At 62.4% G+C, this 57671-nt stretch carries 54 protein-coding genes (2 of these 54 cut by a window edge); 33 read left to right on the forward strand and 21 right to left on the reverse strand.

Annotated elements, in window-relative coordinates; genetic code table 11:
• The 7 genes in view from D4A92_RS02530 to D4A92_RS02560 are tightly spaced (at most 26 nt apart) and all read left to right on the forward strand, a layout consistent with a single transcriptional unit that may run on beyond the window.
• Positions 1–1198, forward strand: the 3' portion of a protein-coding gene (locus tag D4A92_RS02530) for an MBOAT family O-acyltransferase (RefSeq protein ID WP_203017898.1). Its footprint begins 251 nt before the window's first position; the window shows 1198 of its 1449 coding nt (coding positions 252–1449); its start codon lies off the left edge, out of view; the stop codon is at positions 1196–1198.
• A 13-nt stretch (positions 1199–1211) separates the two neighbouring features.
• Positions 1212–2339 (forward strand): alginate O-acetyltransferase, encoded by a 1128-nt coding sequence (locus D4A92_RS02535; protein ID WP_203017900.1) that lies wholly within the window; start codon positions 1212–1214, stop codon positions 2337–2339.
• On the forward strand, positions 2332–3111 hold the full coding sequence (locus D4A92_RS02540) for a hypothetical protein (protein WP_203017902.1): 780 nt from the start codon (positions 2332–2334) through the stop codon (positions 3109–3111). Before D4A92_RS02535 ends, D4A92_RS02540 begins: the two co-directional genes overlap by 8 nt.
• Complete coding sequence (locus D4A92_RS02545) at positions 3108–4478, forward strand: alginate O-acetyltransferase AlgX-related protein (RefSeq protein ID WP_203017904.1); 1371 nt, start codon at positions 3108–3110, stop codon at positions 4476–4478. Before D4A92_RS02540 ends, D4A92_RS02545 begins: the two co-directional genes overlap by 4 nt.
• On the forward strand, positions 4475–5110 hold the full coding sequence (locus D4A92_RS02550) for an alginate O-acetyltransferase AlgF (protein WP_203017906.1): 636 nt from the start codon (positions 4475–4477) through the stop codon (positions 5108–5110). Before D4A92_RS02545 ends, D4A92_RS02550 begins: the two co-directional genes overlap by 4 nt.
• A gap of 26 nt (positions 5111–5136) precedes the next feature.
• Entirely contained in the window at positions 5137–7884 is a 2748-nt protein-coding gene (locus tag D4A92_RS02555; protein WP_246754014.1) for a tetratricopeptide repeat protein, read from the forward strand.
• Positions 7885–7887: 3 nt separating this feature from the next.
• The gene (locus D4A92_RS02560) at positions 7888–8976 is read left to right on the forward strand and encodes an alginate lyase family protein (RefSeq protein ID WP_203017909.1); all 1089 of its coding nucleotides are present in this window, start codon (positions 7888–7890) and stop codon (positions 8974–8976) included.
• 6 nt (positions 8977–8982) lie between these two features.
• Here D4A92_RS02560 and D4A92_RS02565 read toward each other — a convergent pair whose 3' ends face one another.
• The 4 genes from D4A92_RS02565 to D4A92_RS02580 all read right to left on the reverse strand — a co-directional run bounded on the left by D4A92_RS02565 (position 8983) and on the right by D4A92_RS02580 (position 11415).
• Complete coding sequence (locus D4A92_RS02565; protein ID WP_203017911.1) at positions 8983–9207, reverse strand: hypothetical protein; 225 nt, start codon at positions 9205–9207, stop codon at positions 8983–8985.
• A gap of 213 nt (positions 9208–9420) precedes the next feature.
• A complete protein-coding gene (locus D4A92_RS02570) occupies positions 9421–9891 on the reverse strand; it encodes a chemotaxis protein CheW (protein WP_076393487.1) in 471 nt (156 codons plus the stop codon).
• Positions 9892–10068: 177 nt separating this feature from the next.
• Positions 10069–10956, reverse strand: coding sequence for a MarR family transcriptional regulator (locus D4A92_RS02575; protein ID WP_203017912.1), 888 nt, complete (start codon positions 10954–10956; stop codon positions 10069–10071).
• Positions 10957–11079: 123 nt separating this feature from the next.
• The gene (locus D4A92_RS02580; protein WP_203017913.1) at positions 11080–11415 is read right to left on the reverse strand and encodes a beta-lactamase hydrolase domain-containing protein; all 336 of its coding nucleotides are present in this window, start codon (positions 11413–11415) and stop codon (positions 11080–11082) included.
• A 131-nt stretch (positions 11416–11546) separates the two neighbouring features.
• On the opposite strand from D4A92_RS02580, the gene D4A92_RS02585 reads away from it, so the two are divergent.
• The 10 genes from D4A92_RS02585 to D4A92_RS02630 all read left to right on the forward strand — a co-directional run bounded on the left by D4A92_RS02585 (position 11547) and on the right by D4A92_RS02630 (position 23206).
• A complete protein-coding gene (locus tag D4A92_RS02585; protein ID WP_006724804.1) occupies positions 11547–11864 on the forward strand; it encodes an ArsR/SmtB family transcription factor in 318 nt (105 codons plus the stop codon).
• Positions 11865–11965: 101 nt separating this feature from the next.
• Positions 11966–12166, forward strand: a complete 201-nt coding sequence (locus tag D4A92_RS02590) for a YgaP family membrane protein (RefSeq protein ID WP_203017914.1) — start codon at positions 11966–11968, stop codon at positions 12164–12166.
• A 9-nt stretch (positions 12167–12175) separates the two neighbouring features.
• Positions 12176–13153 (forward strand): efflux RND transporter periplasmic adaptor subunit, encoded by a 978-nt coding sequence (locus D4A92_RS02595; RefSeq protein WP_203017915.1) that lies wholly within the window; start codon positions 12176–12178, stop codon positions 13151–13153.
• Positions 13154–13206: 53 nt separating this feature from the next.
• Positions 13207–16395 carry an efflux RND transporter permease subunit gene (locus D4A92_RS02600; protein WP_203017916.1) on the forward strand — a complete coding sequence of 1063 codons (3189 nt, stop codon included), beginning with the start codon at positions 13207–13209 and terminating at the stop codon, positions 16393–16395.
• Between the two features lie 137 nt (positions 16396–16532).
• Complete coding sequence (gene bchI, locus D4A92_RS02605) at positions 16533–17582, forward strand: magnesium chelatase ATPase subunit I (RefSeq protein WP_203017917.1); 1050 nt, start codon at positions 16533–16535, stop codon at positions 17580–17582.
• Positions 17575–19410 (forward strand): VWA domain-containing protein, encoded by a 1836-nt coding sequence (locus D4A92_RS02610; RefSeq protein ID WP_203017918.1) that lies wholly within the window; start codon positions 17575–17577, stop codon positions 19408–19410. Before bchI ends, D4A92_RS02610 begins: the two co-directional genes overlap by 8 nt.
• Positions 19407–20315, forward strand: a complete 909-nt coding sequence (gene bchO, locus D4A92_RS02615; protein ID WP_203017920.1) for an alpha/beta fold hydrolase BchO — start codon at positions 19407–19409, stop codon at positions 20313–20315. Before D4A92_RS02610 ends, bchO begins: the two co-directional genes overlap by 4 nt.
• Positions 20312–21883, forward strand: coding sequence for a phytoene desaturase (locus D4A92_RS02620; protein WP_203017921.1), 1572 nt, complete (start codon positions 20312–20314; stop codon positions 21881–21883). The genes bchO and D4A92_RS02620 overlap by 4 nt, the downstream gene beginning before the upstream one ends.
• Positions 21880–23049, forward strand: coding sequence for a phytoene/squalene synthase family protein (locus tag D4A92_RS02625; RefSeq protein WP_203017923.1), 1170 nt, complete (start codon positions 21880–21882; stop codon positions 23047–23049). Before D4A92_RS02620 ends, D4A92_RS02625 begins: the two co-directional genes overlap by 4 nt.
• Positions 23042–23206 (forward strand): hypothetical protein, encoded by a 165-nt coding sequence (locus D4A92_RS02630; RefSeq protein WP_203017924.1) that lies wholly within the window; start codon positions 23042–23044, stop codon positions 23204–23206. Before D4A92_RS02625 ends, D4A92_RS02630 begins: the two co-directional genes overlap by 8 nt.
• Here the strand turns inward: D4A92_RS02630 and D4A92_RS02635 are convergent.
• Entirely contained in the window at positions 23203–24054 is an 852-nt protein-coding gene (locus D4A92_RS02635; protein ID WP_203017926.1) for a carotenoid 1,2-hydratase, read from the reverse strand. The genes D4A92_RS02630 and D4A92_RS02635 overlap by 4 nt on opposite strands.
• On the reverse strand, positions 24051–25589 hold the full coding sequence (gene crtD, locus D4A92_RS02640; RefSeq protein WP_246754071.1) for a 1-hydroxycarotenoid 3,4-desaturase CrtD: 1539 nt from the start codon (positions 25587–25589) through the stop codon (positions 24051–24053). Before crtD ends, D4A92_RS02635 begins: the two co-directional genes overlap by 4 nt.
• A gap of 154 nt (positions 25590–25743) precedes the next feature.
• Here crtD and D4A92_RS02645 point away from each other — a divergent pair, with 154 nt between their 5' ends.
• The 12 genes from D4A92_RS02645 to pufC all read left to right on the forward strand — a co-directional run bounded on the left by D4A92_RS02645 (position 25744) and on the right by pufC (position 36928).
• Entirely contained in the window at positions 25744–26610 is an 867-nt protein-coding gene (locus tag D4A92_RS02645; RefSeq protein ID WP_203017930.1) for a polyprenyl synthetase family protein, read from the forward strand.
• A 4-nt stretch (positions 26611–26614) separates the two neighbouring features.
• Positions 26615–27811, forward strand: a complete 1197-nt coding sequence (locus tag D4A92_RS02650) for a methyltransferase (protein ID WP_203017932.1) — start codon at positions 26615–26617, stop codon at positions 27809–27811.
• A 112-nt stretch (positions 27812–27923) separates the two neighbouring features.
• Positions 27924–28862, forward strand: coding sequence for a chlorophyll synthesis pathway protein BchC (gene bchC / locus D4A92_RS02655; RefSeq protein WP_203017933.1), 939 nt, complete (start codon positions 27924–27926; stop codon positions 28860–28862).
• Entirely contained in the window at positions 28859–29866 is a 1008-nt protein-coding gene (locus D4A92_RS02660) for a chlorophyllide a reductase iron protein subunit X (protein ID WP_203017934.1), read from the forward strand. Before bchC ends, D4A92_RS02660 begins: the two co-directional genes overlap by 4 nt.
• Before the next feature lie 15 nt (positions 29867–29881).
• Entirely contained in the window at positions 29882–31465 is a 1584-nt protein-coding gene (gene bchY / locus D4A92_RS02665; protein WP_203017935.1) for a chlorophyllide a reductase subunit Y, read from the forward strand.
• Positions 31459–32910, forward strand: a complete 1452-nt coding sequence (gene bchZ / locus D4A92_RS02670; RefSeq protein ID WP_203017936.1) for a chlorophyllide a reductase subunit Z — start codon at positions 31459–31461, stop codon at positions 32908–32910. The genes bchY and bchZ overlap by 7 nt, the downstream gene beginning before the upstream one ends.
• Positions 32911–32954: 44 nt before the next feature.
• A complete protein-coding gene (locus tag D4A92_RS02675) occupies positions 32955–33188 on the forward strand; it encodes a hypothetical protein (protein ID WP_203017937.1) in 234 nt (77 codons plus the stop codon).
• Between the two features lie 116 nt (positions 33189–33304).
• The gene (gene pufB, locus D4A92_RS02680; protein ID WP_006724822.1) at positions 33305–33526 is read left to right on the forward strand and encodes a light-harvesting antenna LH1, beta subunit; all 222 of its coding nucleotides are present in this window, start codon (positions 33305–33307) and stop codon (positions 33524–33526) included.
• Between the two features lie 12 nt (positions 33527–33538).
• Positions 33539–33736 carry a light-harvesting antenna LH1, alpha subunit gene (pufA, locus tag D4A92_RS02685; protein WP_006724823.1) on the forward strand — a complete coding sequence of 66 codons (198 nt, stop codon included), beginning with the start codon at positions 33539–33541 and terminating at the stop codon, positions 33734–33736.
• Between the two features lie 99 nt (positions 33737–33835).
• Positions 33836–34681, forward strand: coding sequence for a photosynthetic reaction center subunit L (pufL, locus tag D4A92_RS02690; RefSeq protein ID WP_203017938.1), 846 nt, complete (start codon positions 33836–33838; stop codon positions 34679–34681).
• 79 nt (positions 34682–34760) lie between these two features.
• Positions 34761–35660: a photosynthetic reaction center subunit M gene (pufM, locus tag D4A92_RS02695; RefSeq protein WP_246754015.1), complete on the forward strand. Its 900-nt coding sequence runs from the start codon at positions 34761–34763 to the stop codon at positions 35658–35660.
• Between the two features lie 11 nt (positions 35661–35671).
• Positions 35672–36928 (forward strand): photosynthetic reaction center cytochrome PufC, encoded by a 1257-nt coding sequence (gene pufC, locus D4A92_RS02700; protein ID WP_203017941.1) that lies wholly within the window; start codon positions 35672–35674, stop codon positions 36926–36928.
• Positions 36929–37113: 185 nt separating this feature from the next.
• Here the strand turns inward: pufC and D4A92_RS02705 are convergent, their stop codons facing one another.
• Genes D4A92_RS02705 through bchF form a run of 15 tightly spaced genes read right to left on the reverse strand, consistent with a single transcriptional unit; the run spans position 37114 to position 53466 of the window.
• Positions 37114–37647: an isopentenyl-diphosphate Delta-isomerase gene (locus tag D4A92_RS02705; protein ID WP_203017943.1), complete on the reverse strand. Its 534-nt coding sequence runs from the start codon at positions 37645–37647 to the stop codon at positions 37114–37116.
• Between the two features lie 54 nt (positions 37648–37701).
• Complete coding sequence (hemA, locus tag D4A92_RS02710; RefSeq protein WP_203017945.1) at positions 37702–38919, reverse strand: 5-aminolevulinate synthase; 1218 nt, start codon at positions 38917–38919, stop codon at positions 37702–37704.
• On the reverse strand, positions 38919–39818 hold the full coding sequence (gene puhE, locus D4A92_RS02715) for a putative photosynthetic complex assembly protein PuhE (RefSeq protein WP_203017947.1): 900 nt from the start codon (positions 39816–39818) through the stop codon (positions 38919–38921). The genes hemA and puhE overlap by 1 nt, the downstream gene beginning before the upstream one ends.
• 10 nt (positions 39819–39828) lie before the next feature.
• The gene (acsF, locus tag D4A92_RS02720) at positions 39829–40878 is read right to left on the reverse strand and encodes a magnesium-protoporphyrin IX monomethyl ester (oxidative) cyclase (RefSeq protein WP_203019813.1); all 1050 of its coding nucleotides are present in this window, start codon (positions 40876–40878) and stop codon (positions 39829–39831) included.
• Between the two features lie 56 nt (positions 40879–40934).
• Entirely contained in the window at positions 40935–41240 is a 306-nt protein-coding gene (locus tag D4A92_RS02725; protein ID WP_203017949.1) for a hypothetical protein, read from the reverse strand.
• The gene (gene puhC / locus D4A92_RS02730; protein ID WP_203017950.1) at positions 41237–41731 is read right to left on the reverse strand and encodes a photosynthetic complex assembly protein PuhC; all 495 of its coding nucleotides are present in this window, start codon (positions 41729–41731) and stop codon (positions 41237–41239) included. Before puhC ends, D4A92_RS02725 begins: the two co-directional genes overlap by 4 nt.
• Positions 41732–41741: 10 nt before the next feature.
• Positions 41742–42416 carry a photosynthetic complex putative assembly protein PuhB gene (gene puhB / locus D4A92_RS02735; RefSeq protein WP_203017957.1) on the reverse strand — a complete coding sequence of 225 codons (675 nt, stop codon included), beginning with the start codon at positions 42414–42416 and terminating at the stop codon, positions 41742–41744.
• A complete protein-coding gene (gene puhA, locus D4A92_RS02740) occupies positions 42413–43192 on the reverse strand; it encodes a photosynthetic reaction center subunit H (RefSeq protein ID WP_203017958.1) in 780 nt (259 codons plus the stop codon). The genes puhB and puhA overlap by 4 nt, the downstream gene beginning before the upstream one ends.
• Before the next feature lie 37 nt (positions 43193–43229).
• On the reverse strand, positions 43230–44669 hold the full coding sequence (locus D4A92_RS02745; RefSeq protein WP_203017959.1) for an MFS transporter: 1440 nt from the start codon (positions 44667–44669) through the stop codon (positions 43230–43232).
• The gene (gene bchM, locus D4A92_RS02750) at positions 44666–45382 is read right to left on the reverse strand and encodes a magnesium protoporphyrin IX methyltransferase (RefSeq protein WP_203017960.1); all 717 of its coding nucleotides are present in this window, start codon (positions 45380–45382) and stop codon (positions 44666–44668) included. Before bchM ends, D4A92_RS02745 begins: the two co-directional genes overlap by 4 nt.
• Positions 45383–45389: 7 nt before the next feature.
• Complete coding sequence (gene bchL, locus D4A92_RS02755; protein WP_246754016.1) at positions 45390–46319, reverse strand: ferredoxin:protochlorophyllide reductase (ATP-dependent) iron-sulfur ATP-binding protein; 930 nt, start codon at positions 46317–46319, stop codon at positions 45390–45392.
• Positions 46316–50089 (reverse strand): magnesium chelatase subunit H, encoded by a 3774-nt coding sequence (locus D4A92_RS02760; RefSeq protein WP_203017961.1) that lies wholly within the window; start codon positions 50087–50089, stop codon positions 46316–46318. Before D4A92_RS02760 ends, bchL begins: the two co-directional genes overlap by 4 nt.
• Complete coding sequence (bchB, locus tag D4A92_RS02765) at positions 50061–51623, reverse strand: ferredoxin:protochlorophyllide reductase (ATP-dependent) subunit B (protein ID WP_203017962.1); 1563 nt, start codon at positions 51621–51623, stop codon at positions 50061–50063. The genes D4A92_RS02760 and bchB overlap by 29 nt, the downstream gene beginning before the upstream one ends.
• A complete protein-coding gene (locus tag D4A92_RS02770) occupies positions 51620–52924 on the reverse strand; it encodes a ferredoxin:protochlorophyllide reductase (ATP-dependent) subunit N (protein ID WP_203017964.1) in 1305 nt (434 codons plus the stop codon). The genes bchB and D4A92_RS02770 overlap by 4 nt, the downstream gene beginning before the upstream one ends.
• A complete protein-coding gene (bchF, locus tag D4A92_RS02775) occupies positions 52921–53466 on the reverse strand; it encodes a 2-vinyl bacteriochlorophyllide hydratase (protein WP_203017966.1) in 546 nt (181 codons plus the stop codon). Before bchF ends, D4A92_RS02770 begins: the two co-directional genes overlap by 4 nt.
• A 378-nt stretch (positions 53467–53844) precedes the next feature.
• Here bchF and D4A92_RS02780 point away from each other — a divergent pair, with 378 nt between their 5' ends.
• From D4A92_RS02780 to D4A92_RS02795, 4 genes are all read left to right on the forward strand, one after another.
• The gene (locus D4A92_RS02780) at positions 53845–54627 is read left to right on the forward strand and encodes a cobalamin B12-binding domain-containing protein (RefSeq protein WP_203017968.1); all 783 of its coding nucleotides are present in this window, start codon (positions 53845–53847) and stop codon (positions 54625–54627) included.
• Entirely contained in the window at positions 54624–56075 is a 1452-nt protein-coding gene (ppsR, locus tag D4A92_RS02785; protein WP_203017969.1) for a transcriptional regulator PpsR, read from the forward strand. Before D4A92_RS02780 ends, ppsR begins: the two co-directional genes overlap by 4 nt.
• Before the next feature lie 61 nt (positions 56076–56136).
• Positions 56137–57060 (forward strand): chlorophyll synthase ChlG, encoded by a 924-nt coding sequence (chlG, locus tag D4A92_RS02790; protein ID WP_203017970.1) that lies wholly within the window; start codon positions 56137–56139, stop codon positions 57058–57060.
• Between the two features lie 11 nt (positions 57061–57071).
• On the forward strand, positions 57072–57671 hold the 5' end (the start) of the coding sequence (locus tag D4A92_RS02795) for a BCD family MFS transporter (RefSeq protein WP_203017971.1). It continues 765 nt past the right edge of the window; the window shows 600 of its 1365 coding nt (coding positions 1–600); the start codon lies at positions 57072–57074; its stop codon lies off the right edge, out of view.

A 57671-nucleotide genomic window follows, 5' to 3' on the forward strand; every position in this document is an offset into this window, starting at 1 on the left:
CTGCCTTTCGGTTCTGGGCGTCTTCAAATACCTGAACTTTTTCGTCGACAGCTTCGCCGCCCTGCTCGGCACGACGCCTGATGAACTCGGTGTTCACTGGCGCCTGATCCTGCCCATCGGCATTTCCTTCTACGTCTTCCAGGCCGTCGGTTATGTCATCGACGTCTACCGCAAGGACACGCCGGCAACCCGCAACTTCGTCGACTTTGCCGCCTTCATTGCGCTCTTCCCCCAGTTGATCGCCGGCCCCATCCTGCGTTTCAAGGACCTGGCGGACCAGTTCCACTCCCGCACCCATAGTCTCGCTCTCTTTTCGACCGGCCTCGGTGTCTTCACGATCGGCCTAGCGAAGAAGGTCCTCCTTGCCGACTCGATCGCCCCGGTGGCGGACGCCGCCTTCTCGTCTGCCAACGTCACCTTCGTCGAGGGCTGGCTCGGCGCCGCCGCCTACACGCTGCAGCTTTATTTCGACTTCTCCGGCTATTCCGACATGGCCATCGGCCTTGGCCTGATGATGGGCTTCAAGTTCATCCGCAACTTCGACACGCCCTATGTCAGCGCCTCGATCACCGAGTTCTGGCAGCGCTGGCACATCAGCCTCTCGACCTGGCTGCGCGACTATCTCTACATCCCGCTCGGCGGCAATCGCTTAGGCCCGCTGCGCACCTACCTGAACCTCTTCCTGGTCATGCTGCTCGGCGGCCTCTGGCACGGCGCCGCCTGGACCTTCGTCCTCTGGGGGGCCTGGCACGGCGGCTGGTTGGCAGTCGAGCGTTACACGGGATACGCCCGGGCCGGGCTCAACAAAGCCTTCACCGTTCCGGCAACCCTCCTGCTCGTCGTCATCGGCTGGGTCATGTTCCGCGCCGCAAGCGTTGGCGAAGCCTTCTCGGTCTATGCCGGCATGCTCGGACTAAACGGCATGGCGCCGAGCCTGGAATTCCTGGCAAGCGTCAACCAGGAGCACCTCGTCTTCATCATGATCGCCATCGTGGCCGTGGTGATGGAGCCTCGCTTCAAGCACCTGACCGATCCGGACCGCGTGCCGCTTATCGGGACACCGCAGGTGGCGGCCGATGGCACGGTGATTGCAACGTCGTCGATCGCCTATCCGCTCGCAATGACCGCTCTCCTGGCGGTGACGATCGCACGCCTCGCCGAGCAGTCGGCCTCACCATTCCTCTATTTCCAGTTCTGACAGGAGCAAGACCATGCCAAGTCTGCGCCAGTACACAGCGACACTGCTTCTGCCCTCCGCCTTCTTCGGCTACGCGCTCTATGCGAATTCGGCCCTGCTGACGAATGCGGCCTCCCCGGCAGCCCAGGCTTCGGAGGCGAGGAACCTCTCGCTTTCCTACGTCATGGACGGCGAGGCGACACGCGATCTCGATACGCTCTACAAGAATGAACTTCCCCATCGCGCAGCCTCTGTCGGTCTGTTCGGCAACGCGCGCTACGCGCTTCTCGGAGCGGGCCGAAAGGGCGTCGTCGTCGGTGACGACGGATGGTTCTTCACCGCAGAAGAATTCAAGACCGTCTCGCCCAGCGACATTGACGACGCCGTCCAGCGGATCGTGGAAGTCAAGCGAGAGCTTGAAGCCCGAGGCATCCAGTTGGTGCTCGCACCGCTGCCGGCAAAGTCCGACCTTTATGCCGAAGACGTGCCCTCCCTCGTCCGCAGCGCCGCCATGGCTGACGCCTATCGCGACTTTTCGACTGCTCTTCAGAAACAGGGGATCATCGTCGCGGACACCCGCGCCACGATGCTGACGGCAAAACCATTCGGCGACGTATTCCTGAAGTCGGACACGCATTGGTCGCCGGCCGGCGCCAATGCCGCAGCAGAGGCCGTCCAGTCAAGCCTTCAGCTGAGCGGCATAGATCTTGCCCCGCAGGATCTGACCGCGCAGTGGCAGACCCCGGTGACCCTGTGGGGAGATCTGACCAAGTTCGTCACCTCTCCAGACTATGCACCGACGGTCGGCCTGGCGGAGGAAAGCGTGCCGATCTACCGGACGCGGGTCAGTGAGGCGGCAAGCGGCGCCGACATCTTCGGCGACGATTCCTCCGTCCCGGTCATGCTCGTCGGCACCAGCTACAGCGCCAACGAGAACTGGTCATTCGCCGACTTCCTCCGCCAATCGCTGCAAGCCGATGTCGCGAACGTGGCGAAGGAAGGTCTCGGACCCGGCGTACCAATGATGGACCTGCTTGCCGGTTCCACGCTCGACGAGACCGCCCCGACCGTCGTCGTCTGGGAGTTCCCGGTCCGCTATCTCGGCACCAAGACGCTCTGGCAGCGAGACGGTGAGACCAAGACGGAGGGCGGCAATGTCTGATCGTCTCGTCCGCCTGCTCTGCTCGGCCCTTATGGGATTGCCTCTGATGGCGGCCTCGCCCGCCCATGCGGTCAAGCCCCTCTTTCCACGCAACCCGCCCGAAGCCGCCGAACCTGCCAAACCGGTGAAGCGCAAGACGATGGGGCCTGCCTCGCATCTGCCGCTCGCCTTGCAGGAGGCGCGAAAGCGGCTGCTGGCCGGCAAGCGGGTTTCCTATCGGGAGCTTCAGGCGCTCGCTGATGCCAAGGACGGGATCGGCGCCTTCAAGCTGGCCGAGCGGATCCAGAAACAGGGAGACCCGAAGCTCGCGACCGACGCGCTGCACTACTTCGCCATCGCCGCCTACCATGATCGCGGCTACGCGGTGCGGCACATGATGGACATCCTCGGCAACGACAGCCTGGAGCTCGCGCCTTCCCATCTTGAAAGCGCGGAAGCAGCCCTTCGGCGGGAGGCACGCAAAGGAAACGACCAGGCGGTTGACGGTCTCATCCGGCTCTACAGCGAGGGCCGGCGGTTCGGCGACAAGCGCGACGAACTGGAATCCCTGCTCGCCTCCGGCAAGGGCAATAAAAGCGGCGACACGGCCTTCAAACTCGCCGTGCTTCTCCTCTCCGATCGCGACCGCACGCCTGAAAAGACCGAGCAAGCCAGCCGATTTCTGACGATCGCCAAGGAGAACGGCAGCATCGGGATGAAGGCGGCGGCCAGCAACCTTCTGGCCCAGCTTGAGACGACGTCCAGTGAAACAAACATGGAGGTTATGCCATGACCCGCGTTCGCAAGACACGCATACTCGCCGGCACCGCACTTGCGGCCGTCATCGTGGCGTCCGGCCATCACGCCCGCGCCGAAATGCCGGAAGGCGATGCCGCCTCCAGCTACGGATGCCGCAGCCTGGAGGAAATCGCCGAGCTCCAGATGATCGAAGGCCAGGATGGAATGTTCTTCCGCATCCTCGCCGACCTGCGCCTGCAGCACGCTTTCACCGATCAGACGGTCGATCATCTTGCCGCCATGGCGAAAGCTCTGGAGAAGAATGGCACGACCCTGATCTATGTGCCGCTTCCCACCAAGTCGCAGGTTCTTCCGGAGCTCGTGCCGGAGCGCGCCTCCCTCTATGGCTTCGATGCCGGGATCGCCACGGAAATCTACGACGACGTCGTTCGCCGCCTGAACGACAAGGGCGTCGCTGCCGTCGACATCGCCACGCCGATGCGAAAGAACAATCGCAATAGTTTCGGCGAGTATTCCTTCTTCCAGGCAGACTTCCACTGGACGGCCCACGGCGCAGACGTCGCAGCCAAGGCGATCGGCGACCGGCTGAAGGCATTGCCGGCCTATGCTGACGTGACCCCGGTCCGCTTCGACATGCGGGAAGTGCCACCGCCGGAAGAATTCTCGAGCATGCGCGAAATGCTGCAGAAGCACTGCATCTCGCATGTGCCGACCGTGACGGCCCACACCTACGAGGCTGTGCGCGTCGAGGATGACGCAGCCGAGTCAGGCGCCATGGACATCTTCGGCAGCGGCGATGAGACCGCCATTGCCCTGATCGGCACCAGTTACTCCGACAAGCCGATCAGCAATTTCTCGGGCTATCTGGAGCACTGGAGCAGCATCCCGGTCGAAAACTACTCGATCTCGGGCGGCAACCAGTTCGGTTCGATCCTCTCCTACATCACCTCCCGCGAGTTCCAGGAGCGCCGTCCTCGTTTCCTGATCTGGGAAAACCCGATCTACAACAATCTCGGCCAGTATGGTGCAGCCCCCTGGGCGGAAATCGTCGCCGCATCGCTCGGCGAATGCAGCCCCGCCATTCCCGCCAATGCCAGCGGCAACAACGCGGTCGAAGCCGATCTTTCGACGATGAAGCTGAGCCAAGGCGACGTCATCCTTGCCGATATCGGCAGTGACGTCAGCCGCAAGGCCACCTTCACCCTGACCGGCGCCGACGGCACCGTGCGCACCCGCTCGATCGAACGCGGTGACCGCCTGCGCTCCACCGGCCGCTATTTCTTTTCGCTCGGCGGCTTCCCCGAAGGTTCGATCGAGAAAGTGGCCGTCAGCTTCGACGCCCCGATCGACGACACCACCACCCTATCCATCTGCAAGACCAAAACTGGAGAACAGTCATGATGACCAAGGTCCCCACACGCTTCGCCCTCGCAACTTTTGCGGCCACCCTTGCCCTCTCGACTGCGGCTTTCGCCGACGACGGCGGGCTCTATGAAAAGCCGCTCGATCCCAACTCCGCCTTCGTCCGGGTGATTGCACCCGGTGCGACGACGGCATCCGTGCAGAACAGCGCCTTCAACCAGCTTGAAGAGGGGGTCTCGCCCTATGTGGCTGTCGCCCCCGGAGACATTCCTGTCTCCTCCAGCTTCGGCGAAGGCAGCATCAAGGCGAGCGCCGGCAAGTTCTATTCCGTCGTCGTTACCAAGGCGGGTGCGACGACCGTCGTCGACGACATGACCAAGAATCCGTCCAAGGCGACGCTTTCGCTCTACAACCTCACCGAAAAGGCCGCGATCGATCTCTTCGTGCCCCAGGCAGGCGCAGAAGCCGTTTCGGATGTCGACAGCGGCGGCTCGAAGTCCGTGGCGCTCAGAGCACCGCTTGCCGTCGATCTGGTCGTTCGCGAAGGCGACAAGGATCTCGCCAAGCTCGACAAGGTCGAATTCAAGCGGCTCGCCGGTGTGACCATCGTAGTCACCGGCGAAGGCGATCAGGTCGACGCAGTCGCCGTTCCCAGCACCATTGCCCGATAATTGAAGACAGGTTCCGGAGGTTTATCATGACGATTGCAAGAATGGCGAAGTCGCTGCTGATGGCAGGCGTGATGACGATGGCCGCCGGAACCCCGGGGCGCTCGGCCGCCATCGACGTCCGGTTCGCACCGCCGGATGTCGAACTGCCGAAGCAGGCGGTCTGCGCACCGCGCGTCCGCGACGAAGACATGATCGCCGAATGGACGGCTTGGGATCAGAAGGCCCTGCCCAAACGAGCGACCTTCGCGATCACCCGCGACATGAACCGCATGCGCGATCTCGATGCGCGCAGGTTCGAACCGATCATCACCCGCATCCAGGCGCTGATGCCGACGGTCAAGAAGAATTACGACGAAACAGACGCCCTGTTCGATCGTGTCAAACTGATGTTGGCCAAGGGCGAAGGCGACAAGGTGCGCGACGAGGGCCTAGTGCAAAAGCTCATCGACGCCGGCTCCCATCCGGCAGGCTCGCTCAACACAGTCGCCGACTATCTGATCGAAGGCCGCGGCATCGCCCAGGACAAGCAGGCCGGTCTGAAGATGAAGGTCCAGTCGGCCTATGGCGGCAACGCCGATGCGATCCTCGATCTCGCCCGCATGACCGAAGAGGGTCAGATCGTGGACGGCTGGGACATTGAACCCGAACTTGCCGTCAACATGGCCTTCGGCTCGCTGGTCGGCGTTCTCGACGAAGGCATTTGCGACCGCATCAGCCGCGTGGCCCGCGAGTATGACGATGGCGAAGTGGTGGTGAAGGACCCGCAGCTGAGCATGGCCTGGTATCGTTTCGCCGCTGATCTCGGCGACACGGCCGCAGCCTGGGAAGTCGCCGAACTCAATCTGCTCAGCGAGAAGATCGTCAAGGACAACGATGTCCTTCTCAAATATCTGAAAAAGGCAGCCGACGGCGGCAACATGTCCGCGATCCTCGAGATGGGCCGCCTCTATGCCGAGGGCGCCCTCCTGCCGCGCGACAGAAAGAAGGCCTTCGACTATTTCAAGCAGGCGGAAGCCGCCGGAAACCAGGCTGGCATCATCAAGCAGGCGCAACTGCTCGAACAGACCAAGGACCGGTCACCGGAAGATGCGGCTGCCTATGAAGACCTCCTGCGCCGGCTGATCGCCCGCAACGACCCGCCGCCATGGGCCTACACCCGCCTCGCGCGTGTCATCCAGGCGCGTGACGGCATCTGGAAATCGGCAGCGGAGGTCAAACCGCTCCTGGAAGAGGCCGTCAAGCGCGGCGACATCGAAGGGGGCATCGACCTGGCAGAGCTTCTCATGAGGGAAGACCTGTCGCCCAAAACGATCGCCCGTTCGACCGACCTCTTGTCCGGCGCGATCCACATCAACGGCGAAATCAATGCGATTGCCAAGCTGCAGCGCGTCTATCTCTGCATGGATCCGGCAGGCCCCGACATCGAGGCGTCCAAGTACTGGTCGAACATCGAGGCGGGCGCCGGCAACAAGACACTCAACCTGGCACCCGAACAGATCGACAAGCTGCCGGAACTGAAGGATCCGATGGTTATTGCGGCTATCCAGACCCAGGCACTTTATGGGCGGGCCAGCGCGCTGGCTCTCTATCAGCGCTACCTGAAAGGGGCGGGCTATTCCGATCAGGTTCTCAAATTCTGGGCGGAGCGCGCGGAAGTTCGGCGCGGTGCCACCGTCGAAGCGGCACTCCTCGAGTTCAAGCAGAACCTGGAGAAAGGCCGCATCAACGATGCCAAGCGCAGCATCCAGATGACCGGCGAAGGCATGACCGTCGATGCCGGCCTGAGCTTTGCTCGCTTTCTCGTCAACAACTACGCGACCGATCCGGAAAGCGTCGCCCTTGCCAGGGAGATCCTGATGCCGCTCGCGGAGACCGGTTCGGGCCGGGCCGTCGGGCTGCTGAAGGACCTGGAGGGCTCCAACGTCGAGACCAGTTCCTCGCCACTCCAGCGTTTTGGTGACGTTATGCGCGGTCGCGGCGACATGTCGGCGCAACTTCTGCTGGCTGAAAACGCGACCTCGGAAGAGGATCAGGCACGCCTGTATCACCAGGCGATCAGCACGCAGCGCTGCGACTACGACGACACGATGGCTCTGGCCGAGTTCTCCATCCGGCATCAGCGCCAGGATGCCGAGCGTTGGCTGTCGATCGCAAGCCACATTGCGGGTGACGACGCCTGGCGCAAGGTCAAGATCGCCGACGTCTACATGGCGCTCAATCAGCCGAAGACCCGGGAACGGGCGCTTGAACTCTATCAGGAAGCGCGTCTCGGCGGCGAGCCGGCCGCCTTCTATCGCCTCGTCAAATACTATGCCAACGACGCGACCGAGAGCTACGACCCCGAGAAGGCAAGCGACATCTTCGTGGATCTCGTGGACAGCTCGGACATCAAGGACGTGCCCGAAAAACTCCTCATGCTGGCCAATATGAAGCCGGATATCCGTCGTCAGGTATCGCAGCGCATCGACGTGCGCGGGCTCTATGAGGAGGCGGCCGAAAACGGCCAGCCGGTGGCCATGCGCGAAGTGGCAAAACTTCTGCGCAGCGATGCGAAGGACAGCAAGTCCATTCTCGCCGCCTTCAACTGGCTGAAGAAGGCGGCAGAGGCGGGCGATGCGGAGGCCATGTTCCTCCTGTCGCAATCCTACGCCTACGGGCTGGGCACGCGCCCGGCTCTCGACGACGCACAAGCCTGGATGGCACGCGCGGCGGAAGCCGGGCATCCCGCAGCCACCCAGGTCCTGAAGCTCAACAACGCAGGAACGGAGGGCTGAGCATTGGCCGATCTCACCCATTGGACACTGAACCGCCATATCGCAGCCTCGCTGCTCGCAATCACAGCCGCCATGGCAGCGGCGCCAGCGGCGCAGGCCGCAGACGAGACCTGCTTCAAGACGCCTACGCCGGTCATGAGTCTCGGCTTCGGCAGTCGCTACGAAGCGGATTCCAAAAATCGCTCCGACATCGATGAAGAGTCCGACGCGGCCGTGACCAAGGCTCTGAAGCCGATAGACCAGTTCATTCAAAATCTCGCCAAGGTCGTTTCGAAGGCCCAAACCGAGAAGGACATCGCGACAAGGCGCGCCTATCACCGCTGCGTCGTGGATTCTGTTTACGCCTGGGCGAAGGCGGATGCTCTCAACGACATGCGCACATTCAACGCCAAACTATCGGTACCAGCACGGATCGGCGGCCTCGCCATCCTCTTTGCCGAAAGCCGTGACCAGGTTCCGGGGCTTCACGACCGGGAACGCATCGTGGAGAAGTGGCTGCAGAAGCGCGCACAGGAGATCGTCTACTTCTTCGAAAACGAAGCGACCAAGGGGGCTGCCCGCAACAACCTGCGCGCCTGGGCCAGCATGGCTGTCGGCGAGGTCGGGGTGCTCAACCGGGACCGAGGTCTCGTCGAATGGTCGATCCTCAGCAACAACACCATGATTACCAATGCGGCGACCGATGGCAGCCTGCCGCTGGAAATGAATCGCCAGCGTTATGCCCTGCACTACCAATTGCACGCCATGACGCCGCTGGTCGCCTCCGTCGCAAGGCTCTGCGAGGCAGGATACGGCAAGGGCGGTGCAGATCTCGACAAACTGCGGACCATGGCGCACTTCTCGGTCAAGGCCGTGAAGGACCCGAAGATCGTGCAGAAGATCAATGGCAAGAGCCAGACGGTGAAACCGGGGCTGAAGAACAACCTCACGTCACTGGCTTGGCTGGAACCCTATGTGGCGCTCACCAACGATCTGGACATGGAGAAGGAATTCGCGTCGCTGAGACCGCTTTCAAATTCGAAGCTGGGCGGAAACCAGACCAATCTCTACGACGATCAAAGGATCAGTTGCACCATGACGGTACAGAACTGATCAGGGTCAGTCCGAGGACAGCCGGATACGATGACCAATCAGGGGCTGATCGCTTCGGGCAGCACCTGCCACGCTAGCGTCTGCGCCAGAGTCCATCTGCCAGTCCTGAACTTCAAGCTGGACGAGCGAACGGACGGCGTCGAGCGACCGCTCGCGGCCATGCGTGCCCGCCAGCGCCTCGCCCAGGCGGCTCAGAAGGTCTTCGGTCGGGTTATGCGGGGACTGCGTCACCTCGATGCTCCTCTGACGACATCCTGCTACAAACATGGGCATTGCGGAAGCCGTTCGCCATCAAAGCTGGCCCCAAACACTTAAAAAAGTCGCAATTCCTCGTGAGCGGCGCGCCCAAGCACCTCGCTTTCGAGCAGAATGGCAAACAAAGTGTGATGATCAGTCAGCGTCGGCCGGAAGACTCAACGGGGGCTTTGCGCCCCCGGAGTTAAATTAGGCAGCCATGCCCCAGGCGGACGGGTCGTCATCGCCGAACATGCGCTCGAGGCTAAGGAAGCAGATCATGCTCTTGTCATGGGCAATGATGCCGTCGGAGAAGGCTGCACTCGGGCCGGTCGCGGCCGGAAGAGGCTGCAGCGTGCTGCCAGACACTGTCAGGATGTCGGAGACGCCGTCGACCAGCAGACCGACGGTCATGCCGTTGACTTCGGTGACAACAACGGCACTGCGCTCCGTCGCCTGGGCCGCCGGCATTCCGAGCTTCACAGCGAGATCGACGATCGGGATGACCGTCCCGCGAAGATTCATGACGCCGAGGACTTCGTAGGGCGAGTGCGGGATGGGCGTAACCGGTGCCCAGCCGCGGATTTCGCGGATCGATGTCGTTTTGACGCAGAACTCCTGTTGGTGAAGCCGAAAGGCGATGATTTCGAGGGCATCGGCGGCGTTCGACGTCGTATTCATCTGCGATTTCCTCCTGCTGCGAGCCTGCGTCGGCTGGCAGCTTGTCACGATGTTGGTTCACCGGGGATCCCGGCGGCAGAGGCCCGCTCTGCACTCCAAATCAATTTAGCCCACCAGTAATTAAAGAATATCTAAATCAATCAGGAGAATCCGCAACTGGTGCCACAGACATGGCCGTCATCGCGCGAGCATTGTGAAATGCGCCATCTGTCCGGCACTCCACCAGGAAAATTCTTGCAGCAGCGAGGACTCGACCGCGCCGATCCGACCACCGTGAAGGCTCAGCCTCCCCTGCGTCGTCGCGATCGCCAGTACATTTCCGACGTGCTGGCGAGACACCTGAAACCGCTGCGACAGTGCATCATAGGTGAGCGCAAGCGGCCAGTCTTCACCCAGCGCACCGGCCAGGTGGGCACCCATAACGGCACAAAGAATGAGATATCCGCTGTCGCGACCGGTGAAGTCGACGACCGTCTCGAACGGTGTGAAAAGCACATCCATGGACTGGAAGGCCGTGGTCGATCGACCAATCAGGCGGCAGACACGAGAGATATCGGCGTCCAGGGCCTCCCGCAGCGGGTGATGTTCGAGCAGGGCGGACGCTGCAATAAAGGCCAGAGGGGAACGGGCAATTTCCAAGATGAGGGACGGCGTGGGCCGCAACCTGATCTCACGCCTGTCTCGTGCATTCTGTTCTGCCACGACATAGCCACCGGCCCGAAGGCCCGATATGAGATCGCTGACCTGGCGAGCGCTGCCGGGCACCAGGGTCTGCAGCAGGGTCATGGTCGGTGCAGGACCCGTCCCCTCGTCAAAGCGGACCCACATCCCGATCAGCATGTAGCAGGTGATGTAGCGCATCTTCTGCGCAAAGATCTTGTTGGCCGGCCAGCGGAATGCACTGGCCTCCACCATGCTGCGGCAATAGGCGAGCACCGCCCTGTCGAAGCCCGGATGGGCAAGATAGCCGCTCGCCAATTGCCACACAGGTTCGCCAAGATGCTTCTCGACACCGGGATGGACCACCAGTCGGTCCCGATCAAGTTCGGCACGCAATTGATCCATGGCGCAACTCCAGATCAGAATTGTGCATAGGAGGCCAATTCACCGACGCCGTCGATTGGTAAATCTAGTAGTCAACCCTAATCAAAGAAGGCCTTAAGGCTCAGTATGACGGCTCGCTCGGCGTCAGGGAACGCGTTTGGCAAGATCGTAGGCAGCAGCGCATCGTTGGCCGGATGCGCAATAAGCGAGGATCGGTCCCGACTGCCGGCTGATGATCGCTTTTAGCTCGCGCGCCTGATCAAAGGATATGGAGCCTGGGACGACCGGCAGATAATGCGCATCGAGCCCGACCTCACTGGCTGAATTTGCAATTTCGTCAAAGGCCGGCTGAAAGAAGCCTTCGTTGTCCGGCCGCATGCAGACGATGGCCTTGAAGCCGAGTTCGGCAATCGCTTGCAGCTCCTGCGGCTTGATCTGTCCGGTGACATGAAAGCTCGGATCGATGCTGCGGATGCTCATGACAAGTCCTTTCCTGAGGGCGCTGACCTTCATACGCCGAGGTCAAAACATATAACGTTTTTTATATATTTTAGTTCTGTGGCCCCGTGTCAACACTTGCCAGTCCGGATTTCTCATATATATTCGTATCTATGAAGATTGATCCTGAACAGATGAAAGCTGGTGCCGACATGGCCAGCGAACTCCTCAAGTCGCTATCCAATCGATATCGACTGCTGATCCTCTGCCGCCTAGCCGACGGCGAGCACTCCGTCGGTCAGCTTGCCGAATTCCTCGGGATCCGCGACAGCACCGTGTCTCAGCATCTGGCACTGTTGCGCCGGGAGAAGATCATCATGGGGCGGCGCGACGGCCAGACTATCTGGTACCGGATCGAGAGCGAACCGGCGCGCGCGATCATCGGCACCCTCTACGACAGCTTCTGTAAAACCTCCGACTGCGCCGCCTGACGCGGCAGCCGACACCGTCATCCATTCTACGAATGGCGGCTTGACACAGGCTTGTCTAATATATACGTATCATCGTAGATATGTATCTTAAGGAGAAAAACATGTCGATCGATCGCGCCGTTCTCGTCTTTGCAGGGTTCATGATCCTGCTTTCCCTCCTGCTGACATACTTCGTGCATCCGGGCTTCGTCTGGTTCACCGCTTTTATCGGCGTGAACATGATGCAATCGGCCTTCACCGGCTTCTGCCCGGCGGCCACGATTTTCCGCAAGCTGGGGCTGCGCCCCGGCACAGCATTCTGAGGTCAAGTCATGCCGAAATCCGCCTTCATCGCCCTTTTTGCGGCAGCGACTGCCATGGGACTGACCGTCAGCCATGCCGCTGATCTCAAACTCGAAGCTGTCGACATCACGGAGATGAAGGCGGTCTACGGCCAGATCCAGCCGCGCAACAGCGTCCTGGCCCGGACAAGGCTGGGAGGCACCCTGGTCGAACTGAATGTCACCGAAGGCGACATCGTCAAGGCTGGCGATGTGATCGCCGAAGTGAAGGACGACAAGATCGACTTCCAGATCAAGGCCGTCGACGCTCAGCTACAGGGCCTCAATGCTTCTCTGCGGGATTCTGAGGTCGAACTGGATCGTGCCGATCGGCTGGTGCGCAGTGGCGCCACCAGCACCCAGCGCCTCGATCAGTTGAAGACCCAGCTGGACGTCATGACCAACCAGGTACGCCAGGCAGAAGCCCAGCGCTCCGTACTGGTCCAGCAAGCGTCGGAAGGCGCAGTGCTCGCCCCCTCTGAAGGGCGCATCATCGCCGTTCCCGTGACCCGCGATGCCGTCGTCATGGCTGGCGAGACGATTGCGACCATCGCTGGCGGCGGCTTCTTCCTGCGGCTCGCAATCCCCGAGCGTCATGCACAGGACCTGACACAGGGGGCGCCGATCCGCATCGAAGCGAGCGGCACGACGCTCGAAGGCGAACTCGTGAAGATCTATCCGCTGATCGAAGGCGGCCGGGTGACAGCCGATGTCGAGGTCGACGGACTCGATACCGATTTCGTCGCGGCAAGGGTTTTGGTGGAACTGCCGATCGGCAAACGCCGGGCACTCATGGTGCCGGCAACCTCCCTGTCGAACCGGTCAGGCGTCAACTTCGTCGCCGTGCGCGAAAACGACAAGATCGTCGAACGCGCTGTGGTCGCGGGCAGGCCTCTGGAGATCGACGGTGAGAAGCAGGTCGAAATACTCTCGGGCCTCGTGGCCGGCGATATCGTGGTGACAGAATGAACACTCCCGTCGACAGATCCCCCAATAGGCCGGAACCGGATGACGATACGCCCATGACCAATCTGGGCATTGCCGGCCATTTGACACGCGCTTTCATCAAGTCGCCGCTCACACCGCTCTTCCTGATTGCCGCCTTCGCATTCGGTCTTGTGGCCCTGCTCTCGCTCCCGCGTGAGGAAGAGCCACAGATCTCCGTGCCCATGGTCGATATCATCGTCCAGGCCCCGGGCCTGCGCGCCGACGATGCGCAGAAGCTGATCACCGAGCCGCTCGAGACCATCGTCAAGAGCATCAACGGCGTCGAGCACATCTACTCCCAGTCCATGGACAACATGGTCATGGTCACCGCCCGCTTCCTGGTCGGCACCTCCGCGGATGCCGCGGTGCTGCGCGTCCACGACAAGGTGCGCGCCAACATCGACCGCATCCCCGTCGGCATCGCCGAGCCCAAGGTGGTCGGCCGTGGCATCGATGACGTTGCGATCGTCACCCTCACTTTCTCCCCGACGAAAGACGCGAGCGGCCATGTCGGCGCCAATGACCTGACCCGGATCGTCCGCGAAGTCCGCAACGAGGTCGCAAAGGTCGATAATGTTGGCCTCACCTATGTCGTCGGCGAAACCAACGAGATCATCCGCATCTCGCCACAGCCGGAAAAGCTCGCCCTTTACGGCATCACCCTGCAACAGCTTGCCGGCAAGGTCGGCGGCGCCAATACCGCCATGCCGGCCTCTCAGGTGCGCGAAGGCGGTCGCCAGATCGATGTGATCGCCGGCGAAACCCTCGCTTCCCCGGCCGAGATCGGCAATCTCCTGCTGACGGCCCGCGATGGCCGGCCGGTCTATGTCCGCGATGTCGCGACCATCGACTTTGCCACAGACACCAGCGAAGCCCTCGTTTCCACCCTGCGCAAGGACGGCGACACCGTCGAACGCGTGCCCTCGGTCACGCTTGCCATCGCCAAGCGCGCCGGCTCCAACGCGGTCGTGGTCGCCGAGGCGATCCTCGAGCGCGTCGAAGCCCTGGAAGGCAAGCTGATCCCAGAGGACATCCGTGTCGAGGTCACCCGCGACTACGGCGAAACCGCGAATGAAAAGGCGAACGAGCTCCTCTATCACCTCGGCCTCGCGACCGTTTCGATCATCGCGCTGGTCTGGCTGGCGATCGGCAGGCGCGAAGCGCTGGTCGTGGCCATCGTCATTCCCGTGACGATCCTGCTCACCCTCTTCGCTTCCTGGCTGATGGGCTACACGCTAAATCGGGTCTCGCTCTTCGCGCTCATCTTCTCCATCGGCATTCTCGTCGACGATGCCATCGTCGTCATCGAGAATATCGCCCGCCACTGGGGCATGGGCGACAAGCGCTCGCGCCGTCGCAGCGCCATCGAGGCGGTCGCCGAGGTCGGCAATCCGACGATCGTCGCAACACTGACCGTCGTCGCCGCCCTCCTGCCGATGCTCTTCGTCTCCGGCATGATGGGCCCCTATATGAGCCCGATCCCGGCCAATGCCTCGGCCGCGATGATCTTCTCCTTCTTCGTCGCCGTTATGGTCACCCCCTGGCTGATGCTGAAGGTCGCCGGGAATGCGCCCGTGCACGCCCATGCCGATCACGAGACCGGCGGCATACTGGGCCGGATGTACGCGGCAACTGCCCGCCCCATCCTTGCAACAAAGACCCGCAGCTGGGTCTTCCTGATCCTCGTCGGCGTACTGACGCTCGGATCGCTGAGCCTCTTCTACACCAAGCATGTCACGGTGAAGCTGCTGCCCTTCGACAACAAGTCGGAGCTGCAGGTCACCATTGATCTGCCGGAAGGCTCCTCCGTCGAGGCGACCGACGCCGTGGCCCAGGCCGTGGGGCGCACCGTGCTCGACATGCCGGAAGTGGTCTCCGTCCAGACGCATGCTGGAACAGCGGCACCCTTCAACTTCAACGGTCTTGTCCGTCACGCCTATATGCGCGCCGCTTCCTATCAGGGAGACGTCGCGATCAACCTGACGCCCAAGGCCGATCGCGATCGCACGAGCCACGATATTGCCCTCGATATCCGCCAGAAGATTGCAGGCATCGCCATGCCCGAGGGCACCAGCCTTAAGGTCGTCGAGCCACCGCCGGGACCGCCGGTCATGGCAACCCTGCTCGCCGAGATCTATGGCCCAACGCCTGAGATCCGCCGCGCCGTGGCCGAAAAGGTCGAGGCAGCCTTCCGCTCGGTGCCCTTCATCGTCGACGTCGACAACTCCTATGGCGTGGAAGCACCGCGCAAGCGGCTGGTCATCTCGACCGACGACGCGGAATTCTACCGTGTCGAGGAAGGCGACGTCTTCGACACAATCGCGATCCTCGCGAACGGCAAGACCATCGGCTACTCGCATCGCGGCGAAGGCCGTCCGCCGATCCCGATCCGGCTGGAACGCGCAAAGAGTGAGAAGGTGATCGACGAGCGTTTCCTTTCGACGCCGATGCCGGCCAATGTCCTGCCCGGTGACAAGGGTGTCGTCGAACTCGGCGACGTCGTGCGCGTCATCGACGAAAAGACCACGCTGCCGATCTTCCGGCACAACGGCATCAATGCAGAAATGGTGACGGCCGAACTCGCCGGCGACTTCGAAGCGCCCCTTTACGGCATGCTCGCTGTGCAGGAAGCGATTGACGCGCAGGACTGGACGGGACTTCCCAAGCCGGTGATCTCCCTCAACGGCCAGCCGACCAACGAGGATCAGGCAACGCTTCTCTGGGATGGCGAATGGGAAGTCACCTGGGTGACCTTCCGCGACATGGGGGCAGCCTTCATGATTGCGCTCCTCGGCATCTACATCCTCGTCGTCGCCCAGTTCGGTTCGTTCAAGGTTCCGCTGGTGATCCTCACACCCGTGCCATTGACCTTCATCGGCATTCTCGGCGGCCACTGGCTCTTCGGCGCGCCCTTCTCTGCCACCTCGATGATCGGCTTCATCGCCCTTGCAGGCATCATCGTCCGCAACTCGATCCTGCTGGTGGATTTCATCCGCCACGCCGATCACACCGGGAAAACGCTAACCGATGTTCTGATCGAAGCCGGGTCGATCCGTTTCAAGCCGATCCTCCTGACCGCGCTTGCCGCGATCATCGGTGCGGCCGTTATCCTGACCGACCCGATCTTCCAGGGGCTGGCGATCTCGCTGCTCTTCGGCCTTATCTCGTCGACCCTGCTGACGGTCCTGGTGATCCCCGCAATCTATCGGGTGCTACGCACCTGAAAGAACTGACCTGAGGATTAATGGCCGCGCCGCAAGCGCGGCCATTTTTATTTGGACAGAAGATTCTCAGCACACCCCCTTCAAAGCGACATTAAAAAGTGTAAACTAAATTTTACACTCAAGCTGAGGCGGGACCCATGGCCCAACCATTCCCATTCGCCGCCATCGTCGCCCAAGAGGACATGAAGAAGGCCCTCCTGATGGCGGCCGTCGAACCTTTGCTCGGCGGCGTGCTGATCTTCGGCGATCGCGGCACGGGAAAATCCACGGCAGTCCGCGCCCTGACGGAGCTACTGCCACCGATCGAAACGCGCGACGGTTGCCGTTACAACTGCCTTCCGGCAGAGCCGCAATCCGCCTGCACCGTCTGCAATGCCTCAAGCGGACTTAAGCCACCTGCTATCGTCAAGCATCGCGCACCGATGATCGATCTGCCACTAGGCGCGACCGAAGATCGTGTCTGCGGCTCGCTCGACATCGAAAAGGCCCTGGTCGCCGGGGAGAAGCACTTCGAGCCCGGGCTCCTGGCCGCCGCCAATCGCGGCTTCCTCTACATTGATGAGATCAATCTGCTGGAAGATCACCTTGTTGATCTGCTGCTCGACGCAGCAGCCTCCGGCGTCAATGTCGTCGAGCGCGAGGGCCTGAGCATCCGCCACGCTGCCCGTTTTGTCCTCGTTGGCAGCGGCAATCCGGAAGAAGGCGATCTCAGACCGCAATTGCTCGATCGCTTCGGTCTTTCCGTCGACGTGCGCACCATCGACGATCTCGACCAGCGCATCGAGGTGATCCGTCGCCGCGATACCTACGAGACAGACCCGCGCGGTTTCATCAAGCTCTGGGCCAAGCGAGACGCAGCCGTCGGTCGCCGGGTGATCGCCGCGCGAAAAATTCTCCGTCAGGTGGAGATCCCCGACCATGTGGTGAGGCGCATGTCGCAGCTCTGTTTGCGTCTCGGGATCGACGGCATGCGCGGCGAGCTGACCCTGATGCGCGCCAGTCGAGCTGCCGCAGCGCTCTCCGCGCGTCTGCAGGTCACCTGGGATGATGTCGCCGACATCGCGCCCATGGTGCTTTGTCATCGCCTGCGCCGCGACCCGCTTGACGATGCCGGTTCTGCACCACGCATCGAGCGCGCCCTGGCGTCGATCGACGACACAGGCAAAGACCGTCACGCCCATGGCTGAACTTGGCCCCCACGACGCCTATGAGAAGGCCCTTGACGACAGGGGGGCCGAACTGTGGGCGGATGCGCGGCTGGCGATCGAGCTACTTGGCCTGGGAGGCGCGAGCCTCGGCGGCGTCTGGCTGAAGGGCCGATCGGGCGGTGTGCGCGATTTTTTCATGTCACGACTCCAGGAACGCCTCGGGATCGGCTTTGTCCGCCTGCCACCCGGCACATCTGCGGCCAATCTCTCAGGCGGCGTGGATCTCGCGGCAACCGCTGCGACAGGAAGCCTCGTCCGACAACAGGGTCTTCTGACCAGGGCCGAAGGTGGCGGACTGATGGTTCCCATGGCAGAACGCCTCGACCCGTCGCTCGCCGCCATGGTCGCCCGCGCGATGGATCAACCTGCAGAGAGCAGCTTTCTGCTGGTCGCCCTCGACGAATCCCTTGATGATGAAGCCCCGCTTTCCACAGGAATTGCCGATCGCCTTGCGCTGCGCATCGATCTCGACGGCATCGGCTGGCATCATGTGAACGGCACGGAGACAGAACCAGCACGATTGCAGGCCCCGGCCACCAACTGGCAGGATGTGACGATCAATGATCGGCTGCTGAAGGGCCTCTCCACGATCTCGGCAATATCAGGCCATGGCTCGACCCGCATATTGGCCCATCTCGCACGCACGGCACGACTTCTGGCGTGTCGCGAGGACCGTACGGCAGTTGAGGAGCGCGACGCCCTGACGGCCCTTCGCCTTTGCCTTGGTCTGCGACTGACGCCTCAGGCTGAAGCGCCGGCCGAGCAGCCGGACGATCCATCGACAGATGTTCCTCCCCGCCAGGACGAAGAACCGGTTAATCCTTCGGCTTCGACGGACCCGGCCGATCAGGATCAAGACAACAATGCCGATAAGCCAACACAGCTCGACGCGCTGAAGGAAATGCTGGCGGCCATCAAGGCAGGTGCGCTCTCGGCAGATCCTTGGCTCACTATCGCCCAGCGCCCCAGCCGCAACGGGGGCGGGGCGGGTAAATCGGGTGACCTGCATAAGAACACCCGGCGGGGACGGCCTTTCGGCATCGGGCTCGCGCCGCCCCATCCGGAGGCTAGGCCCGACATCATCGCGACCCTGCGCGCAGCAGCGCCCTTTCAACGCATCCGGGCCGCCCAGCGGCAGGCTCTGGGTGTGGCGAACCCTCGTCCATCGTCCGGAGCCACGGCGCCGCGCGCCTATGTCAGCCGCGATGACTTCCGGTATCTGCGTCTGCGCCATGCAGCCCCGTCCACGGCAATCTTTGTCGTCGACGCCTCGGGTTCCACCGCGCTGGAACGCCTCGGCGAAACCAAGGGCGCGATTGAACAACTCCTGACGCGCTGTTACGTCCGCCGCGACGAAGTAGCCTTGATCGCCTTCAGGGGCACAAGCGCTGAGCTGCTTCTGCCACCGACCCGCTCGCTCACCGCCGCGAAGCGCCAACTTGCCGCCCTCCCCGGCGGCGGGCCAACGCCGCTTGCTGCGGGGCTGAAAGCCGGCCTTGAGCTGGCGCTCTCTGTCGAGCGACGCGGCAGCAGCCCTGTGCTGGTCCTGCTGACCGATGGCAGCGGCAACATCGCCCTCGATGGCACCCCTGATCGGGCCTTGGCCGCCGAAGAACTCTCGCGTCTTGCCCGAAACTGCAAATCCAGGGACTTGAAGACGATCTGCATCGACATTGCACGCCGCCCCCGCGAAAGCGTGACCACTCTTGCGAACATGCTCGGCGCCGACTTGCACATCTTGCGAAAAGCCGATGCCGGTCATGTCTCACAACTCGTGGACCGCTCGATGCAGGAGGCGCGCGCATGACACTCGGGCGCGATCGACTGAACTGGGAAACGGACGGCCGCAACTGGCCGAACCGCAGCGCAAGCCAGTTCGTGAAGACCAATGCCTGTGACTGGCATGTTCAGATCGCGGGGCCTGACACTGCACCGATGATCCTCTTACTGCACGGCACAGGCGCGTCCTCCCATTCCTGGCGCCATCTCGTGCCGCTGCTTAGCACGCGCTTCCGCGTCGTGGCGCCCGACCTTCCCGGCCACGGCTTCACCCGTCCGCGCGGAACAACAGACCTCTCGCTCTCCGGCATGGTGCGGGCATTGACGGAATTGCTCTCGGAGCTGGATCGCTGCCCCGCTGTCATCATCGGACATTCGGCCGGTGCTGCCATCGCCGTCACGCTGGCGGCCAGCAAGGCCGCTGCCGTGCCGCGCCATGTCATCGGTATCAACGGCGCCTACCTGCCGATCCGTGGCAACGCACTGTTTTCGCCGTTGGCCAAGGCGCTCTTCGCCAACCCATTTTCCGCTTCGATGTTTTCCCTGATGTCACGGGTGACCCCGCTAGGCGGCAATCTGCTGACCGCCACCGGCTCACCGATCGATGAGGAAGGGCGCGCGATCTACCGCGTGCTGCTTGCCTCCCCCGCCCATGTTCGCGGCGCGCTCGGCATGATGGCCGCCTGGGACCTGTCCCGTTTCGACGCCACCTTGCAGCGCCTGCCCTTCCCCATGACGCTGATCGCCGCCAAGGACGACCCCATGGTGCCGATCGAAAACTCTCAACACGCAGCGCGCCAAGCTCCGGGGAGCCGGCTCGTGCTGACGGACAAGGGCGGACACCTTCTGCATGAATGCCGGCCCGCCGACGTAGTCCAGTGGCTGGACGAAGCCATCGGAAACCAGCGACCAAATGGAGCGGATGCAGCATGAATGTCGCCAGCCGTTTTCCCAGACACAAACCCAAACCTGTCGACAACAGACCGCATGCCGTCGTGATCGGTGCTGGTGTCGGAGGTCTTGCGACGGGCGCCCTGCTCGGCGCCAAGGGCTATCGCGTCACGATCATAGATCCGCTGGACGAACCCGGCGGGCGTGCCTACGCCCATCGCCAGGATGGTTTCACCTTCGACGCCGGGCCGACCATCATCACAGCCCCCTGGCTTTTCGAAAAGCTCTGGCATGACTGCGGTGGACGCCTGAGTGACGATGTCGAACTCCGGCCAAACACCCCTTTTTACCGCGTGCGCTTCGATGACGGTACAGTCTTCGACTATTCCGGCGACCGCGCGGCGATGGAAACGCAGATCGCGAAGATCGAACCGAGGGATGTCGCGGGCTATCGCAGCTTTCTCGACGAGAGCCGGCGGATCTATGAAGTCGCCTTCGAGCAACTGGCGCACAAACCCTTCCACAGCCTGCTGTTCACGGCAAAGACGCTTGCCGGCCTCGTGCGCCTGGGCGGCTATCGCTCCGTCTATTCGGTTGTCTCGAAGCATTTCAAGAGCGACAAGCTGCGCACCCTCTTCTCCTTCCATCCGCTGCTGATCGGCGGAAACCCCTTCTCGGCCACCTCGTTCTACTGCCTGATCGCCCATCTCGAGGGCAAATATGGCGTGCATCATGCGATCGGCGGCACGAACGCGCTGGTGCGCGGCATCGCCTCGCTCGTCACCCGCAATGGTGGACAGATACGGCTGAATGAAACCATAACCGAAATCGAGACGGAGGGGCGTCGGGCAACGGCCGTACGCCTGGCATCCGGCGAGCGGATCGCTGCCGACATTGTCATCTCGAATGCCGATCCCGCCACCACCTATGGCAAGCTTCTGAAGCAGCATCCCCGGAAACGCTGGACCGATGCCAAGCTCAAACGTGGCGACTATTCGATGAGCCTCTTCGTCTGGTACTTCGGGACGAACCGCCGCTATGACGATGTCCTGCATCACACGATGCTTTTCGGGCCGCGCTATCGCGGACTTCTCGACGACATCTTCCGGAATCACCGCCTCGCGGACGATTTCAGCCTCTATCTGCACCGACCGACGGCGAGCGATCCCTCTCTGGCTCCGCCCGGCGGCGATGCCTTCTACGTCTTGAGCCCGGTGCCGAACCTCGAAAGCGGGACCGACTGGAACGAGGCAGCCGAAATCTACCGCCGCAAGATCGAAAAACGGCTCGAGGAAACCATGCTGCCCGGTCTTTCAGAGAGCATCGTCTCCTCGCGAATTGCGACCCCGCTCGACTTCCGCGACAGGCTTCTCTCCTGGCAGGGGGCCGCCTTCGCGCTTGAACCCAAGCTCTTTCAGAGCGCCTGGTTCCGACCGCATAACAGAAGCGAGGAACTCGACAATCTCTTCCTCTGCGGTGCTGGCACACATCCCGGTGCAGGCCTCCCGGGCGTCGTGTCGTCGGCGCGCATCGTTGCCGATCTCGTACCGGATCCAGCCAGCATCTTGGCCGAAACCTGGCATCGCCAGACACGGGAGAAGCGCCCATGACCCCTCCCGACAGCGCCGCCCTGGACAGTTTGCTCGCCCGTCCGCTCGCCCGTCGCCCCATCCTCTTGAATTATGGTTTCTCGGGCGACTTCGAGGATCAAAGGGCCTGTTCGGCGGCCATCCGTCGTGGCTCGAAATCCTTTCACCTCGCCTCTCTGCTTCTGCCTGGACCGACCCGCGAGGCCGCCCGCGCGCTTTATGCCTTCTGCCGGCATTCCGATGACCTGATCGACGATCCACGCAGCGGCATGCCAGCCCTTCAGCGCCTCCGCGTGCGGCTGGATCTGATCTATGCCGGCGACCCGGCACCCTTTGCCTGCGACCGTGCCTTCGCACGGGTGGTGCATGACCATGCGATCGCCAAGCCGGTCGTCGAAGCCCTGCTCGACGGCTTCGCCATGGATCTCGACGGGCGGCGCCACGCGACCATCGACGACGTAAAGGCCTATGCGACCTGCGTGGCTGCAAGCGTCGGGCTGATGATGGCATCGGTGATGGGCGTCAGCGACAGGGCAGCACTTGCCCGCGCGGCCGATCTCGGGATCGCGATGCAATTGACCAACATCGCCCGAGATGTCGGAGAAGACGCGCGAAACGGAAGACTCTATCTGCCGCTCGACTGGCTGGAAGAACAGGGTATCGACGTCGCGGCCTTCCTCGAGACTCCGCATTTTACCCCCGCGCTCGGTCTGGTGGTAAGGCGGCTGCTCGACGAGGCTGCCCGCCACTACCGGCTCGGCCATGCCGGCATTCGCAGCCTGCCGAAACCCTGTCGTCATGCGATCCGCACGGCCGCCCTGGTCTATGAGGCGATCGGCGAGAGTATCGCAGCCAATGGCTATGACAGCGTCAACCATCGTGCGACGACGGGGCTCAGCACCAAGCTTGGCCTCCTGATCAAGGCACGCTCCGACGATCGCCGCTGGACGGCGACGGCCGTGCGCGATCTCCATGCCGGAACAGAACCTGTCGCGCGATCGCTGGTGACACTAAGTGGACTCTTACGCGAGAGTGCACCAATGCAACGTGCTGTTAAGCCTACCTCCGATGCGGAAACGGCCGTCGGACGGGTCACCGACATCCTGCTCAGGCTGCATACCGACGCTCGACTTGAGACGCTGAGACGCCGAGAGGCGGCGCGAGAAAAGGCGGCGAGCCTTGCTTGAGCATTATTTCGGCATCATTGAAGCCATCTTCGTCTTCAGTCTGGCGATCGCCTTCTATGTCTGGCAGATGCGCGATCTGAAAAAAGCGAAGCGCGAGGCGGAAGCCCGCAAGCGGCAGGCGAGCCAGCCTCTTACAGACGAGCCGAAAACCGACTAGGCGCGCCGCGGCATACGAAACGGAAGCATCATCCTGACAACAGGATTTGCCAGTCGGCGACAATCGAGCGTCTCGTGCATCATTTCGACCGGATCCCCGGCAATCACCGTTTCGACCAGCGAGCGCCTATAGAACGGCGTATCTTCCAGAGCGTTCTTCAAGACGGGACTTGCGCCGCCGTCGCAGGCGATCCCGCCGCCGACGCCCCAGAACCCGCGCTTCAGCGGTTTCCTCGACGGAGGATCGAACTCCGCCACCGCACCGTCACGCCCACATACGAGCCCGAAACGGCTGTTTGTCCCGTCGGCCAGCACGGAATCGTAAAGGATCACCGTACGGCCATCATCCGTAGTGCCCCTCGCCCAATCCCAGCCGGAAAAATCCGTCTCGAGCGGCCGGGCGCCATGGTTCATGTCGTGATAGCCTGTCCCTATCCATCCACCATCGGCCAGCGCCTCGCAGGCGACGGTGACCCGCCCATTGGGAGCGACCGGCTGCCAGATGTGAAACCCGGCGCGATCGAGACCATAGGCCCGCGCACCGAGAAAATCCGGGGCAAGACGGATGTCGCCCCGCATGCGTTTTGGCAGCAAACGCTGGCCGGGCCAGGGCAGGAAGATCTCGTCGAAGCTGATCACGAAACCTGACCCATCGTAGCGGAACGAACTTTTGCCGATCGCCAGGGAATGCCGGTCGCGACTGAGCCGGGCCTTGCCACGCTCGGTCATCGCCCAGGCGTGTCCCTGCGGCCCGTAGAGCGCGACATTGAAGGCGATATGGTCTTCCGGATCATGCCGGCCGGACCAGTGATAGTAGGGCGAAAACACGGAGCCGATAAAGGCGATCACGGTGAAGGCGAAGCGCCCGCAGTCGCTTGTTCCGTCGGCATACCACCAGTGATACCCGCCGGGCGCGACCGCCTGGTCAAAGGCCGGTCCGCCATCAACCGTTCGGCCGCGAGCTTGCCGGAGAGCGCCGCCATCGGCAGGCCCGGGCCCGGATGTACGCTGCCCCCCGCCAGATAGAGCCCCGGCACCGGCCCCTCCGATCCCGGCCGAGCGAAGGATGCCATCCACCCGTGCGAGGCCATCCCGTAAAGGGCTCCTCCCGTTCCCGGATAGAGGCTCGCAAAGCGATCCGGCGTGGTGATACTCGCCGAGCCCTGCTGGTTCGAGAGCGTCAGGCCGTTCAGCTCCAGTCGCCGTTCCATGCTCTTGAGACATGCATTGACCTCGCTTTCATCGAACCGGTGCCGATCGCCATCCGCCGGAAGGTTCATCAGGGCGTAGATGCGTTCGGGCCCGACAGAGCCGGCCTGAAGGCAACCGGTCGCATCGCGGTCCTGAGCACAGAGATAGACGGTCGGGTCGGAAGGTGCTTCACGCCGCCTGAAGACCGCCTCGAACTCGCGCTCATAGTCGTCGGAAAAGAACACCGTATGATGGGCAATCTCGACACCTTTGGGCTCGGCGACGCTGCAGGACACCAGGGCCGACAGAGACCGTTGTGCCCTGCTGCGAGCTGGGTCCGGAAGCGGGGCGCCGATCAGCCGGGGCAGCGCGGCGACATCGCCGTTGTAGACGATCTGCCGGGCCTCGACTTTTCGGCCGCTGCGGGTGACGACCCCGGACACGGCCCGTCGCGAGGGATCGATGAGGATCTCGCTGACAGCATCGCCATAACGGAACTCGACACCGAGATCGGCGGCAAGCGCTTCGAGACGAATGGCAAGCGCCCTGATCCCGCCCTCGACGGTCCACACACCCTCCTGCTCGACATGCGCGACCAGCATCAGCGTTGCCGGAGACAGAAAGGGCGAAGAGCCGCAATAGGTCGCGTAACGGCCGAAAAGCTGGCGCAGGCGCACATCGGAAAAATAGCCGCCGAGCGCGGACCAGAGCGTCGAGAACGGCTTGATCGCGAACAGATCCGCCGGCCGACCGAGCCCGATGCGGCGGGAGAGCGAAACCGGATTGGGTCTGGAGGCGTCGATGAAGCTGTCTTTCAACACCTCGAACGTCCGCCGGCTGTCGGCAGCAAAGCGTCGATATCCCTCGGCCTCCCGCCGTCCGGCAAAGTCTCCGATTGCCCTGATCGTTTCCTCCTGGTCGGCATGGAGATCGAGACAGGCACCACTCCGCCAGTAATGGCGCGCGATCACGGTCGATGGGACCAGCTTGAGGTCATCGTCAATCCTGCGGCCCGCAGACGCAAACAGGGCATCGAACACCCATTTCATCGTGAGAACCGTGGGGCCGGCGTCGAAGCCACGGCCTGCCGATTCGACACGCCGCATCTTGCCTCCGGCCTCGGCCTGCGCCTCGCAGACGACGACCGGGTATCCGGCAGCGGCGAGTCGAATAGCAGCCGACAGCCCCGCCATGCCCGCACCGATCACCAGCACGCCATCGTCTGTCGAAACGGGCACGATGGTCTCCTGTGGCCAGTTGACTTACGGATCGAATATGTCAATCTTGATTTACACATTATTGAGTTGCGCGAAATTTACAACTGCGCATTTTCCGGAGGTGAGCCTTATGGATTTCCCCGAGCGCATCGAAACCGGCATGCAGCGCGCCTTGCGTTACGCGACCGCCAACGGATGTCCGCCCATCCTGGCGAAAGCCCTGCGGCATGCGGTGTTTCCCGGTGGTGCGCGCATAAGGCCCCGCCTCTGCCTCGCGGTCGCTGCAGCCTGCGGCGACCGCGAACCTCTTGCCGCCGACAGCGCCGCCGTGGCCATCGAGCTTCTGCATTGCGCCTCGCTCGTGCATGACGACATGCCGTGTTTCGATAACGCGATGACCCGCCGCGGAGCACCGAGCGTGCATGCCCAGTTCGGCGAGGAAATCGCCCTTCTCGTTGGCGACGGCCTGATCATCGCCGCTTTTGAGACGGTAGCGCGAGAGACGCAACAGACGCCACTGCTGACGGCGCCAATGATCGCCACCATCGCCAATGCCGTGGGCAGCCCCTATGGCCTCGTGGCCGGCCAGGCCTGGGAAAGCGAACCCGAGATCAACATCGCCGCCTATCACCGGGCCAAGACCGCCTCCCTGTTCAGCGGCGCGGTCTCGACGGGCGCCATCGCCTCCGGCGGCAATCCACGCGAATGGCTGGTGCTCGCCGATGCCCTCGGCGCCGCCTATCAGGTGGCGGACGACCTCTATGATGCCGTGGGGCAGTCCGATGCCGGCAAGCCGGCAGGACAGGACAGCCGCAACGGCAAGCCCAACATCGTCGCCAGCATCGGCCTCGAAGCCGCGTTGGTCCGCCTCAAGCGCCTCGTCGCTGAGGCTGTCGACAGCGTGCCCGATTGCCCCGGCGCAGACGGTTTCCGTGCGATGATCCGCAACGAGGCGACGCGGTTGATGCCGAAGACGCTAGCCACCAGCGCCGCGTAGTGCGATGGATACCGGCAGCCGACACAGCCTGCCGGCACAACCCGGTTTGACCGGCACCGGTGACCGACCGGGGCGCGAGCCCGGACTGTTGCAGTCCCTGACGATCCGCATGCGGCTCTGGCGAAACCGCCAGATCGCCTCACCCCGTTTCCGCTCGCTGGTCGCGCGTCTGCCGCTGTTGCGGCGGATCTCCAATCGCAAGGCGAACCATCTTTTCCGCCTGACGTCCGGCTTCGTGCACACCCAGATCCTCTCGGCCTGCGTCAGCCTTGGTCTTTTCGAAGCCCTGAACGGCAAGGCGCTGCCGAGTTCCGCCCTTTCAGCGCGCTGCGGCGTACCGCTGGAGCCCATGCGCCGCCTGCTGGAGCAGGCAAGACGCCTCGATCTCGTCGTCAGCCCCGCCCCGGATCTGTGGATGCTGACCGATGCGGGCACCGTGCTGTCCACCGATCGCGGGCTGCGCGAGATGATCCGCCATCATGACATGCTTTATCGCGACCTCGCCGATGCCGAAACCTTCTGGCGCGGCGATGGCGGCGAAACGGAGTTGCGCCGTTACTGGGCCTATGTTCGGGGCATTGATCCCGCCGCGCTGCAAAATGACGACGCGGCCCCTTATTCGGCGCTGATGCGCGAAAGTCAGGCCATGTTGGCCGACTGTATCCTTGCCTCCTTCGATTTCGGTCGGTTCAGGTCCGTGCTGGATGTCGGAGGCGGCGAAGGCGCGTTCCTTGCCGCGCTTGGCGCGCACCATCCCGCTCTTGACCTCGCCCTCTTCGATCTGCCCGTGGTCTCCCAACTGGCGCGCAGACATCTGCACGAGAGAGGCGTTCTGCACAGGACACAGATCCACGGCGGAGATTTTGCCAGAGACACCATTCCGGCGGACAGCGACTGCGTGACCCTGATCCGCATTCTCTGCGACCACGATGATGACCGCGTGCTTCTGATTCTGGCAAACCTTCAGCGATCGCTGAAGCCGGGCACGCGCCTGGTGGTCGCGGAGGCCATGGCCGGGGAGAGCGAAGGCGCCAATCTCGCGGCCCTTTATTTCACCAGTTATTTCGCCGCCATGGGCTCAGGCCGTTGCCGTTCGTCTCATGAAATCATCGACCTGCTGACGCGCTCAGGCTTTCGCAATGCCCGCGCCCTCACCACCACCAATCCGCTTCTGGCGACGCTGGTGACCGCAGAACGGTGAATGACACCCGTTCTGGACACCTTCATGTGTAAATTTAGATTGACACTCTGTTGCGTAATCTTAAGATGACATTGGGAGCAGAAAGCATCCCGTGTCCGGGGAGGGCACGACAATGCGCAGTGCAGCCATCGTCTTCGAAAAACCGGGAATACTCGCCGTCAGGCGATTGGGGCTCCGTGCGCCCGAGGCGTCGGACGTGGTTGTCGAATCCCGCTTCAGCGGCGTTTCGAGTGGCACAGAGAAGATGCTCTATGACGGCACCATGCCCGCCTTTCCGGGCATGCGTTACCCGCTCGTCCCAGGCTATGAGACGGTTGGCACGGTGGTCGAGGCCGGGCCAGACTCCGGCCGCTCCGTCGGAGATCAGGTCTTCGTCCCGGGCGCCAATTGTTATGAAGATGCTGCTGGACTGTTCGGTGCCAGCGCCGCAAGGCTCGTGGTTCCCGGTGCCCGCACCGTCAAGACCCAATTTGAGCACGCGGAAGAGGCAGCCCTGCTTGCGCTGGCGGCAACCGCACACCACGCCGTCTGTCGGTCGGCGAATCCAGCCACACTTGTAATCGGCCATGGCGTCCTCGGCCGCCTGATTGCGCGAATTATCATGGCAACCGGGCATTCGGCGCCAACCGTCTGGGAGACACGCCTTGCCCGCCGCGATGGAGCAACCGGATATGTCGTCGAGACGCCGGAGGCCGCCGGCGACCAGCGTCACGACGCCATAGTCGATGCAAGCGGCGATCCCTGCGTAGTCGACAAGGCCATCGCGCGCCTCAACCGGCGCGGAGAACTCGTGCTCGCCGGCTTCTATGGAGAACGGGTCGATTTCACCTTCCCGGCGGCCTTCATGAAGGAAGCCTCCATCGCCATCTCCGCAGAGTTTACGCCGGCGGATGTCCAGGCGGTGCTCGCCCTTGTCGACTCCGGGCGCCTCTCCTTAGGCGGCCTGATTACCCACCATTCCGCCCCATCGAATTCGGCCTCGGCCTATCGGACCGCATTCAACGACCCCGACTGCCTGAAAATGATCATCGACTGGAGGAATGCAGCATGAGCCTCGACCTCGCACAAGACGGCCTGGAGCGCCTGCAGGAGAACCTTCGCGAAGAAGCCGCCATCGAACCCGATGCCCCGGCGACCGGCAAGGTGACCAAGGACACGCAGATCATCGCGATCTACGGCAAGGGTGGCATCGGCAAGAGCTTCACGCTCGCCAACCTCTCCTACATGCTCGCCCAGCTGGGCAAGAAGGTCCTGCTGATCGGCTGTGACCCGAAGAGCGATACGACCTCGCTGCTCTTTGGTGGACGCGCCTGCCCGACCATCATCCAGACGGCCTCGCGCCGTAAGGAAGCCGGCCAGGAAGTCTCGATCTCGGATGTCTGTTTCAAACGCGACGGCGTCTTCGCCATGGAACTCGGCGGACCGGAAGTCGGCCGCGGCTGTGGTGGCCGCGGCATCATTCACGGCTTCGAAACGCTGGAAAAGCTCGGCTTCCATGACTGGGACTTCGATTTCATCCTGCTCGACTTCCTCGGCGACGTGGTCTGCGGTGGCTTCGGTCTGCCGATTGCGCGTGACATGTGCCAGAAGGTCGTGGTCGTCGGCTCGAACGATCTGCAATCGCTCTATGTCGCCAACAATGTCTGCTCTGCGGTAAAATACTTCCGCAATCTCGGCGGCAATGTCGGCGTCGCCGGCCTCGTCATCAACAAGGACGACGGCACAGGCGAGGCTCAGGCTTTCGCCGAAGCGGTCGGCATCCCGGTGCTCGCCTCGATCCCGCAAGACGACGACATCCGCCGCAAGAGCGCCAATTACCAGATCATTGGCACGCATGAGAGCCATTGGGGACCGCTTTTCGAAGCGTTGTCTATCAATCTAGCCGAAGCACCGCCGATCCTCCCAAAACCGCTCGACCAGGATGGCCTGCTCGGCCTCTTCGACGCCAGCGAAACAGGCGCCGACTACAAGCTCCAGCCAGCCCTGCCGGAAGACATGTGCGCCACGGGCGCGCTGAAACGGCCGTCGCTGGAAGTCGTCTACGACAACGTGTGAGATCGGGTGAAAACAATGGATGACCTGCGCAAGGAATTCGAGCTGGACGACGCTGGCGGGATCGCTCCCGTCGGCAACGATGCCGCCGTCCTTGGCGACATGGCGGCCGCAGACACAAACGGCATTGGCTGCCATGGCGGCGTCGAGCTTTCCAAGTCAGCGGCCCGTGCCGCTGGCCAGGGCGAGTTGATGGATCGCTTCGAAGCGGACTATCCCAAGGGTCCGCATGACCAACCACAGTCCATGTGCCCGGCTTTCGGATCGCTCCGCGTCGGGCTTCGCATGCGGCGCGTCGGCACGATCCTCTCAGGGTCTGCCTGCTGCGTCTACGGCCTGACCTTCACCTCGCATTTCTATGGCGCCAAGCGCTCGGTTGGCTACGTGCCCTTCTCCTCCGAAACACTGGTCACCGGCAAGCTCTACGAGGACATCGTCGAGGCCGTGCATCAGATGGCGGATCCTGAGAAATTCGATGCCGTCGTGGTCACCAACCTCTGTGTCCCCACCGCCTCGGGCGTGCCGCTCAAGATGTTGCCGCGCGAGATCGATGGCGTGCGCATCGTTGGCATCGACGTCCCCGGCTTTGGTGTCCCGACCCATGCCGAAGCGAAGGACGTTCTGTCAGGCGCGATGCTCGCCTATGCCCGCCAGGAAATTGGCGAAGGCCCGGTTCAGCGCCCGCGCGGCGGGCTGAAGGACAGGCCGACAGTCACCCTGCTCGGCGAAATGTTCCCGGTCGATCCGGTTGTGATCGGCGGCATGCTGGAGCCCATGGGGCTTGCAGCCGGCCCGACGGTCCCCGTCCGCGAATGGCGTGAACTCTATTCCGCCCTCGACTGCGCTGCGGTCGCGGCGATCCATCCGTTTTACACGGCAAGTATCCGCGAATTTCAGGCAGCCGGTCGTCCGATCATCGGCTCGGCCCCGGTGGGTGTCGACGGAACGGATGCTTGGTTGAAAGCTATTGGTGATAGCTGCGGCGTGGCTGAAGCCAAGACCAACATCAGCCGCAACGCCATGCGCGGCGCAATCAAGGCGGCACTCGCCGAAAACAGGATCAACGGCCGCATCACGCTCTCGGGCTATGAGGGCTCCGAACTCCTCGTTGCCCGCCTGCTGGTCGAACTCGGCGCTGACCTGCGCTATGTCGGCACGGCCTGTCCGAAGACGCCTTATAACAGCGAGGACGCCGAGTGGCTGGCGGCCCATGGTGTGGAACTGCGCTTCCGGGCCTCGCTGGAGCAGGACCTCGCCGCATTCCAGGAATTCAAGCCGGATCTCGCCATCGGCACGACCCCTGTCGTGCAGAAAGCGAAGGAGAGCGCCACACCCGCCCTATACTTCACCAATCTGATCTCAGCTCGTCCCCTGATGGGTCCGGCTGGTGTCGCCTCGCTGCCAGCGGTCATCAACGCCGCGATCGGTAACAAGGACCGCTTCCTCGCCATGAACGCCTTCTTTGAAGGCGTAGGCCAGGGCGACGGCGCCGGCATCTGGGAAGACGTGCCGGAAGATCGCAGCGCCTATCGCAAGAAATTCGCCGCCAAGGTCAAGCAGTCCCGCAACGCCGTCGACAATGGGGAGAGCGTCGGATGCTGATCCTCGACCACGACAGAGCCGGCGGTTACTGGGGCAGCGTCTATGCCTTTACCGCGATCAAGGGCCTGCAGGTGATCATCGACGGCCCGGTGGGCTGCGAAAACCTGCCGGTCACTTCGGTGCTCCACTACACGGACGCCCTGCCGCCGCACGAATTGCCGATCGTAGTCTCCGGTCTGTCGGAAGACGAACTCGGCCAGCACGGCACGGAAGGCGCGATGAAGCGGGCGCGGCTCGCTCTCGATCCGGACCTGCCCGCCGTCGTCGTCACCGGCTCGATCGCCGAAATGATCGGTGGTGGCGTGACGCCTGAAGGATCCAACATCGTCCGCTTTCTGCCGCGCACGATCGACGAAGACCAGTGGCAGAGCGCCGACCGCGCCTTGAAATGGCTCTGGACCGAATTCGGCCCGAAGGGCGGCAAGGTGCCGGCTCCGCGCCGACGCCCGGAAGGCGCCAAGCCCCGCGTCAACATCATCGGCCCGATCTACGGCACCTATAACATGCCCTCAGACCTCGCCGAGATCCGCCGCCTCGTCGAGGGGCTAGGCGCCGAGATCAACATGGTCTTCCCCTTGGGCAGCCATCTTGAAGACGTGCGCAAGCTCGCCGATGCCGATGCCAATATCTGCCTGTACCGCGAGTTCGGCCGTCTGCTCTGCGAAACACTCGACCGCCCCTATCTGCAGGCACCGATCGGCATCCATTCGACGACGGCCTTCCTGCGTGAACTCGGCGACATGCTCGGGCTCGACCCTGAACCTTTTATCCTGAAGGAAAAGCACACGACGCTGAAACCGCTCTGGGATCTCTGGCGCTCCGTCACCCAGGACTTCTTTGCAACTGCAAGCTTCGCGATCGTCGCCAACGAGACCTATGTGCGCGGCATCCGTAATTTCCTCGAAGAAGAAATGGGCCTGCCCTGCAACTTCGCGATCCCGCGCAAGGCCGGCTCGAAAACCGACAATATCGAGGTCGCGGAGCTGACCGCAAAGAAACCACCGATGATCATGTTCGGCTCGTTCAACGAGCGCATGTACATGGCCGAGCGCGGTGCGCGCGGCAAGTTCGTGCAGCTGTCCTATCCCGGCGCCATCGTCCGCCGCCATCCCGGCACGCCGGTCATGGGCTATTCAGGTGCGGCCTGGCTGATCCAGGAAGTCTGCAACGCCCTCTTCGACATGCTGTTCGACATCCTGCCGCGCGCCGGAGAACTCGACGCGATCGAGGCGACGACGGCACGCCCGCGCACGGAGATGGCCTGGCAATCGGATGCTCAGGCATCGCTGGAAAAACTCATCGGCAACGAGCCGGTCCTCGTCCGCATCTCGGCCGCCAAGCGGCTGCGGGAAACAGCGGAACGCGAGGCTCGCCGTGCCGAAGACCACGAAGTTACCCGGGATCATGTCGAAACGGCCGCCCGACTTGAGGGAGCCTACGCATGAATATCGGAACGACACCCATCAACGGGACAACTGGAGGCAAAGCCATGATCACTGCAACCCGATCCGATCAGGACCTGCGTCGACATCGCGACCGCCAGTCCGAGCGCCAGAACATGCGGCGCCTCTACCTGCTCCTCTATCCGCTCTGCCTGTTCGCGGCCGTCGCGTCGCGCATGACCGGCCATGCGGAAGAGGCCGCCGAGCGGCCCGCTCAATCGATCTTCGCCGAGGCTCGCTGCTCGGCCTATGCAGCTGCCGGTTACGCCTTCCACGCGTAACCCGATCCCTTTGCCGGTGTTCTCGACACCGGCAGAAACCCGGCAGGTCTTTTCAAAGACCTCCCGAAACCCCGCCGCGGGGGCGCCGCGGTGTTCGAGACTAGGAGGTGAATTTGATGGCTGAAACATCAAATGTTTCACTTTCGGGTCTGACCGAAAGCGAAGCGCGCGAGGTCCATGGATTCTTCATCCAAGGCTTCATGATATTCACGGCGATTGCCATCGTCGCGCATATCTTGGTCTGGATGTGGCGTCCCTGGATCCCGGGTCCGGAAGGTTACAGCTCTCTCGAGGGCATTAACCAGACGGCTCTCACGCTTCTGCCGATGTTGACCTGAGGAGGACGCGATATGTGGAGAGTCTGGCTTATGTTCGACCCGCGCAAGGCGCTGGTTGCACTGTCTGTATTCCTGTTCACGCTTGCGATCCTGATCCACTTCATCCTGCTGAGCACGGAACGCTTCAACTGGCTGGAGGGCAGGCCCCTCACAACCAGTTCGATCGAGCATTCGATCTCTGAAGGTGTGGATCTCCGGCTCATTGGCTGAAGAACCAAGACGGCAGCGGGCGGCACTTCGGTCTCGCCCGCCGCCAAACGGCATGACCCGACAACGCCGCCTGGCTGATCACCTCTGGAGGAAACGAACATGGCGCTGCTGAGTTTTGAACGCAAATATCGCGTACGAGGCGGGACGCTGCTCGGAGGCGATCTCTTCGATTTCTGGGTGGGACCCTTTTATGTAGGGTTCTTCGGCGTCACCACGGCATTCTTCGCGATCCTCGGGACGGCACTCCTGATCTATGGCGCAGCCATCGGTCCGACCTGGAACATCTGGCGGATCTCGATCGCGCCACCCGACCTGTCCTACGGTCTGGCGCTGGCGCCACTGAAGGAAGGCGGCCTCTGGCAGATCGTGACCGTCTGCGCGCTCGGCGCCTTCATATCCTGGGCGCTTCGTGAAGTGGAGATCTGCCGCAAGCTCGGCATGGGCTACCACGTACCCTTTGCCTTCTCCGTCGCGATCTTCGCCTATGCGACGCTCGTCGTTTTCCGTCCGTTGCTGCTCGGCGCTTGGGGGCATGGCTTTCCCTACGGCATCTTCAGCCATCTCGACTGGGTTTCGAACGTCGGCTACCAATATCTGCATTTCCATTACAATCCGGCGCATATGATCGCGGTGACCTTCTTCTTCACCACGACGCTGGCTCTTTCTCTGCACGGTGGCCTCATTCTGTCAGCCGCCAATCCAGGTGCATCGAACACCGAGGCCGGCAAGCAGGCGGAAGTGAAGACACCCGAATACGAAGACACCTTCTTCCGCGACATCATCGGCTACTCGATCGGCACGCTCGGCATCCACCGCCTCGGCCTGATCCTGGCGCTGAACGCGGGCTTCTGGAGCGCCGTCTGCATCGTCATCAGCGGACCGTTCTGGAACCAGGGCTGGCCGCAATGGTGGAACTGGTGGCTGACGCTGCCGATCTGGAACTGAGGGGGACCGGACCATGTTCTTAGCGCAGTATCAAAATATCATCACGCCGATCCAGGTCAGCGGTCCAGCGGAAGAGGGCATGCCCCTTCCCGCAGGCGACAGCCCGCGCACCGGCAAACCTATCTTCGTCCGTCTGTTCGGCATCATCGGCAACGCCCAGATCGGACCGATCTACCTCGGCTGGCTCGGCACACTGTCGCTGGTCTTCGGCTTCATCGCCTTCGAGATCATCGGCCTCAACATGCTGGCCTCGGTCGGCTGGGATCCGATCCAGTTCGTACGCCAGCTATTCTGGCTGGGGCTGGAGCCGCCAGCTGCCGAATACGGCCTGAAAGTCCTGCCGCCGCTCGCGGAAGGTGGCTGGTGGCTGATCGCAGGCTTCTTCCTCACCATCTCGGTCCTGTTGTGGTGGGTGCGCGTCTATCGCCGCGCACGTCAGCTGGAAATGGGCACGCATGTCGCCTGGGCTTTCGCCGCCGCGATCTGGCTCTTCCTGGTGCTCGGTTTCATTCGTCCACTGTTGATGGGCAATTTCTCGGAAGCCGTGCCCTTCGGCATCTTCCCGCATCTCGACTGGACGGCGGCTTTCTCGATCCGCTACGGCAACCTCTACTACAATCCCTTCCACTGCCTCTCGATCGTCTTCCTCTATGGCTCGGTCCTGCTCTTTGCGATGCATGGTGCAACGATCCTGGCCGTTGGCAAATACGGCGGTGAACGCGAGCTGGAACAGATCACCGATCGCGGTACTGCCTCCGAACGTGCAGCCCTCTTCTGGAGATGGACCATGGGCTTCAACGCCACCATGGAATCCGTCCACCGCTGGGCCTGGTGGTTCGCGATCCTCACCCCCATCACCGGTGGCATCGGCATCCTGCTCACGGGCACCGTCGTCGACAACTGGTACCTCTGGGGCATCAATCACGGGATCGTCTCCCCGCTGCCGGGCTATCCCGGTGTCGTCGACCCGGCGCTTTAAGGAGAAGGACGATGAAACTCTGGATTCCCTTCGCTATCTCCGCCGGTTCCCTGCTGACGATCGCGAGCTTCGTCGGCGCCGGCTGGGATGCTCCACCCGTCGAGAGCGAACAGATCGGCTTTCGCGGTACCGGCATGTATGTCCACCGGGATGTCGAAAATCAGGAAGCATTGAAGCTGGCAAACGTCGTGCCGCCCGCCCCGTGGGAGGCGGACCCTTCGGGCGACCGGGCCGGCGACATCTATGAAAACGTCCAGGTACTGGGCGATCTGTCGGACGATCAGTTCAACCAGTTCATGGCCTCGATCACCGAATGGATCGCCCCGGAAGCTGGCTGCAACTACTGCCACAATCCGGAAAACCTCGCCTCCGACGAGGTCTACCAGAAGGTGGTCTCCCGCCGCATGATCCAGATGACCCAGGCGATCAATGTCGACTGGCAGAGCCATGTCGGTCAGGTTGGCGCCACCTGCTACACCTGTCACCGCGGACAGGCGATCCCCGCCAACTACTGGTACGAGGATCTCGAACCGAAGCCGGCCGGCGGCATGACACAGAACCGCGCGGGACAGAATGTCGTCGCAATGTTCGCCGGCAATTCCTCGCTGCCGCAGAATGTCCTCAAGGATTACCTCCTCGATGCAAAGCAGATCCGCGTGCATTCCACCACGGCTCTGCCGACAAGCGCCAATCTGGCTGGCACCAAGGAAACCGAAGCCACGTGGTCTCTGATGATGCACATGTCGGAATCGCTCGGCGTGAACTGCACCACCTGCCACAACTCCAGAGCCTTCAACGCCTGGGATGAAAGCCCGCCGCAGCGCGTCACCGCCTGGCACGGCATCCGCATGGTCAGGGACATCAACGCGAACTACATGGTCGGCCTGACGCCGGTCTTCCCGGACACCCGCAAGGGACCGGAAGGCGATGTCTTCAAGGTCGGCTGCGGCACCTGCCATGCCGGTGTTCAGAAGCCGCTCTACGGTGTCTCGATGCTGCAGGATTATGCCGACTCGCTGACGAGGAAGGGACCGACGGAAGTTCCAGACTTTGCGAGCTACCAGCCCGGCACGACCCAGAGATTGGCACCTGCAGGCGACACCACGACGCCCCCGGCCGCCCCTGCGGACGTTACCCCCCCTGCTGATCCGGTCGAAGCCACACCTCCGGCAGACCCCGCCGCCGTCACGCCACCGGCTGACCCGGCGACACCCTCGACACCCGAGGCGACCTCACCACCTGCGGCGACCCCGCCCGCAACGCCCTAAGAAGGCGGACCACAATGAAAAGGGGAGCTCTCGAGCTCCCCTTCTTTTTGTCCTTGATCGAATTCGCTGACTAACGTGGCCAGGCTCCGAGCTTCAGTGAAGTTGGGCGGATTATACCCGCATATAGGCGCGCACGACGGCACCGATCGCGGCTGGATCATGATGGGGAGAGACAGGCCGGAGGGTCAGGCAGCTTCGGCGAAACTCAAGCCGGGGAAGCGCTGAAGATAGATGCGGAACCAGGGCGTGAAATCCTGCGGGCGCTCACGCACCTCCCGCATCAGTTCACGAGGGCCAATCCAGCGGGTTTCTTCGACCTCGCCTTCCACAGGCGCGATCTCAAGTGTCCGGCTGTCGACTTGGGCGCTGAACAGCGTCACGCGCTCGTGCTCCCTCAGCCCCTGACCGACATCGGCGGCATATTCGACTGTCTGATGACGGGTGAGCGGGACAGTGAAGCCGAGCTCTTCGGAGAGGCGGCGCTCGGCGCAGTCCTCGATCCTTTCCTCCCAATGCGGATGGGTGCAGCAGGTATTCGCCCAGAGTCCAGCGCAGTGATACTTCGTCGAGGCACGTTTCTGGATGAGCAACAGGTCACCGTCGAAGACGAAGACGGACACGGCCAGATGCAGCTGGCCATCGAGATGCGCCTGCATCTTTTCGATCGGATAAAGCGATCCGTCGCCGGCAATTGCCGGAATGTAAATGCTGTCCGTCATCCTGTCCGGCTCCAAACTCCTGGCTGCGCCGTGCCGATACGGCTTTTGTAAGCCTCAGGCAACCGCCCTGGCCAATGCACATTTCGACCAAAGCGAACAGAGCGCTTCGGCAAGGTGTTCGATATCCGCGTCTGTATGAAGCGGCGTTGGCGTGATCCGCAGTCTTTCCTTGCCAACGGCGACTGTCGGATAGTTGATCGGCTGGACATAGATGCCGAAGTCATCGAGCAACACGTCCGAGATCCATTTGCACTTGGCCGCATTGCCGACCATGACCGGCACGATATGGCTTGGGTTATGCATATGCGGGATCCCCCGCACGTCGAGCGCCCGCCTGACCTTCGCAACCGTCGCCTGGTGCATATGGCGCTCGAAGGGGCTTTCTTTCAGATGGCGGATCGACGCAGTCGCGCCGGCCGCAAGCGCCGGGGGGATCGCGGTGGTGAAGATGAAGCCTGATGCGAATGAGCGAACGAAGTCAACCAGAACGGCCGGACCGGTGATATAGCCGCCCATGACGCCGAAAGCCTTGCCGAGCGTCCCCTCAATGACCGTCAACCGGTCCATGAGACCTTCGCGCTCAGCCACGCCACCGCCGCGCGGCCCGTACATGCCGACGGCATGCACCTCATCAAGATAGGTCAGGGCGCCGAACTGGTCGGCGACATCGCAGATCTCCTTGATCGGCGAGATGTCGCCATCCATCGAATAGACGCTTTCGAAGGCGACGAGCTTCGGCGCTGCCGGATCATCCGCCGCCATCAGCTCACGCAGATGCTTGTAATCATTGTGACGGAACTGTCGCTTGATGCAGCGCGAATGCCGGATACCTTCGATCATCGAGGCGTGATTGAGCGAGTCCGAATAGCAGATGATGCCGGGGATCTTTGCGAGCAGCGTGCCGAGCGCTGCCCAATTCGAGACATAGCCCGACGTGAAGATCAACGCGCCTTCCTTGCCGTGCAGGTCGGCGAGTTCGTGCTCCAGCAAGACATGATAGTGGTTGGTGCCTGAAATGTTGCGTGTACCGCCGGCACCGGCGCCGCACTTGCGCACGACCTCGATCATCCGTTCGGTCACGAGCGGGTTCTGGCCCATGCCGAGATAATCGTTGGAGCACCAGACGGTGACATCGCGGGCCGTCCCGTCAGCATGATGAAACGCGGCTTTCGGAAAGGCCGAGCAGTGACGCTCCAGATCCGCGAAAACGCGGTAATTGCCGGCGGTATGCAGGCCGGCGAGCGCCTCTTCCATGTGCTGGAAAACAGTCATCAGTCTTTCCTCTTCCCGATCGTGTCGTGTCCGATTGTTGTCCAGGCGGTGTGTGGCCCGGACACCGGCCCACCCTCCTTGAGTGCGGAAACGCCGTCCGCCACCGGGCGAATGGCAAGATTGCCCCGATCCTGACGCGCCATCGCCCAGCGCCAGAGCGCTGTGTCCGAGACGGGAAGGACGAGAACCAGATGCTCGATGATGGCAAGCGCCATGAAAGTCGCGAGCAGCGTATGGCCAACGACCGAATGCGCCTGCGTCGCGCGGTTGGCACCGACGACGAGGACGGCGAAGATGCCAGCCGCGAGGGCCAGGAAGATCGGAAACAGCGGCGTCATCCGATCGGTCTTGAAATAACTTTTGAGGTGACGGATGCCCTTCGGCATCAACTCGCTGATCGCATGCGGCGCGCCAAGGAAAATTACCAGCTTGGCGGAGATCCGCATGCCCCAGAGGAGCCCGAACGCGGCAAGCCCGAAGAGGTTGGCCGATCCCTCGAGCGCTAACCACAGAGCAATCGCGGTCACCAGGATGGCGATCTCGTGATCGCTGACCGCCTCCCAGGCCGCGCGGAAGCGGGAAAAGCCTGTCAGTCCGGGCGGGCATTCACCGGTCCGTCTACCTGTCAGTATCCCTGTCAGGAAGGCCGCTTCATGCCAAGCCCAGACGAGCAGCGCGCCGAAGAAGCCGAGATAGGAACCGAGCACCGTTGGTTCCCCTGCGCCCCAGAGCATGAGGGCGAAGCCGAAGGCGCCGACAACGGTCATCAGCGCCATGAGGACGAAGCTCCTCGCCCGTGGCCCGTCGGATCGATTGACCATGGCGAGCACCAGCCCGGTCGAAAGCCACCATACCGAGATGGCGACCAGAACGACAACGAGCGGGTGCGTGAGCGTCATGGCAATCTCCTCACCAGACTGGCTGCAGGCGGGACGTCGCCGGAATGGCATTCGACTTGGTCGGGATCGCATACATCCTGATAAAATTGACCGCTGCAGCCGCCGACCAGAAACCCTTGGCGATCTTGCCCGAGGGGCCACCCTTTGCATCAGCCGCCATGACCTTGCGGTTGATCCGCTCCATGCGGCGGAAGCCTTCATGCAGGGCCGGATTGTCGAGATCGAGCACCAGTGGGAAGCACTGGCGCGAGATTTCGCTCGTCAGCCGGAAGACCTTCATGTCGTAATCGTCGATATCGACGCCGAGCCCCTTGTGGAAGGCCGGCCGCATGTGATCGCGCACATACATGGTGGCAAAGACGGCAAGCAGGAAGAACTTGATCCAATACTTGTTCACGCCCTCCATCAACCGCTTGTCGGAGCGGATGATCAGCGAGAAGGCCTCGCCATGCGAGAACTCGTCGTTGCACCATTCACGGAACCACTTGAAGATGGGATGGAACCGCTTGTCCGGATGTTTTTCCAAATGGCGGAAGATCGTGATGTAGCGGGCATAGCCGATCTTCTCGGACAGATAGGTCGCGTAGTAGATGAACTTTGGCTTGAAGAAGGTGTATTTCTTCGCCTTGGCCAGAAAGCCCATGTTCACGCCGATACCGAATTCCTTCAGCGCATCATTGATGAAGCCGGCATGACGGGACTCGTCACGGCTCATGTAGCCGAAGAGCTCGCAGATTTCCTGGTTCTTTCCGCGTCGCTTCATCTCCTTGTAGAGGACGCAGCCGGAAAACTCCGAGGTGAGCGACGAGACGAGGAAGTCGATGAACTCCTCGCGCAGATCGTCCGGCAGGGCGTCGATGTCGATATCGTCCCACTGCTCGTTGCGCTTGAAGTGTCCGCGGTTCGGATCGCTCTTCATCTGCGCGATAAGCATGTCCCATTCGGCACGCACCGGCTCGACATTGATCTTGTCCATCTCTTCGAAATCGGTGGTGTAGAAGCGCGGTGTCAGCATCGTCGAGACGAGCGCGCTGCGGGTCGTGTCGCTGACACCGGCCATGCGTTCCTCGACGGTCGGTTCGTGATCGGCAAGATCAACAGGCGAAACATGATTGTTCATGACAGTGCCCTCTCCGTGAAGCTGAATTCGCACAATTCCATCATGTCGAGATCGCCGGTGGCGCGGGTCCAGGCCCGCTCCAGGAAACCCGCCCGGGTGATGGTGGCCTTCCGGCGAAAATTCTGGCAGGAGCCATAGGGGATCTGGACCGGTGCGCCATGCACCAAGACCTCGTCACCCGGATGCACCACCACCCCGTTGTCGAACCTCAGATGCGCACCGAGCGCCTCGAAGGTGTTGTTGATCTCGACGGTACAATCGACCGTCTCCTTCCGTCGCATCAAGGCAAAGACCGGGTTCATTGGTTTTCTCCTCCCTGTGAGCCCAGAAGGGCTTCGAATGCGGCCACGTTGTCCGGGCCGAATGCATCGAGATAGATCCGCTCGCCTGTGCCCGTATCGGACAGGCTCAGTCCACCGGCATCCCATTTGATCAGTCGGTAAGGCGTATCGAACGGTACCTTCGAGACCTGGCGCATGCGCTCGAACGCGCGCAACGAGCCCGGCACAAAGCCACCGGCCTGTGGCGCATAGCTTGCGATCTCCTGATCCGTCGCAGCGTCTCTCACGACGACGAAGTCTGAAGTGGTGCGGGTGATGATGAGATCGCGGATGGCGATCGGTGCGGCCTGCTGCTGCTTGACGAGCCCGATCCCTGTCGTTGTTCCGAAAAGGATTGCGCCTGCCGTGAAAGCCAGCAGACCGACAAGACCAAGAAACACGCCGCGAGGCACACGATTGGGCGTCTTGCCCTTGCGGTCTGCCCAGTAACCGAGATGCGAGGCCGATCCCATCACACGGCTCCTATTCGGCGGCAACGACGGAAGGCGGCATGGCGCTTCCGGCAGTCTCTTGGATGATGATCCGCGGCTGTTCGGCCCGCGCGCCACGATACTGGCCGATCGCGGCCGACAGCACATTCGCCACCTTGTCCGCGTCGGGCAGGCAGATCAGGCTCGGCTCCGGCCTCGAGAACCGGAAGCCCCGCACATGCGGCCACTGGATGAGCCAGGAGAGACGCTGCTCTGGCAGCAGGGCAATGGCGATCATGCCCGCCTTTTCGCCGAGCCGTGCGAGAGCCACACCATCCACCTGCCGATACGGCAGGTTCAGCGTCATCGAAATTGCCACACCGAAGCGAATGACGATGCGCTCCGTGGTGATCGTGTAGAGGGTCGTCTTTTCAACGGCCCAGGCGAAGAGTTCGATCATGCCGATCAGCACCCCGGCCAGGGCGGTCAGGACAGCCACCGAAAAGACGATACCGCCAACAGGTTGAGCATCGTTCAAGCCGGCAAGCACGGCCCAGCTGGCGAGGATCAGGAAATAGCCGACGATCCAGCGAACTTTCAAAAGGTGCCGGGCGACAAGGGCGGACGATGGCCGCCCCTGCCAGAGGATGACTTCACCTGCCGGAGGCACGCCTGGAAGGCCCGGCAGCGGCTCGATCTCATGTTCTCGAGTGACGAACTGTTTCACAGCAGTGGCTCCTGACGAAAGCGATCCGCATAGAGGAGACCGGCACCGAAATAGGCGGCGATCTTGTCCTCCTCGAGCAGGGTCACGAGTTCGGGGCGGGCGGTGGCCGGCACATCGACGAATTGCGCGGCTGTTACCGCATGCACATAGAGATACCGGACATTGCCACGACCGGTCTGGAAGACGACGAAGTTGTTCGGCAAAAGCACGGTGCGTCCGCCATCGGCGAGTTCCACCTCATAGTAGCGAATCAGATGCTCGGCCCGGTCGACCCAGATATCCTTGACGGTGCCGGCAATCTGCTTGTCGCAACCGAGGACGGCGAGACCTCGCGGATCGGCAGCGCCTTCGGCAAGCCCGAAGCCTTCGGCGACACGGAGTGGCACGATGCGGGCATCGCCATGAGCCGTCACGTCAGGCCTGTCGGAACGTTCGGCCCAGGAGCCGGGGCCGATGCCCGCGAGCAGCGGATTACCAACCGGCTCGCTCGGATAGCCCGGCGCCGGCGCGATGCGGCGGCTCGAGAACGTCCGCTCGTCACGCTTGAAGTCAGGCGCATGTCGGACGCCCTGGCCATGCGGCAGGATGAAGGTCTTCTTCGGCGGCACGAACAGCCAGGGGCTCTTGTTGTAGCGGCCCGTCACATCTTCTTCGAGCGGATAGCCCTCACGACGATCTTCCTGGCGCAGATACCAGATCAGCCCCGCGAAGAAGAGCCAGAACGCATAGAGCACCACTTGTGCGACATCGATATTCCCAACCAGCGACCCGGTCATATCCAGACCCTCCCGTGTAAAGCGCATCTGCCGGCGGTCAGCCGGGCAGCTCCGCCAATCCAAAACGCATGTCTTGCAGATAGTCCCTCTGATAGCGCCGGCCGGTCAGCGGACCGAGAACCGCCAGGCACAGGAAGAGGAGAATGATTTCAAAGCTATAGACGACCAGATAGCCAGCAGCCGGCGTCATCATGACGTCACCCAGCGAGCCATTGAGCGCCAGTGCATTGATCGTGTTCTTGATCACGCCGCCGGCCAGCATGGCCGCACCGATGGCGGTCGCCTGCACGGCACCCCAGGCGCCCACGACGAGGCCACTGTCCGAGCGCTCGGCGATACCCATGGCGGCGAGCATCGTGCCGACGGCAAACAGTCCGCCGCCGAGACCGATGCCAAAGGCACCAAGATGGAAGAGCGGGTTGACGCCAAGCGGCGAGGCGAAGATGACGGCCGAGAAGGCACCGAGACCGATCAGCAAGCCCCGCGCCGCGACACGGTACATCTGGGCGCCATTCTGCAGGCTGCGGGCCGCCCAGGCAAAGCCGACCATGGTGCCGAGGGCCCAGATTCCCGTCAGCCTTGTCGTCTCACCGACGGATAGACCCAGGATCTCCCCGCCATAGGGCTCAAGCAGGATGTCCTGCATCGAGAAGGCTGCAGATCCGATGGCGACGGCCAGAAGAAGCCGCATCACGCCGGGCGCGCTGCGATAGTCGTCGAGCGCATCGAAAAAGCTTGCGAGATCGCGATCGACGGCCGTGCGGCGCACATCGCGCGCTTCCTGCTTCCAGATGGCGATGACATTGATGACGATGGTCAGAAGCGCCGTTCCCTGGATGACCTGGATCAAGAGCTTCGGTGAGAAGTCGACCAGGAAAAAGCTGTAGAAGCTCGATGCCCCGATCATGCCGATAAGCAGCATGAAGTAGAGAAGTGCGACGACCCGCGGGCGCTTTTCTTCAGGAACGAGATCGCTGGCCAGCGCCAGGCCTGCAGTCTGCGACATGTGCATGCCGAAGCCGGTCAAGATGAAGGCGAGGCTCGCACCTGCAGCACCGGCCCATTCGGGGCCAAGCGTCTGCGACTGGAGCAGAAGCAGCGCGAACGGCATGATCGCGAGCCCGCCGAATTGCAGCAGGCTGCCGAGCCAGACATACGGCACCCGCCGCCAGCCGAGCACGGACTTGTAGGTGTCCGAGCGGAAACCGAAGAGGAGCCTGAGTGGAGCGGCAAGAACCGGAATGGCGACCACCGCCGAGACGAGCGCAACGGAAACGCCGAGTTCGACAATCAGCACGCGGTTCAGTGTCCCGGTCAAAAGGACGAGCACGCAACCGGCAGAGATCTGGAAGAGCGACAGGCGCAACAACCTCGACAACGGCATCTCCGCCGACGCCGCATCCGCAAACGGCATGAAGCGCGTTCCGAGCTTCTGCCAGAACGAGATCATTTTGCGGTTGGCGGCAGCGATCGTCATGACCGGATCACCTCCATGGCCTGCGAGGTGTAGAAGCCGACGGCAACCTTGTGGCTGCGACCAGCCTGCCAATGGGCAAACTCCGGATGGTTGACCATCTGCGCGACAAGCCGCACCGGATCGACCGGGTAGATCGCCGGCGCACGATTGCCACGAGGGAAAACCTTGCCGGCAGCGAGCATCGCCCGCAGCAGGCGGGATCCAGGCGCCAGGGTGAAGATCATCTGGCGCGAGGTGCGCCCGGCCAAAGTGTGAAGCACCCGAACGGCGTCCGCAGGGCGGTAATGGATCAGCACATCCATCGCGACCACGGCATCGAAACGGCCATGACGCGGGTCGAGCATGTCGCCGCTGTGGAAGGTGACCGAGCCCTTGAAGCGTCCCTGCGATGCTTCGATTTCATGCGCCCGCTGGCGGGCGTGGGCGATCATCTGCGCCGAGAGATCGATGCCGACGACTTCTGCACCACGTGCGATCAGTTCGAACGAGAGAACGCCCGAGCCACAGCCTGCATCGAGGATGCGCCAGCCGGTGAGGTCCTGCGGCAGCCACGAAGCAAGCGTGCCACGCATCTCTTCGCGCCCCTTGCGGACCGTCGCGCGAATGCCGCTCACCGGCTGGTCGCCGGTCAGCCGCTTCCAGGCATCGAGCGCGGTGCGGTCGAAGTAGTGTTCGATCTCGCCGGTGCGTCTGATGTAATCGGCCTGGCTCATGGCAACCTCACTCGAAGCCGAGAAATTCGAAAATTTCCCGGTCCTTCATCGGTTCGGCTTCAAGTGCTGGCGTGCCCGCCCAAAGGCGCTCGGCCAATTGCATGTATTCCTTCTGGATGCCCAGGATCTCCGGGCTGTCGCCCATCTCGAAAAGCGTGCTCTTCTTCAGCCGGCTCAGCCGCACATGGTCACTGTCAGGCACATGCGCGAGGCGCTTGAGGCCTATCGCATCATTGTAACGGTCGATCTGGTCTGTCTCGCGCGACCGGTTGGCGATCACGCCACCGAGGCGCACATCGTAGTTCTTCGACTTCGCCTTGATGGCAGCAACGATCCGGTTCATCGCGAAGATGGAATCGAAGTCGTTGGCGGCAACGATGACCGCGCGTTCGGCATGTTGCAGCGGCGAGGCAAAACCACCACAAACAACATCGCCGAGAACGTCGAAAATCACGACATCGGTGTCGTCGAGCAAGTGATGCTCCTTGAGCAACTTGACCGTCTGTCCGACGACATAACCGCCGCAGCCGGTGCCGGCCGGCGGGCCACCCGCCTCGATGCACTGAACGCCGTTATAGCCCTCGACCATATAGTCTTCCGGACGGAGTTCTTCCGAATGGAAATCGACCTTTTCGAGAACGTCGATGACGGTCGGGATCAGGCTCTTGGTCAGCGTGAAGGTGGAATCATGCTTCGGATCACAGCCGATCTGTAGCACGCGCTTGCCGAGCATGGAGAAGGCAACCGAGAGGTTCGACGACGTCGTCGATTTGCCGATCCCGCCCTTGCCGTAGACCGCGAAGACCTTGGCGCCGTCGATTTCCATCGTCGGGTCGAGATGGACCTGCACGCTGCCTTCGCCATCGGCGCGCTCCCGGAGCTTTTCGGCGATGCGCGCCTCGCGTTCGGCAATCTTGCCATGGGTGTAGATGTTCATTGGGCAGCCTCCCTGACCAGCCCCTCAAGACGGTCTTCCAATTCTTCACCGGCCTGTTTCAGGGCGGCGAGCGTTTCTGCATCCGGCTGCCAATAGTTGCGCTCATGCGCCTCGATCAGCCGGTTGGCGACGCGGGCGGCAGACGCCGGATTGAGTGTGGCCAGCCGTTCGCGCATTTCGGTATCGAGCACGAAGGTTTCGGTGATCTGCTGGTAGACCCAGGGGTCGACGTCGCCTGTGGTCGCCGACCAGCCGAAGGTGTTAGTCACCTGCGTCTCGATGTTGCGCACGCCCTCGTAACCATGCTTCAGCATGCCCTCGAACCACTTGGGGTTCAGCGTGCGTGTGCGGGTCTCCAATGCGACCTGCTCACCGAGGGTACGGACACGTCCCTCGCCTTGCGTCTGGTCGGAGATGAAGACCGGCAGAGAAGCGCCGCCCTTGGCTCGACTCACGGCCTTGGTGAGGCCGCCCAGCGTGTCGAAATAGTTCTCGATCGTGGTCACACCGATCTCGACCGAGTCGAGATTCTGGTAAGCCATGTCGACCTGCCCGATCATCGCATCGAAGACCTCGGCCTGCGCGCTGGTCTTGCCGCAACGGTTGATCGCGAAGCTCTTGCGATTGCTGTAAGTCTGGGCGATCTCATCATCGTCGCTCCAAGAGGAGGATGCGACCAGCATGTTGACGTTCGATCCATAGGCGCCATCGGCATTCGAAAAGACACGGTACGCCGCAGCCTCGATGTCGCAGCCATGGCTTTCGCAATAGGCGAGCGCATGTTTGCGGATGAAGTTCATCTCGACCGGTTCGTCTGCGACAGCTGCGAGATAGCTCGCCTCGGCCAGCATGCTCGCCTGGATCGGCAGGAGATCCCGGAAGATGCCAGACAGCGTCATGACCGCATCGATGCGTGGGCGTTGCAGTTCTTCGAGGGGCACCAGAACAGCGCCGCAGACGCGATTGTAGGCGTCGAGTTTCGGGCGCGCACCCATGAGTGCCATGGCCTGCGCCAGCGGCGCACCGCCAGTCTTCAGGTTGTCGGTGCCCCAGAGAACCACGGCAACCGTTTCCGGCAGGCGTCCATCGGCGGCGAAATAGCGTTCGAGCACCTTCGCGGCCTGACGTTCGCCATCCTGGATGGCAAAGGCGCTCGGAATGCCGAAGGGGTCGAAGCCGTGGATATTGCGGCCGGTCGGCAGGAGTTCAGGCGTGCGCAGCAGGTCACCAGAGGGCGACGGTAGCACATACCGACCGTCCAGAGCCCGGACGAGGCCGTCGATCTCTCCATTGTGAGAGAGTTCGCGGTTCATCGTGACGAGCTTGTCGATGCACTCCTTGAGCTCACCGACTGCGTTTTTCGTCATCCGCGCAGTCGTCGCGGCGTCACCCTTGGCGATCGCGGCGATCAACTCAGTCTGAAGGTGCGGACGCACGGCAGGTGGCATGTTGGCGGCGACATGGTCGAGCATTTCCAGACGCTCGCCTTCCTCCATGGCGCGACCGGCAATGTGCAGACCGTGCGGAATGAGCGCGTATTCGACTTCAGCCACCTCGGCCACGAGCGCCTGGATCATGTCGGCTTCGGCAAGCCCGAGGCTATCTTTGCCCAAATCCAGTTGTTCGGCCTGGACCTGAATGAGTTGGAACAGCCTTTCCCGCTCGACACGCACTTCGGGGGCTGCACTGCGATAGCGGTCCAGGCTGCCTTTTAGCTCGCTCAAGCCCTTGTAGAGCCCGGAATGCGTGATCGGCGGCGTCAGATAAGAGATCAGCGTCGCGGCAGAACGACGTTTTGCGATCGTGCCTTCCGACGGGTTGTTGGCGGCATAGAGATAGAAGTTGGGAAGCGCGCCCAGGAGGCGATCCGGCCAGCAATCTGCAGACAGGCCGACCTGTTTGCCGGGCATAAATTCAAGTGCGCCATGGGTGCCGAAATGCAAGACGGCATCGGCCCGGTAGGTTTCGCGCAGATAGCGGTAGAAGGCGGCAAAGGCATGGTTCGGCGCAAAGCCGCCCTCGAACAAAAGCCGCATCGGGTCGCCCTCATAACCGAAGGGCGGCTGGATCGCGATCAGCAGGTTCCCATACTGGCGGCCGAGCACGAAGATACCACGCCCATTGCTGAGAACGCGTCCCGGAGCCGGTCCCCACTTCGCCTCGAGATCGGCAAGGTGTTTTTCGCCGCGCACATGCTGGTCGACAGGGATGACCGTGTGGACATTCGCCTCGACGCCATAAAGTGCTGCATTGCCTTCAAGAATGCCGTCCTTCAGCGCTTCGGCATCGGCGGGCAAGTCGACATCGTACCCTTCCGACTTCAGCCGGCGCATGGTCTCGAACAGGCTCTCGAAGACGGAGAGATAGGCGGCGGTGCCAATGCTGCCGCTGTTCGGCGGATAGTTGAACATCGCAATGGCGATACGGCGCTCGGCACGTTCCTTGCGCCGCAGGTCGACCATGGCAGCGAGGCGATCGGCGAGCAGCACGACGCGTTCGTCATCCGGCTGCATGCAGGCCCTGCCGGACGGGCAGGAGGCAAGCTCTCTCGAGCAGATGCAGGCTCTCGCCCCGCCGCCCGCGTCAGAACGACCGCCGAAGACCATGGAGCCGATCGAGCCGTCGAGTTCAGGGATCGCCACCATCAGTGTAGTTTCGATCGGGGTCAGCCCCTGTGTCGACGAGAACCAGACTTCCTTGCTCTGAAACTCGGTCGCCATCGCGGAGAAATAGGGAACATCGAGCGCCGCAAGTGTCTCGGCAGCGGCAGCGGCATCGCTATAGGCCGGTCCGCCGACCAGCGAGAAGCCGGTCAGCGAGCAGAGGGCATCGATGCGGACGCCTCCCGTTCCAGGCGTCATGAACCGCTCGATTGCGCCGCGCATGTCCAGACCGCTCGAGAATACCGGCACGACATTGAAGCCGCGCGTTTCCAACTCGCGGATGACACGATCATAGTGGCCGGTATCGCCAGACAGGATGTAGGTTCTCAGAAGCAGAAGCCCGATCGTCCCACGCGCACCCGCCTTGTGCGGCAGGCTGGAAAGCTGCGTCGTGACCCTTGGCTTCAGGCCCGGATGATAGAGACCCATATCGGGATATTCGACCGGATCTCCGACCGTGATGCGGCCCTGGAGGCCCTTGCGCTCGCCCTTGGCATATTTGCCGACCAGCAGGCGAACCATGTTGGCGATGTTCTCATCCGAAGCCGCGATGCGGTATTGCAGCGTCAGGAAATAATTGCGCACGTCCTGCGCGGTACCCGGAATGAAGCGCAGCAATTGCGGCAGGCGGCGCAGCATGGCGAGCTGGCGTTCGCCTGCGGTGCGGCCGCTGTCCTTGCCACCACGCGAGCTTTTTCCACGAAGCTTCTTCAGGAGCGCGAGCGGACCCTTCTGCTCCTCGCTCATCTTGAAGCGACCCATGGTCGTGTATTTCATGATCGTGCCGGCCGACATGCAGCAGGCCATGGCGTCGCATTCGAGGTGGCGTGCTTCCAGAACGTCTGCGATGGCGCGCACATGCTCCTCGACGAAGATCATCGAGACGATGATGATGTCGCCGGCGAGGATCGCCGCGCGGCAGGCTTCAAGGCTCGCCGGATTGTCGTTCCAGTCGGTTGCCGCGTGGACAGAGAGCGTGAGACCCGGCAGGTCATTTGCAAGGCTGCGCCGCGCATCATCAACGGCTGCGACAATGTGATTGTCGAGTGTCACGAACACCACCCGAACCGGGGTCGCGTCAGCGGGCGAAATGGGCTTTCGCGTCATACAACGTCTCCACGGTGATAGGGCGGATACCCTTGCGGGCGGCGAAGAGTTCGGTGTTGCGGCGGGCCTTGCCACGCACGAAGAACGGGATTTTCTTGAGTTCGCGCTCGGCATCTGACGTCCAGGCCGCGTCGTCGGCGGGTACCTCGGCGAGCACGAGCGTCTCATCGTCGGAGACCACTTCGGTGGCAGCGGGCGCGGCTGCCGGGGCGTGACCGTGCAGATGCGAGGCCTGGGCCTGATCGTTGAACTCGAAGTCATCCCGGAACATCTGCAGAAGGTGCTCTTCAAGCCCCATCATCAGCGGATGAACCCAGCTGTCGAAGATGACATTCGCGCCCTCGAAGCCCATTTGCGGCGAGTAACGGGCCGGAAAATCCTGGACATGAACGGGGGACGAGATGACGGCGCAGGGAACGCGCAGCCGCTTGGCGATGTGGCGCTCCATCTGCGTGCCGAGAACGAGCTCCGGACGGGCGTCTATGATCGCCTGTTCGACGTCGAGATGGTCATCGGAAATCAAGGCCTCAACGCCGAATTCTTCCGCTGCTTCACGCACTTCGCGGGCAAATTCGCGCATATAGGTACCAAGGCCGCAGACCTTGAAGCCAAGCTCTCGGGCAGCGATGCGGGCAGCGGCAATCGCATGTGTCGCGTCGCCGAAGACGAAAACACGCTTGTTGGTGAGGTAATTGCTGTCGACCGAGCGTGCATACCAGGTTGCCCGGTCCTCGGCCTCGCCAACCAGCTCCTCGTTCGGAAGCCCGGCCAATGCTCGCACCTCCGCAAGGAAGGTGCGTGTCGCGCCGACGCCGATCGGCACGGTCGAGGCGAAGGGCATGCCGAAGGTCTTCTTCAGATAGCGCGCAGCGCTATCGCCGATCTCGGGATAGAGGACGATGTTGAAGGCGGCATCCGGCAGGCGGGCGAGATCGGCTACGGTTGCACCGAGGGGTGCCACGACACGCACGTCGATACCGTTCGCGGCAAGCAGTCGGCAGATTTCGGTGACGTCGTCACGATTGCGGAAACCGAGGGCGGAGGGCCCAAGGATATTGCAGCTGTTCGGCGCGATATTCGCCGGGCGCTCCCGGCCGCCGGCAAAGCTGCGCACAAGCCGATAAAAAGTCTCTGCCGCACCCCAGTTCTCTTTCTTCTGATAGGAAGGAAGCTCCAGCGGCACGACCGGGATACCGACATCGAGCGTCTTGGCAAGCCCTGCCGGATCGTCCTGCAGAAGTTCGGCCGTGCAGGAGGCTCCGACCAGAAGCGCATCCGGCTGAAAGCGTTCGGCAGCGTCACGGCACGCGGTCTTGAACACATCGGCTGTCGAGCCTGCGAGATCACGCGCCTGGAAGGTCGTGTAGGTCACCGGCGGACGCGACTGGCGTCGTTCGATCATGGTGAACAGCAGATCGGCATAGGTGTCGCCCTGCGGCGCATGCAGCACATAGTGCACGCCCTTCATCGAGGCGGCGATCCGCATGGCACCGACATGCGGCGGTCCTTCATAGGTCCACATGGTGAGTTTCATGATGCGGCCCTCCGGTTGCCGGAGCGGTCGCCCGCGATCATCGCCTTGCGCGTCAGCGGGCGGGCAAAGAGTTCGGCAAGGTCGCCGGCCTGCTCATAGCCCTGGATCGGCGTGAAGGCGAATTCGATCGACCACTTGGTGACAATGCCTTCAGCCTCGAAGGGATTGGCAAGCCCCATGCCGCAGACGACGAGGTCGGGCTTGGCCGCACGGCAACGGTCGATCTGGATCTCGACGTCCTGACCTTCGGAAATGGAGACACCCGGCGGCAGCATGGCGAGTTCGCCAGCCACATGCTCGCGGTGCAGATAGGGGCTGCCGACCTCGATGATCTCGGCGTCGAGCTCGCGGCTGAGATAGCGGGCGAGCGATGGCTCAAGCTGGCTATCGGGGAAGAGGAAGATGCGCTTGCCCTGAAGTGCTGTGCGGTAATGCGCGGTGGCCTCGCGGGCGCGGCGGCGCGGCGCCTCTGTGACTGTGACAAAGCGTGCGGGGGGAACACCGAAGGTATCGGCAATCGCTTTCAGCCAGGATGTCGTGCCTTCTTCACCAAGCGGGAAGAGCGCGTTGATGCGCGTAGCACCCAGGCTTTCGAGGGCAGCCGCAGTGGCACCCAGATAGGGCTGAGCGAGGATGAAGCGCGTGTGCGGACCGATCTTCGGCAGGCGCTCGCTGCTGCGACCGGGCAGGAAGACGACGTCTTCCAGACCGAGATCATCCAGCAGCCGGGCAAACTGGTCTTCCACGACATCGGCGACGGATCCGGCGACGACGAGCTTTGCGACCTTGTCGCTGGCGCCGTGCAGGGCTTGATCGCGCACCAGAGCGGCGAGGAAATTGTCCTCGCCCTGGGTGAAGGTGGTTTCGATGCCGCTGCCGGAATAGCAGAGCACGCGGGGCTTGGAGCCATAACGGCGGTCGAGGCGTTCTGCGGCGCGGTTGAGATCGAACTTGATGACTTCGGAGGGACAGGAGCCGACCAGCACCAGCATGCGGATATCAGGGCGGCGCTCGAGCAGCCGGGCGACTTCGCGGTCGAGTTCGTCATGCATGTCGACCATGCCGGCCAGATCGCGCTCTTCCATGATCGCCGTCGCAAAGCGCGGCTCGGAAAAGATCATCACGCCGGCGGCGGACTGGATGAGATGGGCGCAAGTGCGCGATCCGACCACCAGGAAAAAGGCATCCTGCACCTTGCGATGCAGCCAGATGATGGACGTCAGCCCGCAGAAGACCTCATGCTGGCCGCGTTGGCGAATGGTGGCGGAAGGTGTGGCGCAAGAGACGAGCGGCTGGTTCATGACGTGCTCCCCGTGAGAGAGGAGCCGTTGCCGAGCGCCGCAGACGATCTCAGCTTTTCGGCATGATCAAGCCTGGCAAGACGCAGCTTCCAGAGGAACTGCCCGGCATTGATGACGTAGGTGACATAAGCGGCAAGCGCGAGCGCCATCAATGCGCCCGAGGTCAGCGAGCCGGCAAACAAAGCGACGAGATAGGCCGTGTGCAGCGCCAGAACCAGCATCGAGAAGACGTCTTCCCAGAAGAACGGGCGGGCGAAGAGATAACGGCCGAAGACGACCTTCTCCCAGATCGAGCCGGTGATCATGATCGCATAGAGCGTCAGCGTCTTCACGACGATGGACATCTGGGCGGCGAACAGACCTTCACCCGTCACCAGAAAGCGAAAGATCAGACCGAGGCTGACGAGGAAAACGAGAAACTGCACGGGAGCCAAGATACCCTGCACCAAGGTCCACACGCTTTCGTCGCGCCTACGGCGCTCGTCCGGTGTGTAAAGGGCTCGGCTTGATGCCGATGGTTTGGGTATGCGCATGGCGGTCATCCCTTCTCCCATCCCCTCCCAAGGGAAATCGGGATTGACTGAAGACTACGCCCGCCACGATGAAAGTGTCAACTTAGATTGACGTATATTTTGATTTACAGAAATGAAAACTGGGTACATGTTACTCGTGCTCGTCTGACGGGATGCCTGCCGTCCACGCCTGACGCCGCATTGAAACGGTTTCGCGGGCGGGGGGCACGGCGCGGGATGATGGACGGATCACTTCAGGGAATGAATGAGAGGCAAGATGGCACGGCTCCGTCGCATTGCGAGGGCCTGCAGCCGCTCACAAGGGTTGCCGCGGAAGGCAAGAGAGCATACCTAACCCAATGCGACGGGGACAAACTCCGCCGCCTGATTGAGGGAACGGTGGCTTCGATGACCGCCGAAAAGCTGTCGACGCGTTACGACCGAGGTCTGGAGCACGATCGCCTCTATGAGAGGGCGCTCGCTGAGTTTCGCATGCTCGTTCTTCACCCACGCACGCGCCTGGCGTCCCTGCGCGCGTTTCTCGACCATGAACTTCCGCGCGGCCGGCCTTACTATGTCAAGGTTCTGTTCCTGGAAACCGTCGCGCGCCTGCTCGGCCGGGAATGGGTTTCGGATGATTGTGACTTCATCGACGTCACGATCGCAACTTCGCGTCTGCAGGCCCTGGCGATCTCCCTGTCGCTCGACCTGCGGGAAGCCGACCGCACTCGCAATGCGCCCACAGCCCTGGTTCTGACGCCGTCTGGCGAGCAGCACACGCTCATGCCGCACCTGATCGGAGTGCTCTTCGACAGCCTCGGCTGGACAAGCGAGGTGTTAGAGCCTTCAGCCCTCAAGACCTCGACCTTCGCACGTGCCGTCGAAGAGGCGGATGTCGCCTGCATCGGCTGGAGCAACATCCGGCTTGCTACAGAATTCAAGACCCTGATTCAGGATGTGCGCAAGCTTCGCCCCGGGCCGCGCCTACCCCTCATCGTCGGCGGCGCAGCAGCGCTGGATTCCGTTGATTTTCTTGTAGGTTTGGGGATTGACTGCATCTGTGACAGCGTTTACTCCGCCGTGAAGATCTGCGAAAGTTACTATGAATTGGAAAGAATCAGCCAGCAGGCTAGCGCCGCTGGCCGAACGGCAGTGGTTACACCCAGCGGAATCGATTGGCTCACTCCATGAAGCCACTGAACGGTCATAGCGGTACAGATGGCTTCGCGGTTGCAGACAGCCTGTTGAAGACGCTCGATCCGGATTCGATAGGCTCGCTGGTGAGCCTCGGCGCAGACGTCGTTCTGCTCGTCGACCAATCCTCGATCATCTCGCAAGTCTATTTCACAAACAAAGATCTTGCAGACTATGGCTTGTCAAAGACGGTTGGCAAGCGGCTGCAGGACTGCGTGACGATCGAGTCGGTACCGAAGATCGACTCCATGCTGTCGGCAGAGACCAGCCACCGCCCCCTGCGCGGCTACCAGGTCAACCACAAGTGCAGCGGCAAGCCCGATCTTCCGGTCGTCTACTCCGCGTACACCGCCCGAGACTTTCCCTATACTATCGTGGTTGGCCGCGAGCTGCGTCAGCAGATGCTCGACCAGCAGCGCCTCGTGCAGACCCAGATGGAACTGGAGGCCGACTACCGCGAACTGAAGGAAGCCGAGACCCGCTATCGGACGGCTTTCAAGGTCGCAACCGTCGCCTATATCATGCTCGACGGCGAGCGGCGTACGATTCTGGATGCCAATCCGGCTGCCAGCACGCTTCTTTCCTCGACCGGCGCCCCCCTGTCCGGCAAGTCCATCCGCGACCTCTTCGCAAAGGAAGACCGGGATCGGGTTGGAGACGCGATCAGCGAGGCACGCCACAGTCCCAATCCGGTCAGTCTGGATGGCGTAAGCGTCGCCAAGGGCGAGCCCGTTTCGCTCACAATCCGCTCCTATCGGGAAAACGGCATCACCAATGTTCTTCTGGCGATCTGGCCAGCCGATCAGGACAAGGAAAGCAAGCGCCAGCGTACAGAGCGGCCGGTCGGCGGCACGGGGGTCGAGATTGCGGATCTGCCTGAGGCCGTCTTGCTGACGGATGCCGAAGGTGTCGTCCTCGCGGCCAATACCCTGTTTTTGGACCTCATTCATGCGCCGTCTCTGACCCAGGTTCTGGGTCGCAACATCGGCTCCTGGTTCACGAGTGCCGCCATCGATATACGCGTGCTCTACACGCGCCTTCTGGACGAGCCCTCCATTCGCGGCTTCACCTCGACCCTGACCGATAACCTTTCCGGCGAGAGCGCCGTCAGCATCTCGGCCCGGCTCAATGCCAGGAGCAACACGATCCAGTTGATCGTGATCCCGCAGCAGACGGGCAATGAGCGCCTGACCATTCCGTCTCCGGGCATGTCCGACCAGGCCGAGGGATTTTCCGCACTCGTGGGTAAGGTTCCGCTCAAGGATCTGATCCGGGAATCCCTCGACGTCATCGAAAAGATCTGCATCGAGGCGGCACTCGACCAAACCAGCAACAACCGCGCCTACGCAGCAGAGATCCTCGGCCTTTCGCGCCAGAGCCTCTATATCAAGCTCCGGCGCCACGGCCTTGAGGACTACCGTCCCGGCTCTGATCGTCAAGCCTGACAGACGATCAAAACCGTCAATTTCAGTTGACACATTCCGGGGTGCGGACTAGCCTCCTCCCATGGCTCAGATCCCTTCCCATGTCCCGGCAGCCTCCTACCCGTCGCCCAAGGCGGTGGTGCAGTTGTTGAAGCCGATTACATGGTTTCCGCCGATGTGGGCCTTTGCCTGCGGGGCGATTGCTTCGGGTGCCGGCATAGGCGACCGGTGGTTTCCGATCGCGCTCGGCGTGCTCCTTGCCGGACCGCTGCTGTGTGGCATGAGCCAGGCGGTCAACGATTGGTTCGATCGCCATGTCGATGCGATTAACGAGCCGCATAGGGTCATTCCATCGGGCCGAATGCCCGGCCAATGGGGACTGGCCATCGCCATAGCCATGTCCGTTATGTCCATGGCCGTTGCAGCATTTCTTGGGCCACTCGTCTTTGCCGCTGCCCTGGTTGGCCTCGCGCTCGCTTGGGGATACAGCGCCCCGCCCTTCCGCTTCAAGCAGAATGGCTGGATTGGCAACGGTGTGGTCGGCCTGAGCTACGAGACCCTACCCTGGATCACGGCCGCGACGGCAGCGCTCGGCCATGCGCCCTCCACGCGCACCCTGCTGATTGCACTTCTCTACGGCGTCGGCGCTCACGGCATCCTGACGCTGAATGATTTCAAATCGATCAAGGGCGACCAGCAGATGGGCGTCGACACGCTGCCGGTTCTGCACGGCGCGCAAAACGCCGCCCGGATTGCCTGCCTCGTCATGGCGATCCCGCAGGCCTGCGTCATTCTTCTGCTCGCACAAGCAGGTCTTCAGACAGGGGCAATGCTCGTCGGCGTCGTGCTTGCACTGCAGCTCCTCTGCATGATCCGTTTCCTGGGCGACCCAGAAGGCAAGGCCATCTGGTATTCGGCGCTGGGTGTGGGTCTCTATGTCACCGGAATGATGGCGGCAGCAGTGGCGCTCGGCTCACTGACGCTGCCCGCGCCACCCCTCGGATAGGAAGCGCGATCATGCGTCAGCTCGCCACCAAGCCCCGATCCAGCCGTCCCGCAGACAAAGGCCTAGGCTGGTTCGCGATCATCCGGCTGGGCCTTGTCCAGGCAGCACTCGGCGCAATCGTGGTGCTGACGACCTCAACCTTGAACCGGGTGATGATTGTTGAACTGGGTCTCGCCGCCGTCATCCCTGGCCTGCTGGTCGGCCTGCACTACGGTGTCCAGATCACGCGCCCGATCTGGGGCCACAAGTCGGATACCGGCCGATCGCGAACACACTGGATCCTCGGCGGCCTTGCCCTCCTCGCCGTTTCTGGAACGGGCGCGGCTGCAACAACACTTCTCTTCGAGCAGTCGGTTCTCGCCGGCATCATGGCAGCGATTGCTGCCTACATACTGATAGGCATCGGCATTGGCGCCTCTGGAACATCTCTGCTTGCGCTGATCGCGATGAAGACCGCAGTCGAGAAACGCGCAGCAGCCGCGACGATCACCTGGATGCTGATGATCACGGGCATCATCGTGACATCCATCGTCGTTGGCGCGCAGCTTGATCCCTATTCCCACGAGCGTCTCATAGCCGTCACGGCAGCGACCGGCGTGGTTGCCTTTCTG

Source organism: Rhizobium rosettiformans (assembly GCF_016806065.1).
Taxonomy (GTDB): domain Bacteria; phylum Pseudomonadota; class Alphaproteobacteria; order Rhizobiales; family Rhizobiaceae; genus Allorhizobium.

Bases quoted from the DNA above. Each gene is read 5' to 3' on its own strand.
- D4A92_RS02535 (WP_203017900.1), top strand. From the start codon at position 1,212: ATGCCAAGTCTGCGCCAGTACACAGCGACACTGCTTCTGCCCTCCGCC.
- D4A92_RS02540 (WP_203017902.1), top strand. From the start codon at position 2,332: ATGTCTGATCGTCTCGTCCGCCTGCTCTGCTCGGCCCTTATGGGATTG.
- D4A92_RS02545 (WP_203017904.1), top strand. From the start codon at position 3,108: ATGACCCGCGTTCGCAAGACACGCATACTCGCCGGCACCGCACTTGCG.
- D4A92_RS02550 (WP_203017906.1), top strand. From the start codon at position 4,475: ATGATGACCAAGGTCCCCACACGCTTCGCCCTCGCAACTTTTGCGGCC.
- D4A92_RS02555 (WP_246754014.1), top strand. From the start codon at position 5,137: ATGACGATTGCAAGAATGGCGAAGTCGCTGCTGATGGCAGGCGTGATG.
- D4A92_RS02570 (WP_076393487.1), bottom strand. From the start codon at position 9,891: ATGAATACGACGTCGAACGCCGCCGATGCCCTCGAAATCATCGCCTTT.
- D4A92_RS02575 (WP_203017912.1), bottom strand. From the start codon at position 10,956: ATGGATCAATTGCGTGCCGAACTTGATCGGGACCGACTGGTGGTCCAT.
- D4A92_RS02580 (WP_203017913.1), bottom strand. From the start codon at position 11,415: ATGAGCATCCGCAGCATCGATCCGAGCTTTCATGTCACCGGACAGATC.
- D4A92_RS02585 (WP_006724804.1), top strand. From the start codon at position 11,547: ATGAAGATTGATCCTGAACAGATGAAAGCTGGTGCCGACATGGCCAGC.
- D4A92_RS02590 (WP_203017914.1), top strand. From the start codon at position 11,966: ATGTCGATCGATCGCGCCGTTCTCGTCTTTGCAGGGTTCATGATCCTG.
- D4A92_RS02595 (WP_203017915.1), top strand. From the start codon at position 12,176: ATGCCGAAATCCGCCTTCATCGCCCTTTTTGCGGCAGCGACTGCCATG.
- D4A92_RS02600 (WP_203017916.1), top strand. From the start codon at position 13,207: ATGACCAATCTGGGCATTGCCGGCCATTTGACACGCGCTTTCATCAAG.
- bchI (WP_203017917.1), top strand. From the start codon at position 16,533: ATGGCCCAACCATTCCCATTCGCCGCCATCGTCGCCCAAGAGGACATG.
- D4A92_RS02610 (WP_203017918.1), top strand. From the start codon at position 17,575: ATGGCTGAACTTGGCCCCCACGACGCCTATGAGAAGGCCCTTGACGAC.
- bchO (WP_203017920.1), top strand. From the start codon at position 19,407: ATGACACTCGGGCGCGATCGACTGAACTGGGAAACGGACGGCCGCAAC.
- D4A92_RS02620 (WP_203017921.1), top strand. From the start codon at position 20,312: ATGAATGTCGCCAGCCGTTTTCCCAGACACAAACCCAAACCTGTCGAC.
- D4A92_RS02625 (WP_203017923.1), top strand. From the start codon at position 21,880: ATGACCCCTCCCGACAGCGCCGCCCTGGACAGTTTGCTCGCCCGTCCG.
- crtD (WP_246754071.1), bottom strand. From the start codon at position 25,589: ATGGCGGGGCTGTCGGCTGCTATTCGACTCGCCGCTGCCGGATACCCG.
- D4A92_RS02645 (WP_203017930.1), top strand. From the start codon at position 25,744: ATGGATTTCCCCGAGCGCATCGAAACCGGCATGCAGCGCGCCTTGCGT.
- D4A92_RS02650 (WP_203017932.1), top strand. From the start codon at position 26,615: ATGGATACCGGCAGCCGACACAGCCTGCCGGCACAACCCGGTTTGACC.
- bchC (WP_203017933.1), top strand. From the start codon at position 27,924: ATGCGCAGTGCAGCCATCGTCTTCGAAAAACCGGGAATACTCGCCGTC.
- D4A92_RS02660 (WP_203017934.1), top strand. From the start codon at position 28,859: ATGAGCCTCGACCTCGCACAAGACGGCCTGGAGCGCCTGCAGGAGAAC.
- bchY (WP_203017935.1), top strand. From the start codon at position 29,882: ATGGATGACCTGCGCAAGGAATTCGAGCTGGACGACGCTGGCGGGATC.
- bchZ (WP_203017936.1), top strand. From the start codon at position 31,459: ATGCTGATCCTCGACCACGACAGAGCCGGCGGTTACTGGGGCAGCGTC.
- D4A92_RS02675 (WP_203017937.1), top strand. From the start codon at position 32,955: ATGATCACTGCAACCCGATCCGATCAGGACCTGCGTCGACATCGCGAC.
- pufB (WP_006724822.1), top strand. From the start codon at position 33,305: ATGGCTGAAACATCAAATGTTTCACTTTCGGGTCTGACCGAAAGCGAA.
- pufA (WP_006724823.1), top strand. From the start codon at position 33,539: ATGTGGAGAGTCTGGCTTATGTTCGACCCGCGCAAGGCGCTGGTTGCA.
- pufL (WP_203017938.1), top strand. From the start codon at position 33,836: ATGGCGCTGCTGAGTTTTGAACGCAAATATCGCGTACGAGGCGGGACG.
- pufM (WP_246754015.1), top strand. From the start codon at position 34,761: ATGCCCCTTCCCGCAGGCGACAGCCCGCGCACCGGCAAACCTATCTTC.
- pufC (WP_203017941.1), top strand. From the start codon at position 35,672: ATGAAACTCTGGATTCCCTTCGCTATCTCCGCCGGTTCCCTGCTGACG.
- D4A92_RS02705 (WP_203017943.1), bottom strand. From the start codon at position 37,647: ATGACGGACAGCATTTACATTCCGGCAATTGCCGGCGACGGATCGCTT.
- hemA (WP_203017945.1), bottom strand. From the start codon at position 38,919: ATGACTGTTTTCCAGCACATGGAAGAGGCGCTCGCCGGCCTGCATACC.
- puhE (WP_203017947.1), bottom strand. From the start codon at position 39,818: ATGACGCTCACGCACCCGCTCGTTGTCGTTCTGGTCGCCATCTCGGTA.
- acsF (WP_203019813.1), bottom strand. From the start codon at position 40,878: ATGGCCGGTGTCAGCGACACGACCCGCAGCGCGCTCGTCTCGACGATG.
- D4A92_RS02725 (WP_203017949.1), bottom strand. From the start codon at position 41,240: ATGAACCCGGTCTTTGCCTTGATGCGACGGAAGGAGACGGTCGATTGT.
- puhC (WP_203017950.1), bottom strand. From the start codon at position 41,731: ATGGGATCGGCCTCGCATCTCGGTTACTGGGCAGACCGCAAGGGCAAG.
- puhA (WP_203017958.1), bottom strand. From the start codon at position 43,192: ATGACCGGGTCGCTGGTTGGGAATATCGATGTCGCACAAGTGGTGCTC.
- D4A92_RS02745 (WP_203017959.1), bottom strand. From the start codon at position 44,669: ATGACGATCGCTGCCGCCAACCGCAAAATGATCTCGTTCTGGCAGAAG.
- bchM (WP_203017960.1), bottom strand. From the start codon at position 45,382: ATGAGCCAGGCCGATTACATCAGACGCACCGGCGAGATCGAACACTAC.
- bchL (WP_246754016.1), bottom strand. From the start codon at position 46,319: ATGAACATCTACACCCATGGCAAGATTGCCGAACGCGAGGCGCGCATC.
- D4A92_RS02760 (WP_203017961.1), bottom strand. From the start codon at position 50,089: ATGACGCGAAAGCCCATTTCGCCCGCTGACGCGACCCCGGTTCGGGTG.
- bchB (WP_203017962.1), bottom strand. From the start codon at position 51,623: ATGAAACTCACCATGTGGACCTATGAAGGACCGCCGCATGTCGGTGCC.
- D4A92_RS02770 (WP_203017964.1), bottom strand. From the start codon at position 52,924: ATGAACCAGCCGCTCGTCTCTTGCGCCACACCTTCCGCCACCATTCGC.
- bchF (WP_203017966.1), bottom strand. From the start codon at position 53,466: ATGACCGCCATGCGCATACCCAAACCATCGGCATCAAGCCGAGCCCTT.
- D4A92_RS02780 (WP_203017968.1), top strand. From the start codon at position 53,845: ATGACCGCCGAAAAGCTGTCGACGCGTTACGACCGAGGTCTGGAGCAC.
- ppsR (WP_203017969.1), top strand. From the start codon at position 54,624: ATGAAGCCACTGAACGGTCATAGCGGTACAGATGGCTTCGCGGTTGCA.
- chlG (WP_203017970.1), top strand. From the start codon at position 56,137: ATGGCTCAGATCCCTTCCCATGTCCCGGCAGCCTCCTACCCGTCGCCC.